The 56885-nt window shown below is 69.6% G+C and carries 51 protein-coding genes and 2 pseudogenes (1 of these 53 running past the window's edge); 26 read left to right on the plus strand and 27 right to left on the minus strand.

Annotated elements, in window-relative coordinates; translation table 11 throughout:
• Positions 1–145: 145 nt before the first annotated feature.
• The gene (locus KZJ41_RS24670) at positions 146–1615 is read right to left on the minus strand and encodes a PAS domain S-box protein (protein ID WP_006931801.1); all 1470 of its coding nucleotides are present in this window, start codon (positions 1613–1615) and stop codon (positions 146–148) included.
• Positions 1616–1769: 154 nt separating this feature from the next.
• Between KZJ41_RS24670 and KZJ41_RS24675 the strand changes: the two genes are divergently transcribed.
• The 7 genes from KZJ41_RS24675 (at position 1770) to KZJ41_RS24705 (ending at position 7495) form a co-directional block, all read left to right on the plus strand.
• A complete protein-coding gene (locus KZJ41_RS24675; protein ID WP_050035955.1) occupies positions 1770–2954 on the plus strand; it encodes an acyl-CoA dehydrogenase family protein in 1185 nt (394 codons plus the stop codon).
• Between the two features lie 53 nt (positions 2955–3007).
• Positions 3008–3370: a hypothetical protein gene (locus KZJ41_RS24680; protein WP_006931798.1), complete on the plus strand. Its 363-nt coding sequence runs from the start codon at positions 3008–3010 to the stop codon at positions 3368–3370.
• Positions 3371–3373: 3 nt separating this feature from the next.
• Positions 3374–3874 (plus strand): nuclear transport factor 2 family protein, encoded by a 501-nt coding sequence (locus KZJ41_RS24685; RefSeq protein WP_102799350.1) that lies wholly within the window; start codon positions 3374–3376, stop codon positions 3872–3874.
• 48 nt (positions 3875–3922) lie between these two features.
• On the plus strand, positions 3923–5203 hold the full coding sequence (locus KZJ41_RS24690; RefSeq protein ID WP_006931795.1) for a Rieske 2Fe-2S domain-containing protein: 1281 nt from the start codon (positions 3923–3925) through the stop codon (positions 5201–5203).
• Positions 5196–5699 carry an aromatic-ring-hydroxylating dioxygenase subunit beta gene (locus tag KZJ41_RS24695; protein ID WP_029546282.1) on the plus strand — a complete coding sequence of 168 codons (504 nt, stop codon included), beginning with the start codon at positions 5196–5198 and terminating at the stop codon, positions 5697–5699. Before KZJ41_RS24690 ends, KZJ41_RS24695 begins: the two co-directional genes overlap by 8 nt.
• A 9-nt stretch (positions 5700–5708) precedes the next feature.
• Positions 5709–6473, plus strand: coding sequence for an SDR family NAD(P)-dependent oxidoreductase (locus tag KZJ41_RS24700; protein WP_102799349.1), 765 nt, complete (start codon positions 5709–5711; stop codon positions 6471–6473).
• A 71-nt stretch (positions 6474–6544) separates the two neighbouring features.
• Positions 6545–7495, plus strand: coding sequence for a PDR/VanB family oxidoreductase (locus KZJ41_RS24705; RefSeq protein WP_006931788.1), 951 nt, complete (start codon positions 6545–6547; stop codon positions 7493–7495).
• 7 nt (positions 7496–7502) lie between these two features.
• Here KZJ41_RS24705 and KZJ41_RS24710 read toward each other — a convergent pair whose 3' ends face one another.
• The 3 genes from KZJ41_RS24710 to KZJ41_RS24720 form a co-directional block, all read right to left on the minus strand.
• Positions 7503–8153, minus strand: a complete 651-nt coding sequence (locus tag KZJ41_RS24710) for a response regulator transcription factor (RefSeq protein WP_006931786.1) — start codon at positions 8151–8153, stop codon at positions 7503–7505.
• A gap of 86 nt (positions 8154–8239) precedes the next feature.
• On the minus strand, positions 8240–8536 hold the full coding sequence (locus KZJ41_RS24715; RefSeq protein WP_006931784.1) for a hypothetical protein: 297 nt from the start codon (positions 8534–8536) through the stop codon (positions 8240–8242).
• An 80-nt stretch (positions 8537–8616) separates the two neighbouring features.
• Complete coding sequence (locus tag KZJ41_RS24720) at positions 8617–9915, minus strand: amidase (RefSeq protein ID WP_102799347.1); 1299 nt, start codon at positions 9913–9915, stop codon at positions 8617–8619.
• 165 nt (positions 9916–10080) lie between these two features.
• Between KZJ41_RS24720 and KZJ41_RS24725 the strand changes: the two genes are divergently transcribed.
• From KZJ41_RS24725 to KZJ41_RS24750, 6 genes are all read left to right on the plus strand, one after another.
• Positions 10081–11523: an MFS transporter gene (locus KZJ41_RS24725; protein ID WP_102799346.1), complete on the plus strand. Its 1443-nt coding sequence runs from the start codon at positions 10081–10083 to the stop codon at positions 11521–11523.
• Positions 11524–11583: 60 nt separating this feature from the next.
• Entirely contained in the window at positions 11584–12771 is a 1188-nt protein-coding gene (locus KZJ41_RS24730; RefSeq protein ID WP_043802798.1) for a flavin reductase family protein, read from the plus strand.
• 507 nt (positions 12772–13278) lie between these two features.
• Positions 13279–14505 (plus strand): glycosyltransferase, encoded by a 1227-nt coding sequence (locus KZJ41_RS24735; RefSeq protein WP_102799345.1) that lies wholly within the window; start codon positions 13279–13281, stop codon positions 14503–14505.
• Positions 14506–14687: 182 nt separating this feature from the next.
• Positions 14688–15161 (plus strand): STAS domain-containing protein, encoded by a 474-nt coding sequence (locus KZJ41_RS24740; RefSeq protein WP_006931741.1) that lies wholly within the window; start codon positions 14688–14690, stop codon positions 15159–15161.
• A 236-nt stretch (positions 15162–15397) separates the two neighbouring features.
• The gene (locus KZJ41_RS24745; protein WP_029546298.1) at positions 15398–16885 is read left to right on the plus strand and encodes an NAD(P)/FAD-dependent oxidoreductase; all 1488 of its coding nucleotides are present in this window, start codon (positions 15398–15400) and stop codon (positions 16883–16885) included.
• 235 nt (positions 16886–17120) lie between these two features.
• Positions 17121–18569, plus strand: a complete 1449-nt coding sequence (locus KZJ41_RS24750; RefSeq protein ID WP_251549778.1) for a serine/threonine-protein kinase — start codon at positions 17121–17123, stop codon at positions 18567–18569.
• A 90-nt stretch (positions 18570–18659) separates the two neighbouring features.
• On the opposite strand, the gene KZJ41_RS24755 is transcribed toward KZJ41_RS24750, so the two are convergent.
• From KZJ41_RS24755 to KZJ41_RS24805, 11 genes are all read right to left on the minus strand, one after another.
• Entirely contained in the window at positions 18660–19742 is a 1083-nt protein-coding gene (locus KZJ41_RS24755; protein WP_102799343.1) for an ABC transporter ATP-binding protein, read from the minus strand.
• A gap of 8 nt (positions 19743–19750) precedes the next feature.
• Positions 19751–21067, minus strand: a complete 1317-nt coding sequence (locus KZJ41_RS24760) for an ABC transporter substrate-binding protein (RefSeq protein WP_029546316.1) — start codon at positions 21065–21067, stop codon at positions 19751–19753.
• A gap of 20 nt (positions 21068–21087) precedes the next feature.
• Entirely contained in the window at positions 21088–21975 is an 888-nt protein-coding gene (locus tag KZJ41_RS24765; RefSeq protein WP_072636348.1) for a carbohydrate ABC transporter permease, read from the minus strand.
• Positions 21972–23021: a carbohydrate ABC transporter permease gene (locus KZJ41_RS24770; RefSeq protein WP_102799342.1), complete on the minus strand. Its 1050-nt coding sequence runs from the start codon at positions 23019–23021 to the stop codon at positions 21972–21974. Before KZJ41_RS24770 ends, KZJ41_RS24765 begins: the two co-directional genes overlap by 4 nt.
• A 113-nt stretch (positions 23022–23134) precedes the next feature.
• Complete coding sequence (locus tag KZJ41_RS24775) at positions 23135–24055, minus strand: Ig-like domain-containing protein (protein ID WP_029546319.1); 921 nt, start codon at positions 24053–24055, stop codon at positions 23135–23137.
• Positions 24056–24199: 144 nt separating this feature from the next.
• Positions 24200–25879: an FAD-dependent oxidoreductase gene (locus KZJ41_RS24780; protein WP_102799341.1), complete on the minus strand. Its 1680-nt coding sequence runs from the start codon at positions 25877–25879 to the stop codon at positions 24200–24202.
• A 129-nt stretch (positions 25880–26008) separates the two neighbouring features.
• Positions 26009–26224, minus strand: coding sequence for a dodecin (locus KZJ41_RS24785; RefSeq protein WP_006931721.1), 216 nt, complete (start codon positions 26222–26224; stop codon positions 26009–26011).
• A gap of 69 nt (positions 26225–26293) precedes the next feature.
• On the minus strand, positions 26294–27502 hold the full coding sequence (locus KZJ41_RS24790) for a serine hydrolase (RefSeq protein ID WP_043802930.1): 1209 nt from the start codon (positions 27500–27502) through the stop codon (positions 26294–26296).
• Between the two features lie 82 nt (positions 27503–27584).
• Positions 27585–28112: a DUF6764 family protein gene (locus tag KZJ41_RS24795; RefSeq protein ID WP_050035963.1), complete on the minus strand. Its 528-nt coding sequence runs from the start codon at positions 28110–28112 to the stop codon at positions 27585–27587.
• Positions 28113–28242: 130 nt separating this feature from the next.
• Positions 28243–29295 carry a DNA polymerase domain-containing protein gene (locus tag KZJ41_RS24800; protein WP_006931712.1) on the minus strand — a complete coding sequence of 351 codons (1053 nt, stop codon included), beginning with the start codon at positions 29293–29295 and terminating at the stop codon, positions 28243–28245.
• A gap of 6 nt (positions 29296–29301) precedes the next feature.
• Positions 29302–30369 (minus strand): ATP-dependent DNA ligase, encoded by a 1068-nt coding sequence (locus KZJ41_RS24805; RefSeq protein ID WP_006931710.1) that lies wholly within the window; start codon positions 30367–30369, stop codon positions 29302–29304.
• A gap of 101 nt (positions 30370–30470) precedes the next feature.
• Here KZJ41_RS24805 and KZJ41_RS24810 point away from each other — a divergent pair, with 101 nt between their 5' ends.
• Positions 30471–31079 carry a hypothetical protein gene (locus KZJ41_RS24810; protein WP_006931708.1) on the plus strand — a complete coding sequence of 203 codons (609 nt, stop codon included), beginning with the start codon at positions 30471–30473 and terminating at the stop codon, positions 31077–31079.
• Positions 31080–31101: 22 nt separating this feature from the next.
• Here KZJ41_RS24810 and corA read toward each other — a convergent pair whose 3' ends face one another.
• Positions 31102–32256: a magnesium/cobalt transporter CorA gene (gene corA / locus KZJ41_RS24815; protein WP_161997121.1), complete on the minus strand. Its 1155-nt coding sequence runs from the start codon at positions 32254–32256 to the stop codon at positions 31102–31104.
• Positions 32257–32598: 342 nt separating this feature from the next.
• Here corA and KZJ41_RS24820 point away from each other — a divergent pair, with 342 nt between their 5' ends.
• Positions 32599–33279 carry a 3'-5' exonuclease gene (locus KZJ41_RS24820; protein WP_006931704.1) on the plus strand — a complete coding sequence of 227 codons (681 nt, stop codon included), beginning with the start codon at positions 32599–32601 and terminating at the stop codon, positions 33277–33279.
• A 36-nt stretch (positions 33280–33315) separates the two neighbouring features.
• Here KZJ41_RS24820 and KZJ41_RS24825 read toward each other — a convergent pair whose 3' ends face one another.
• Positions 33316–34455, minus strand: coding sequence for a serine hydrolase domain-containing protein (locus tag KZJ41_RS24825; RefSeq protein ID WP_006931701.1), 1140 nt, complete (start codon positions 34453–34455; stop codon positions 33316–33318).
• Between the two features lie 312 nt (positions 34456–34767).
• Between KZJ41_RS24825 and KZJ41_RS24830 the strand changes: the two are divergent.
• Positions 34768–35291, plus strand: a pseudogene (locus tag KZJ41_RS24830) (dipeptidase); the annotation flags it as partial.
• Positions 35292–35329: 38 nt separating this feature from the next.
• On the opposite strand, the gene KZJ41_RS24835 reads toward KZJ41_RS24830, so the two are convergent.
• Positions 35330–36751: an RtcB family protein gene (locus KZJ41_RS24835; protein WP_072636380.1), complete on the minus strand. Its 1422-nt coding sequence runs from the start codon at positions 36749–36751 to the stop codon at positions 35330–35332.
• Positions 36752–36843: 92 nt separating this feature from the next.
• Here KZJ41_RS24835 and KZJ41_RS24840 point away from each other — a divergent pair, with 92 nt between their 5' ends.
• Positions 36844–37260, plus strand: a complete 417-nt coding sequence (locus tag KZJ41_RS24840; RefSeq protein WP_251549780.1) for an archease — start codon at positions 36844–36846, stop codon at positions 37258–37260.
• A 570-nt stretch (positions 37261–37830) separates the two neighbouring features.
• Here the strand turns inward: KZJ41_RS24840 and KZJ41_RS24845 are convergent.
• A pseudogene (locus KZJ41_RS24845) lies at positions 37831–38393 on the minus strand (M23 family metallopeptidase); the annotation flags it as partial.
• A gap of 167 nt (positions 38394–38560) precedes the next feature.
• Here KZJ41_RS24845 and KZJ41_RS24850 point away from each other — a divergent pair.
• A complete protein-coding gene (locus KZJ41_RS24850; protein ID WP_235431121.1) occupies positions 38561–39433 on the plus strand; it encodes a F510_1955 family glycosylhydrolase in 873 nt (290 codons plus the stop codon).
• A 104-nt stretch (positions 39434–39537) separates the two neighbouring features.
• Here KZJ41_RS24850 and KZJ41_RS24855 read toward each other — a convergent pair whose 3' ends face one another.
• Entirely contained in the window at positions 39538–40251 is a 714-nt protein-coding gene (locus KZJ41_RS24855) for a DUF305 domain-containing protein (RefSeq protein ID WP_029546334.1), read from the minus strand.
• 557 nt (positions 40252–40808) lie between these two features.
• On the opposite strand from KZJ41_RS24855, the gene KZJ41_RS24860 reads away from it, so the two are divergent.
• On the plus strand, positions 40809–41075 hold the full coding sequence (locus KZJ41_RS24860; protein WP_006945984.1) for an SHOCT domain-containing protein: 267 nt from the start codon (positions 40809–40811) through the stop codon (positions 41073–41075).
• A 262-nt stretch (positions 41076–41337) separates the two neighbouring features.
• Here the strand turns inward: KZJ41_RS24860 and KZJ41_RS24865 are convergent, their stop codons facing one another.
• From KZJ41_RS24865 to KZJ41_RS24880, 4 genes are all read right to left on the minus strand, one after another.
• Entirely contained in the window at positions 41338–43728 is a 2391-nt protein-coding gene (locus KZJ41_RS24865) for a cation-translocating P-type ATPase (RefSeq protein WP_251549782.1), read from the minus strand.
• A 404-nt stretch (positions 43729–44132) separates the two neighbouring features.
• Entirely contained in the window at positions 44133–44588 is a 456-nt protein-coding gene (locus KZJ41_RS24870; RefSeq protein ID WP_102800606.1) for a hypothetical protein, read from the minus strand.
• 17 nt (positions 44589–44605) lie between these two features.
• Complete coding sequence (locus KZJ41_RS24875; protein ID WP_180987099.1) at positions 44606–46144, minus strand: multicopper oxidase family protein; 1539 nt, start codon at positions 46142–46144, stop codon at positions 44606–44608.
• 48 nt (positions 46145–46192) lie between these two features.
• Positions 46193–46429: an SHOCT domain-containing protein gene (locus KZJ41_RS24880; RefSeq protein ID WP_037201187.1), complete on the minus strand. Its 237-nt coding sequence runs from the start codon at positions 46427–46429 to the stop codon at positions 46193–46195.
• 130 nt (positions 46430–46559) lie between these two features.
• On the opposite strand from KZJ41_RS24880, the gene KZJ41_RS24885 reads away from it, so the two are divergent.
• Genes KZJ41_RS24885 through KZJ41_RS24895 form a run of 3 tightly spaced genes read left to right on the plus strand, consistent with a single transcriptional unit; the run spans position 46560 to position 48873 of the window.
• A complete protein-coding gene (locus tag KZJ41_RS24885; RefSeq protein WP_373566451.1) occupies positions 46560–47336 on the plus strand; it encodes a response regulator in 777 nt (258 codons plus the stop codon).
• A complete protein-coding gene (locus KZJ41_RS24890; protein ID WP_006942829.1) occupies positions 47333–48547 on the plus strand; it encodes a cell wall metabolism sensor histidine kinase WalK in 1215 nt (404 codons plus the stop codon). Before KZJ41_RS24885 ends, KZJ41_RS24890 begins: the two co-directional genes overlap by 4 nt.
• Positions 48544–48873, plus strand: coding sequence for a cupin domain-containing protein (locus KZJ41_RS24895; RefSeq protein ID WP_029546350.1), 330 nt, complete (start codon positions 48544–48546; stop codon positions 48871–48873). The genes KZJ41_RS24890 and KZJ41_RS24895 overlap by 4 nt, the downstream gene beginning before the upstream one ends.
• A 12-nt stretch (positions 48874–48885) precedes the next feature.
• On the opposite strand, the gene KZJ41_RS24900 is transcribed toward KZJ41_RS24895, so the two are convergent.
• The 3 genes from KZJ41_RS24900 to KZJ41_RS24910 all read right to left on the minus strand — a co-directional run bounded on the left by KZJ41_RS24900 (position 48886) and on the right by KZJ41_RS24910 (position 52175).
• Entirely contained in the window at positions 48886–50430 is a 1545-nt protein-coding gene (locus KZJ41_RS24900) for an ABC transporter permease (protein ID WP_251549784.1), read from the minus strand.
• On the minus strand, positions 50427–51110 hold the full coding sequence (locus KZJ41_RS24905; protein WP_238406621.1) for an ATP-binding cassette domain-containing protein: 684 nt from the start codon (positions 51108–51110) through the stop codon (positions 50427–50429). Before KZJ41_RS24905 ends, KZJ41_RS24900 begins: the two co-directional genes overlap by 4 nt.
• 228 nt (positions 51111–51338) lie before the next feature.
• Positions 51339–52175, minus strand: a complete 837-nt coding sequence (locus KZJ41_RS24910) for a LuxR C-terminal-related transcriptional regulator (RefSeq protein ID WP_037202046.1) — start codon at positions 52173–52175, stop codon at positions 51339–51341.
• 254 nt (positions 52176–52429) lie between these two features.
• On the opposite strand from KZJ41_RS24910, the gene KZJ41_RS24915 reads away from it, so the two are divergent.
• The 4 genes from KZJ41_RS24915 to KZJ41_RS24930 all read left to right on the plus strand — a co-directional run.
• Positions 52430–54061: an acyl--CoA ligase family protein gene (locus tag KZJ41_RS24915; protein ID WP_065922031.1), complete on the plus strand. Its 1632-nt coding sequence runs from the start codon at positions 52430–52432 to the stop codon at positions 54059–54061.
• Between the two features lie 72 nt (positions 54062–54133).
• Entirely contained in the window at positions 54134–54874 is a 741-nt protein-coding gene (locus KZJ41_RS24920; RefSeq protein WP_006930316.1) for a TetR family transcriptional regulator, read from the plus strand.
• A 160-nt stretch (positions 54875–55034) separates the two neighbouring features.
• A complete protein-coding gene (locus KZJ41_RS24925; protein WP_006930317.1) occupies positions 55035–56192 on the plus strand; it encodes an acyl-CoA dehydrogenase in 1158 nt (385 codons plus the stop codon).
• Between the two features lie 60 nt (positions 56193–56252).
• Positions 56253–56885, plus strand: partial view of a 3-hydroxybutyryl-CoA dehydrogenase gene (locus tag KZJ41_RS24930; protein ID WP_102800588.1) — the 5' portion only. The gene runs 216 nt beyond the window's last position; only the first 633 of its 849 coding nucleotides appear in the window; it begins with the start codon at positions 56253–56255; its stop codon lies beyond the right edge, outside the window.

Raw genomic sequence — 56885 nt, forward strand, 5'->3', positions numbered from 1 at the left:
CGACGGGCAGACCGAGGGTAGTCCAGCCGCGCAGCCCGCCGCGGAGGTGTCGTTGCACAAACCCGTGAACGCCTACGTCTCCGGCCCGTCCTGCGGAGCGTGCACACATCCGCATCACCCGAGGCTGCCACCCAGGTGGGCGCAGTTACTCGGAGATGGGCAGGCACATCCGGACCTCGGTACCGTGCGGGTGGTTGGGCAGGTACCGGATGCTGCCCCCGTGTCGCTCGACGATGTGCTCCGAGATGATCAGGCCGATCCCGGAACTGTCCTGCTTGGCCGAGAAGGCCCCGGAGGCCAGACGGTTTCCCGAGGCACCGTCCATCCCTCGTCCCTGGTCGAGAACGGAGACGCAGGCCCACTCACCCCGCCGGGCCGTCCGGACGGTCAGCTCCTTGACGGAAGTCGAGGGCAACACGATCTCGTCGATCGCGTTGAAGCAGAGGTTGATGACCACCTGCCCGATCAGCACGCTCTCTCCTTCCACCGGCAACGGGGAACGGGACCTGTCGATCGATATGTGCACGCCCCGCTCGGCTGCCCGCAGACGAACGAAGTACAGGCTCTCCTCGACCGTCTCGTTGAGGTCTATGGCAGCCTTGGTGCTCTCGATCCGCCGCACGTAGCGCTTCACGGAGGACACGATTTCCGCCGCCCGGCCGAGCTGCTTCTCCATCCTGTCCAACCCGTAGCTCAGCGCCTCGGGGTCGAGGGATCGGTCGGAGATGCGCGCCTTGAGGCCGCTCAGATAGTTCGTCGAGGCGGCGAGGGGCTGCCCGAGTTCGTGAGCGAGGATCATGGCCATGTCACCCATCGCGTTGTACCGGCTGAGGTACTGGAGGTTGGCCTCCTGATACGCATGCCGGCGTTCCCACTCCACACGATCCGTCACGTCACGGATCGTCAGCACCCGGGACGTCATTCCGTCGTGCACCACGGCCTCGAGAAAGCCGGCCAGCCAGGTGGTGCTGCCGTCGCTCTTCTCGATCTCCTGCATGATGCCCACCGGCCCGGCCGCCGCGTCCAATTTGGCGACGACGGGCTCGGCGGTCAGGCGAGGCTCACACCGGCCCAGATCCTCCAGGTACACACCGGACAGTTCGTCCGGCGTTCTGCCGAAGAGCTGGGCCGCGAGCGGCGAGATGTCCTCGATGCAGTTCATCTCGTCGAGCACCACGATGCCCGCCGACGTGTGCGTCATGATGCGCTGTAGGGACTGCGACACCCAGCTGAGCTCCTCCTGGAGCTCCACCTCTTCGGCGATGTTGCGGAACTCGACCATCACGACCTGCCCGTCCTGGAAGGTCAGGAGCGAGGCGACCGCATCTGCCAGGAAGTCCTGACCGTCCTTGGTCCGGTACTTCCACTGTCTGCGGCTCGAGCCGTGTACGACCGCGTCCTGCAACCACGCCACCCCGACCGAGCGCCGGTACTGACGCTCCTGGCTGCTCATGTGGTGGGCCTTCAACGGTCGCAGTTCGTCGAGGGTGAAACCGAACATCCGGCACGCGGCGGGGTTGGCCCAGAGGATGTTCTTGGACGCGGCCTCGTGGATGAGGATCCCTGTTTCCGTCTTCTCCACCATCTCCTGGAAGTCGCGGCCTGTCGGGAACATCGATCCTCACCTCCGGGTGCCGTGACGGTTCATTGTCGACCCACGAGCGGCGGATCGACCATAGGGGAATGCTTTATGACCGGCGGAGGAAATCCCGATACCGCCTCGTCCGAACCTTTCCTAGCGTTTTCCTCAGCGCGACACGACGAGGTGGATGGAGACGACGATGGCGATCCGGAGCACGATGAAACCAGTGCAGGCGGCAGCGGTGGGCCCTGCCCGGGAGAAGGCCTTCGAGGACGCCCTCGCCGTGCTGCTGGACCGGCGCGACGAGTTCAACCGGCAACGATTCGTGCCGAAGGACTTCATCGCGCTCTTGAAGCAGGCCGGACTCTACCGCGCGTCGACCCCGGCACGGTTCGGCGGAGAACCGATGGCCCCCTCCTCCTTCATGAGGCAGGTCGAGCGGATTTCCGCGGTGGATCCGGCCACCGGGTGGGTGGCAAGCTTCGGATCCTCGCTCGTGTACTTCGCGGCCCTGCCGGTCGAAACCCAGGAGAAGATCTACTCCGACGGCCCGGACGTCGCCTATGCCGGCGGGTTGTTCCCCATGCAGAAGGCCGAGAAGGTGGACGGCGGCTACCTGTGCAGCGGGCTCTGGCAGTTCGCCAGCGGATGCCTGGGCGCCGACATCCTCGGCATCGGTCTCGCCGGAGGCCCGGAAACGAACGGCAAGCCACTGACCGCCCTCGTGGACCCTGCCGACGTGGAGATCGTGGAGAACTGGGATGTCGCCGGAATGAAGGCGACGGGGTCACACGCAGTGAAGGCCGACAGGCTCTTCGTCCCCGAGGAGATGACGTTCGTCCGCGGTGGCGCTCCCCTGATCGACGAGCCGCTCACGCGGTATCCGTCGCTCGCCTACGCCGCCCAGGTGCTGGCGGTGGTGACTCTCGGCGCCGCCCGCGGCGCGCTGGACTACGTCCACGAGGTCGGAGCGGTCCGATCCAGCATCACCGGCGGTGACAGCAAGGGAAACCGGCCCGCGTACAAGACCGGGCTGGCCCGCGCCGAGGCCGATCTCCGCTCCGCTCGGGCCTTCTTCTACGAGATCACCGACGAGGTGTGGGACCTGGCGGTCCGCGGCGACGAGATCACCGACGAGTACACGGCCCTGCTCCGTCTGGGAGCAACCCAGGCCGCCCACGTCGGCCGCAACGTCGTGCTCGCCGCGTTCGACCTGGCCGGCACCGGGGCGATCTACGAGAGCCACCCGCTGCAGCGCTACCTTCGGGACGCTCTCGTCCCGGCTCAGCACGCCATGCTCCAGACCAACACCTTCGAGGCGGCCGGAGCCGTTCTCCTCGGCCTGGAACCCGGGATCCCCAGTTTCCCCTGACCGGGGCGGGATCTTCGAGACCAGCGCCTGCCTTCCCAGCGAAAGGACGCCCCATGACCGCCGAACCGTTGCGCACCCTGTTCTGCATCGGCAACAACCAGAACTTCTTCGACCTGCCGAAGGCGGAGATCGGCCCGGTGTGGGTCGGCATCTCCACCATGCTCTCGAATCTCGCGAACATGGACGGCATCCATGTCATCGGCACGTTCGACGACGACGCCCACATGGTGGGCCCGTCCGACGGCTGGCCCTGGACCTGCTACGTCCTGGCCGACGTGAAGGACCAGGAAACCGTGCGGGCCGCGTGCAACCTGTTGCGGACGACGATGATCGGCGAGTACGCCCTCTGGAAGTACTTCAAGATCGAGGCCCGCATGGGCCGAGAGCTGACGATCCGCGCCGACGTCGGGGTCTGATCCGTGACCGACACGGAGCACCGCCTCGAGGTGGTCGAGGCGAAGGAGGCCGTCCGCGACTGTCTCGCCCGCTATCTGGACCTGTGTGACGTGCCCGGCCCGCTGCAGAGCCCGGATCAGCTCGGCGTCCTGTTCACCGACGACGCGACCTGGGAAGGACTGGGTCCGGAGTACGCCGGCAAATTCGGAATCGCCCGGGGCCGAGACGAAATCGTGGCCCTCGTGTCCCGGTACCTGCCGCCGGCCGACCACTTCCTCCGCAACGTGCATCTCCTCGGGAGCGAGCAGATCCGTCTCGACGGCAACCGTGCGAGCGGGCAGTGGATCATGCAGCAACTGTCGCTCTATGCGACGGGAACGGCCGAGATTCTCTGCGCCCGGCTCATGATCGACTTCGACCTGGGCCGAACCGGGGGACGTACGGCGGCTCACATGAGCCGGTTCTGCACCCGCCGGATGTTCGCCGCGCCGCTGCCCGCCGAGGCGATGTTCCAACGGATCTGATGCATCCCGGTGATGCCCGCCCTTGCACTTCACGAACGAAGGAATCACATGACGACGACAGAAGAACCCACCGCACGCACCTACGCGGACCTCGTCGCGAACGACCGGGTCGCGGGCCGGCTGTACACCGATCCGGACATCTTCCAGGAGGAGATGAAGAAGATCTTCTACAAGACCTGGGTGTGGGTGGCACACGAGAGCGAGATCCCGGAGGCGGGTTCGTTCAAGACCACCCAGGTCGGAGACCAGCCGGTCATCGTGACCCGGGATCGCAAGGGCAACTTCAACACCCTGCTGAACCGGTGCCGGCATCGGGGGGCGACGGTGTGCGACCAGCGCAGCGGCAAGGCCAACGGCTTCACGTGCCCGTACCACAACTGGTCCTACGCACTCGACGGACGTCTTCGCGGCATCCCCTACCCGGACGGTTACGAGGGCGTCGTGGACAAGAAGGACTTCCCGCTCCAGACGCTGCGCACCGAGAGCTACCTGGGGATGATCTGGGCAACCTTCGACCAGGACGCCGAGCCGCTCGAGGACTTCCTCGGCGACGCCAAGATCTGGATGGAACGCTTCTTCAAGCAGAGCAACGGATTTCCGACCAAGGTGCTCGGCGTTCACAAGTTCCGGTTCAAGGGGAACTGGAAGATCCAGCTCGAGAACACCACGGACGGGTACCACTTCCCGATGGTGCACAAGTCGTGGATGGCCTCGGTCGACGCCGAGACGGCGGACATGATGTCGTTCATGGACGACCCCGCGGCCGAGACCCACGCCCTCGGCAACGGGCACAGCGTCGCGATCATGGCCGCGGCCCACGCGGATCTCGATGTGGACGACGGAACGGAGGAGATCCAGCCCCGCTTCCAGCATCTGGTCGACGAACTCGCCGCCGCGGGAGAAAGCCCCGAACGGATCCGTCGCTATATGCGTTCCATGCACGGTTGCGGGTTCAACCTCAACACCTTCCCGAACGTCGCGATGTCGTCGTCGTTCTTCCGGGTCCTGATCCCTCTCTCCGTCGACGAGACCGAGATCTGGCACATGGCCCTCGGCATGGACGGCGGGCCCGAGAGCGTCAACCGCGAGCGACTGAGGATCCACGAGCACTTCCAGGGGCCGTTCGGTTTCGGTAGCCCCGACGACGCCGAGGGTTGGATCCGGGTGCAGATCGGGGCCGGCGGCAATCCGAACATGCCGATCCTCGTCAACCGCGGCGAGGGACGCGAGTACACGACCGAAGAAGGTTGGCCCACCTCTCATGTCACCGACGAGACGGGGATGCGGGAAGCCTACGCGATGTGGAAGAAGATGATGAGCAATGACTGAGGTCGTACCGATGCCGACCCTGACGGACTCCCGTACCCTCCGGGCCATCGAACTCGTCTGGAAGGAAGCTCAGGTCCTCGATGCCAAGGACTATCGAGCCTGGGAGCAGATGTACACGGACGACGCACATTACGTGATTCCCATCGATCCGGACACCGACGACTTCGCCGCGGGCCTGAACATGGTCTACGACGACAAGCGCATGCGGCACCTGCGCGTCGAGCGGATGATGCAGGGCTACTCGCCCTCCGCGGTGGCCGCGGCCCGGACCGTGCGGATCGTCTCGCGGTTCACCGTGGAGGAAATCACCGACACCTCGGTCACTCTCCGATCGGCCCAGATCCTCAATGCGTTCAAGCGCAACGAATTCACGACGCTCGGCGCCGAGCTGACCCACCGGATCGTTCTCGGAGCGGACGGGGACAGAATCTCACTCAAGGTCGTGCGGCTCATCGACAGCGAGGACGCGGTCAGCGCCTCGGGTTACCTGCTGTAGGAGGCCGATGTGATCTCTCAGTCCACCGGCACCGGGCCGGGTATCGCCGTTGTCACCGGCGCGGCCGGAGGTATGGGTGCCGCCATTGCCCGGAAACTCCACGCCGACGGTAGAAGGGTTCTGCTCGCCGACATCGACACGGCCGGTGTCGAAGCCCTCGCGGCGGAGTTGTCCCCCGACGGATCGACCGCACGCGGTCTCGAGCTCGACGTCAGTCGCAAGGTCGGATTCGAGGAGGCCCTGGCGACATCCCGGCAGATCTGGGGCATCCCCACGATCGTCGTCAACAATGCTGCCGTCACGCAGGCAGCGGATCTGATGAACCTGGCGGAGGCGGACTTCACGAGTGTGCTCACGACGAACGTGAACAGCATCTTCTTCGGTTGCCAGGTGTTCGGCGCGGCCATGGCCGACCAGGGCTTCGGACGGATCGTCAACATGGCCTCACTTGCCGGCCAGAACGGAGGGACGGCAACCGGTGGCCACTACGCGGCCTCCAAGGGAGCGATCCTGACCACCACCAAGGTCTTCGCGCGCGAGCTGGCCGGCCGGGGAGTGACCGTGAACGCGATCTCTCCCGGGCCGCACGACCTCCCGGTCGTGCGGGCCACGGTGCCCCCGGACAGGCTCGCGGGCATCGTCGCCGGGATTCCGGTGGGCCGCTTGGGAAGTCCGTCGTTCGTGGCGGACATGGTCGGGCTGCTCACCTCGGACGACGCCTACTTCGTCACAGGTGCCTGCTGGGACGTCAACGGCGGGCTGTACCTCCGCTGAGCGGAGTCCTCCCGTCCGGGAGGGCCCCGGTCGGCGTTTTCCGTCCGGAGAAATTCACGAGGAGAACGGACATGGCACTCATCGACGTCACCGTCGCCGAGATCATTCAGGAATCACCCACCGTCAGATCGTTCAGGCTGGCGAAGACCGACGGGTCGCCACTGGGTACGTATCTGCCGGGCGCGCACATCGATGTCGTCGGACCCACGTCGATCACCCGCCAGTACTCGCTGTTCAGCACGCCCGATGCGCAGGATTCGTTCGCCTTCGCGGTGAAGCGCGAGGAGAACTCCCGCGGCGGCTCGGCCGCCCTCCACGAAGTGGGGGTGGGCGACGTTCTCCGGATCAGCTCCCCGCGGAACCTGCTGAGCATCGCGACGGACGCCACGCACCACGTCCTGGTCGCCGCCGGCATCGGCATCACCCCGATGCTGAGCCTGGCGCGCTACATGGACGTCCACGGCATCAGCTTCGAACTGCACTACTTCGCGCGCAGCGAGAAGGAAGCCGCCTTCCTTCCGCTGCTGCGTGACCGCTGCCCGGAGAAGCTCCGTGCCCATCTGGGGGTGGCCCGGGAGGACCAGGACGAGATCCTCGGAACCACCTTTGCGGGAATGGATCCCGGCGCCCACGTCTACACGTGCGGACCCGACGGGTTCATGACCAAGGTCGTTGCGCTCGCCGGCCGGCACGTCCCGGCCGGGTCGATCCACCTCGAGAACTTCCACGCGGCGGAACAGCCGGACGCCTCCGAGAACTCCGCGTTCGAGGTGGAACTGGAGGGGGAGACCTATCAGGTCCCGGCCGACCGGAGCATCGTCGAGGTGCTTCAGGAGAACGGCTGCGACGTGGACACGTCCTGCCAGGAGGGCATCTGCGGTACCTGCATCATGCAGGTGCTGGCAGGGACTCCGATCCACCGGGACAACGTTCTCACGCAGTCCGAGAAGGAATCCGGCGAGATCATGGCAGTCTGCGTGTCCCGGGCAGCGGGCGAGCGCCTGGTGCTGGACTACTACTGATCCTCGACTACTGATCCTCGACCGGCACGTCCACCCCGTACCGAAGGACGTCCCGCACGAGGGTGCTGATGCTGTCGGCGTCCGTCTTGCTCTTGATGCGAGCACGATGGACGTCGACGGTCTTCACGCTCATGCCGAGTTTCCGGGCGATGTTCTGGCTGGGTAGGCCTTCGACCACCAGGGCCAGGATCTGACGCTCGCGCGGCGTGAGGGACGAGACCTTGTTCCGGACCGATTCCCGCACGACATGGTCGGTAAAGCGGAGCCGGGCCTTCTCCACCCCGGCCTGCACGGCGTCCAGCAGCCGTTGCGGATCGTAGGGCTTCTCGAGGAAGTCCAGCGCCCCCGCCTTCAGGGTGGAGACGGACATCCGGATGTCGCCGTGGGCGGAGACGAAGATGATCGCCACGTGCGGCGCGAACTCGTTGAGCTTCTCCTGCAACCGTGTCCCACTCATGCGGGGCATGCGCACGTCGAGGACGATGCAGGCCGGCCGGCTCCCGTCGTAGGCGTTCAGGAACTGCTCACCGCTGTGGCAGATCACCGGTCTGATCCCGATGCTCTCCAGCAACCAGTCGACGGATTCGCACAGTTCGAGATCGTCGTCGACCACGTACACCGTCGTCTCGGCTCGGAGGTCGTCCGCACTCTCCGCCATGGCTCTTCACCTCCGGATTCGGGGGCCAGGGCGTATCCCTGGCTCCCGACATTGTCCCCGTCCGCCCCGCGGTGGGAACCACCTGCTCAGGCGACGTCCGCCGCGGCGTCGTCCCAGCCGGCATCGGCGGTCCAGTAGTTCATTCCCGCCGCGCTCACCTGGTGCCGCCAGGCGGTGGTCCGCCGCAGGAGTGGTTCTTCCCTGCGGACCGACTCGTCGGCCGCCTCGGGGCCGTCGGCCTCCACCGTCCAGTGGACCCAGTTGACCTCACGGCCGTACTCGTCGTGGACGAACAGATCGACGTGGTGCCAGCCGCGGTCGAACGTGTCCTCGTAGCAGGTGAGGAACATCCGGTGGTGGTTGGTGGGGCGGGGTTCGAGCATGGCTGATCCTTTCACCGAGCCGAGCGAGTATTGTCACCGAGCCGAGCGAGTAATGTCACCGAGCCGAGCGAGCGGGCGGCTCAGACGGCAATCACGGGCAGTTCACGTAGGAGGGCCTCGAGCTTCTCGCCCACGTCGAGCAACCGGTCCTCGTGCCCCGGCAGCCCGACGATCTGCAGGCCCAGCGGCAGTCCCGCGGGGGTACGGGCACCCGGCACGACCACGACCGGTAGACCGAGCAGCTGCCACGGCCGGCTGAGGATCGGCGACCCGGTCGCGGACAGGCCGAGCGGGGCCGGACCCAGCGCTGCAGGGCCGACGATGATCGGAGCGGAGTCCAGAATCTCGTCCAGCAGTTCACGAGAGCGGTCCCGACGGGTCAGGGCCGCGGAATACTCGGCCCCGGGGGTTCTGCGACCGTTCTCCAGGAGGTCTCGGATCGGCGCGCTCAGTGCCTGCGCGTGTTCGTCGAACTCGTGTGCCCGTGCCCGGGCGGCTTCGTACGACATGACGGTGACGTGGTCCTCGGCCAAGGTCTGAACATGATCGTCCCAGTCGAGCGGTTCGGCCTTCACTCCGATCTCTTCCAGCAGGGCGGGCACATGTTCCAGCAACGCCGCCATGGGCGGCTCCAGGGGGTGGAGAGCACCGGCGTTCCAGACCAGGCCCCGAGCAACCGGCTCCGGAGCCCGGGCATCGGAGCGCTCGCGACCGGTGAATGCGTTGTGCACGAAGCGAAGATCGGCCACGGACCGGGTGAGCAGGCCCAGCGAGTCCAGTGACTCGCTCAGACCGGTGATGCCGGACATGTCCGTGGTGCCGTGGGCGAGGACCATGCCGGCGGCTCCGCAGTACGAGGCCGGCCGGGTCAGCGAACCCGCCGTCTGGGTGCCGAGCGCGAGGGGCACGGTCCCCGCCGCGACGGCCGCAGCCGATCCACTGGAGGACCCGCCGGGGGTGTGATCGAGGGCGTGGGGATTGCGGGTGGGGCCGGGGGTGAAGTAGCCGAACTCGGTCGTCACGGTCTTGCCCTGGACGATCGCACCGAGGGAACGCAGACGAGTCACGCAGGCAGCATCGGTGCCGACGGCATCCGGGGAGGTGACTGCGGAGCCGGCACGCGTGGGCATCCCGGCTACGTCGATGAGGTCCTTGACTCCGGCGGACACACCGGCCAGAGGCGCAGAGCCGGGGTCCCGGTCGACGGCACGAGCCTCTGCCGCAATCGTCGACGACAGGCACACCCAGGCGTCGAGTTCCGGTTCGCGCAGCTCGATCGCTCGTCTGACCTGCGTGGCGAGGTCCTCGGCCGGCACCGACCCGGTCCGGACGACCCCGACCTGCTCCCGCAGAGACAGCTCCGACGCGCGCGTGCTCATACTCCTCCTCCGGTCTCGACTCCTCCATTCTGGGCGAACAAGCCGAGGGCCGACAGTAAAGGTTTCCCTCCTACCGCAGTAAGGACGCATGGAAATAGCTTCTGAACCACTGTCGACCCGCTGGCGGATTCCGCATCCGCAGCTCGCTAGGAAAGGTGGCTGCTCATGGCTTCGACCGTGGCGCCCGAAGTCTCTGTCTCCCCGGAACCCGGGGAGAAGAGGATCGACTTCCACAGGATGAACCGCAAGGCGTGGATAATCACGGCTCTGCTCGTCCTCTTCCAGATCGTGGCCTTCGCCGACAAGGCCGTACTCGGCCTGGTGGCCTCGAAGGCCATGCCCGATCTCGGAATCTCCGCCGTACAGTTCGGTTTCATCGGCAGCGCGTTCTTCTTCCTCTACGCGGTGGTCTCCGTGGTCACGGGTTTCCTCGCCGCCAGGTTCTCGGTCAAGTGGATCATCCTCACCATGGGCGTCGTCTGGGCGGTCATGCAGTTCCCGATGCTCCTCGGTGGCGGTGCCGCGGTGCTGCTGGTGACCCGCATCGTCCTGGGCGGCGCGGAAGGTCCCGCCACGGCGATGTCCCTCACCGCGGCCCATTCGTGGTTCGAACCGCGCCGTCGCGCCCTGCCGTCCAACCTGGTGGCCGCCGGCTCGACGCTGGGCCCGGTCATCGCCGCGCCTGCCCTCGCCTGGGTCATCGTCGCCTGGGGATGGCGCTGGGCCTTCGGCGTCCTCGGCATCGTCGGGCTCGTGTGGGTCGTCGCCTGGCTCCTGATCGCCGGTGACGGACCGTTTGCCGGGCACGGCAAGCAGAACCCCGCCGCCGCCCGCACCGCCGCCCGCACCGCCGATCGGAAGCCGGCCGATGCCGCCGACGAGGTGGCCACGAACGATGTGGACGAACAGAAGCCTGTCGTCGTATGGCGTGCCCTGCTCAGCATGACCTTCCTCGCCGCGGTGATCGGCGGCGCCTCGAACTTCTGGGTCCAGGGGTTCGTCACGACATGGTTGCCCCAGTACCTCGGCACCGTCGTCGGCCTGTCGCTTCCTCAGGTCGGCACCGTCACCACCTTTCCCTGGATCCTCGGAGCCGCCGTGTTGCTGCTGCTCGGTTTCCTCGGCCACCGGTTGATGAAGCGCGGCCACAACGCGCATCGCGCGATCGCTGTCCCGTTCGGCATCGCGGCTCTGGTGGCCGGAGTCTGCTTCATCCTGGTCCAGGCGACCTCCGGTGTGCTGGCCGTCGCCCTCCTGTGCCTCGCCGCGGGCTGCAGCCTCGCGTACCCGATGACCGCCTCTGCGATCGCCTATGCCGTCGGCGCCAAGCAGCGACCGATTCTCATGGCCACGCTCGGCGGCGTGGCGTCGATCGGTGCCATCGTCTCCCCCACGCTCGTGGGCTGGCTGATGGCCCGCGCCGGTTACGTCTCTCCCGCTGCAGGAAGCGAACTGACCACCGAAATGGCGACGAACATGGCGATCGGTGTGCACCAGGCATTCACCATCACCGGCATCATCCTTCTCGTCGGCGGTCTCCTCTGCATCCTCTTCCTGCGGCCCGAGAGCCTCGGCCGGAAACTGCAGTCCAAGTACGTCAAGCACTGAACCCGGCATCTCGATGCATGCCGGCACCATCCCACCGTCCCCGAGATCAGGAGGACCTCCATGACAGGTTTCGCGACCCCGGTCGACCAGGGGCTCTTCCGGGAAGTGATGGGGCACTACCCGACCGGTGTGGCTGTCGTGACCGGCCGCGCGGACGACGGGGAACTGCTCGCCCTGGTGGTCGGAACCTTCGGTTCGGTGTCTCTCGATCCGCCCCTCGTCTCCTTCATGCCGATGAAGACGTCGAGGACATTCGCCAAGATGCGGGAGTGTACTTCGCTGTGCGTCAACATCGTCGGCGGCGAGCAGGAGGAACTGGTCGCCACCGTCGCACGACGCTGGGAGAACAAGTTCGACGGGATCGACTGGTTCCCGTCCCCGTCGGGGGACCCCGTACTGGCGGAATCGGTGGCGTGGATCGACACCCGCATCACCGACACGGTGGAGGCGGGCGACCATTGGATCGTCCTGTGCGCTGTGGCGGACATGGCCGTCACCAACCCGGTGGCCCCGCTGATCTTCTTTCAGGGCGGTTACGGAAGTTTCGTCGGCACGTCGCTGATGGCCCGGATGGAGCACCGGATTCTGTCGGCGATTCAGGATGCGGACTGCGCGCGGCCGGCCGTGAGGGACCTCGCGAACGAAATAGGTTGCGAAGTCACGCTCTACACGGCCGTCGGCCATGACGAGATGGCGACCGTTCTCTCCGCGTCGGCTCCCGGAATCGACCCGGAGAACGGACTGGCGCAGCGAGTTCCGATCGTGCCACCCATCGGCGATTCACTCGTCTTCGATCTGCCTCCCGAGGATCAGGAGCGGTGGATCGCCAAGGCTCGCGGCGTCGAGGAGTCCGGCAGACAGCTCTACCGGGACCGTCTCGACTTCGTCCGCGAACACGGGTTCCTGCTGTCGTTCCTGCCCCGGGAGGGCGGTGCCGCATACGAGGAGATGCGCGCCGCCACCCGCCGGTACGAGAGCGGAAGGCTGACACCGGCACAGGAACGGAGCATCCGGGAATGCGTCGTAAGGTCGACGGTCGACTACCGGTTGCACGACCTCGACGGTGCGGAAACGTACGACCTCGGTTCGGTCGTACTACCGGTTCGCGACCGAAAAGGTGACTACACGCTCACGCTGCGATTGGCGCAACTTCCTCGCCGGGTGTCCGGGACGCGGGTACGAGAGTGGATCGCTCGGGCCAAGGCGGTCGTCGGCGTCCTCGAGAGCGGTACCGACTTCGACCGGTAACCCGTTCCCGCGGAACGCGGTACACCGCGACATCCGGTGCCATGAGGGGTACCGGTCGGTCTTCGCCAGCTTGCATGTCGACCGGGTCGGTCACGGCTCGCCGGGCCGTGGGACGTGCGCCTGCCCCGTGCGTGTGTTCCACGGCTCCCGGATCCTGGCTGTGCGCGTCAGGCCGAGGGCGCTACCCGCACAGCCGCCGATCAAACTCGAGACGCTCCCCCGGCAGTGCGACGATCCCGTCCGCCGGATCGAGGCACGCGTGCGTCCGAGACGATTCCGCCTCCTCGGTTTTACCCGCCGCAGAATCGGTAACCCTGTGCCCATGGCGCACCCACCGAACGTGCTTCCGTGGCAGATCCACGGCTCGTGGACGCCCTCACACGTTCAGGGGTCCCAGGACCCGTTGCCGTCCCTCCTCGACGGCGGGCCGTGGGCGCGGGGCCGCTGCGGGCGGTACGCGCTGATCGACGAGGTGACGAGCGCGGCAACCCGCAGGAGGGAAGGGCCATGAAGATTGCGATGGTGTCCGAGCACGCACGCCTCCTGGCGGCCCCGGGCGACGCAGACTCCGGCGGCCGGGACGTGCACGTCGCCGAACTGTCGGCGGCGCTGGTACGGGCGGGACACGACGTCACCGTCTACACCCGTCGCGACGACCCCGATCTTCCCGAACGAGCCCGGACCGAGGAGGGGTACGAGGTGGTCCACGTCCCCGCCGGGCCACCCACCCGCCTGCCGGCGGACGAGCTCCTCCCGCGGATGGGCGAGTTCGGCACCTTCCTCGAACGCGCATGGACGAAGGACCGGCCCGACGTCGCCCACGCCCACTTCTGGATGTCGGGCATCGCGACCCAGCTCGCCGCCCGCAACGCCCGGGTGCCCACGGTGCAGACCTTCCACACCCTGGGCGTGGTCGAGCGCCGGCACCAGGGCAGTGCAGACTCCGGCTCGTCGAGCCGGATCCGCGTCGAGCGGCTCCTGGCCCTGGGCGCGAGCCGGGTGGCCGCCACCTGCTCGGACGAGGTGTTCGAGCTCGCCACGCTGGGTCTGCCCCGCACCCGCACGTCCGTCGTGCCCTGCGGCGTGAACCTCGAGCTCTTCACGCCCACCGGCCCCGAGCATCGAGCGCGCGGGGCCGGGCACCGAATCGTCACCGTGGGCCCGCTCGTGCCGCGCATGGGCTTCGACGTCGCGATCCGGTCCCTGGCCCTGCTCCCCGACACGGAACTGGTGATCGCCGGCGGACCGGTGGACGGCGACCTCGCCGACGATGCCGAGGCCGCCCGCCTGCGCGCCGTCGCCGAACAGCACGACGTGCGGGACCGGGTGCGGATGACCGGGCCCGTGCCCCGGGAGGACATGCCCGCGCTGCTGCGGTCGGCGGACGTCGTGGTGTGCACTCCCTGGTACGAACCGCTCGGCATCGTGCCGCTGGAGGCGATGGCCTGCGGGCGGCCCGTCGTCGCGACCGCCGTCGGCAGCCTGCTCGACACAGTCGTCGACGGGGTGACGGGCACGCTGGTGCCCCCGCACGCATCCGAGGCCGTCGCTGCGGCCCTGCACGGCCTGCTCACCGACGACGTCCAGCGCACCGCCTTCGGTCTCGCCGGCCACGACCGGGCGAGCACCCGCTACTCGTGGGACCGGTCCGCCGCCGACGCCGTGCGCACCTATGAGCGGTGCGTGCCGGAACCGCGGCAGGCGGTGCGGTCCACGCGCTCCGGAGCGCGCTGAAGGGACTCCCGGGATCTTCACGGAAATTTCACAGATTCGGCCGCCGGGCACAGGGCCGAGACGTTACTGTTGCGAACAAGGTTGAGAAGCAGCCGGTTCTCGTCTCGTGGAGGCGATTGCTGCGCTCCCCTGTCCCCCGACCGGGCGCTGCTCCAGCAGTCGGAATCATCTGAGGAACAGCCATGGTCTATCTGCGCTCCATCCTGGACGCACCGCACCGGTATTCGTCGTCGCTGCTCGACACCGCGCTGTTCGACGACTTCTCCGGCGACGGGACCCGGGTCTGCATCGACGTCGACGAACCGCCGGGCGGTCCCGTCGTGGTGCAGGTGTCAGGGAGCGTCGACGAGGGCGCCGCGCCGGTGCTGCACTCGTTCCTGCGCGAGGCCGTCGTGCGGGGTCGAGGCGTGGTACTGGACCTGTTGCAGGTCACCGCCGTCGAGTGCGACACCGCGGCACTGCTCGAGCGGGCCGAGTCGCTGCTCCGCGAGCGGGGCGCGAACATCACCGTCGCCGGCGGTGCGGCGGTGCGGCGCGCGGTACGGGACGCGGGATTCGAGGACCGGATCGCGTGCTTCGACACCTTCGGTCCGGCATTCGAGGCGGCACACCGCGGGTGCGACCTCCGGACCGCGGCACGGCGGGTGCAGCCGTGACCGCCAATGTCGTCCTGCTGCTGTTCGTGCTGGCAGCAGGCATCGGTGGCACCGCAGCGTTGCAGGGGGCGCTGCGGCGCCGCCGCTGACTTCACACCTTCCGGACGGCCGTGTGCGGTGCGTCGTGCGCGGGCGTGTGCTGTCCGCGCCGAGGCCGTTGGCCGATCGCCCGCCCGTTGATAGTGTTCTGCGTCACCTACCTCGGTCGCCGAGACCTCGGGGAACGGAGAAGCGCGATGCACGACGAGCACGTCGACGTCCTGATCGTCGGCGCCGGACTCTCCGGGATCGGCGCGGCCTGCCATCTGCAGGACGAATGCCCGGACAAGAGCTACACCGTCCTCGAGGCGCGCGACGCCATCGGAGGCACCTGGGACCTGTTCCGCTACCCGGGCATCCGCTCCGACTCCGACATGTTCACCCTGGGGTACTCGTTCCAGCCCTGGACCGAACCAGAAACCTTCGCCGACGGCCCGTCCATCCGCGACTACGTCCGTCGCACCGCGCGGACCCGCGGCATCGACGAGAAGGTCCGGTTCCACCATCGTGTGGTCCGCGCCGAGTGGTCCACGCCCGAGGCCCGCTGGACCGTGACGGCCGAGCGCACCGACACCGGCGAGCGCATTCGTCTCACGTGCGGCTTCCTGTTCGTCAACTCGGGCTACTACCGCTACGACGAGGGATTCACCCCCGAACTGCCCGGCGTCGAACGGTTCACCGGCACGCTCGTGCATCCGCAGCACTGGCCCGAGGACCTGGACTGCACCGGCAAGCGCGTTGTCGTCATCGGCAGCGGCGCCACCGCGGTGACCCTCGTCCCGGCGCTCGCGGAGTCGGCCGCACACGTGACGATGCTGCAGCGCTCCCCGAGCTACGTCATGTCACGGCCTTCGATCGACCCCGTCGCCGGTGCGCTGCTCGGCCGGGTGCCGTCGAAGATCGCCTATCCGATCGTCCGCTGGGCCAACGTGCTGGGCAGCATGGCCTTCTTCCAGTTGAGCCGGCGCCGGCCGGCTCTGGTCAAGAGGCTGCTGCGCAAGGGCGTGCTGAGCCACCTGCCCGCGGACTACGAGGTGGATGTCCATTTCCGGCCGCGGTACGACCCGTGGGACCAGCGGGTGTGTTTCGTTCCCGACGGCGACCTGTTCAAAGCCCTGCGCGAGGGCCGGGCGACGGTCGTGACCGACACGATCGGCACGTTCACGGAGAACGGAATCCGGCTCGCCTCGGGTCAGGAACTCGAGGCCGACGTGGTCGTCACCGCGACGGGGCTGAACCTGCTCCTGCTCGGCGGGATGGCCGTACGCGTCGACGGTCGCGACGTGGAGATGGGAAAGACGCTGGCGTACAAGGGGATGATGCTCTCCGGTGTCCCCAACCTGGCGTTCACCGTGGGATACACCAACGCGTCCTGGACATTGAAGGCCGACCTCGTCGCCGGATACGTGTGCCGCCTGCTGCGGCATATGGACGCGCGCGGGTACGCCTACTGCACCCCGACCGCTCCCGCCTCCACGACGGCCGCGTCACCGCTGGTCGATCTGGCGTCCGGGTACGTACTGCGCAGCATCGATTCGCTCCCCAAGCAGGGCCCCGCGGCTCCGTGGCGACTGTTCCAGAACTACGTCCGTGACCTGGTGATGATGCGCCGCGGCGGGCTCGAGGACGGCGCCATGCGCTTCTCCCGGGCAGCGGTCCCGACAGCGAAGCAGCCGGCCGCCTGAGGTCCCCGTACGGAATCTCCGAGCATCCCGGGGCCCGCTTCCGCGGATGCGCGTATCCGCGAGGAATCTCGCTGCCCGCCCGATCGAAAGTAGCAGCGTAGGTGGGCGGTTCCCAGCCGAGCGCGACACCATCCGGATCCGCCGCATAGACTGCCGGTGGAGGAGGCGGTCGACCCTCCCCTCCCCGGCGCACAGTTCCGCAACCGCGGCAATTTCCAGGGGCGGAGAGTGACATATGCAAGTTGGTGCCCTGTTCGGCAGGTATCGCCTGGACCGTCCACTGTCGGTGGATGCGACCGGCGAGGTGTGGGCCGCGTTCGACACGATCACGCATCGGCACGTCGCCGTGCGGGCGCTGCCGCCGGAGGCGACCGAGGACGACGACTACCGCGCTCGTTTCGAACGGGAAGCCGAGATCGCAGCGCGCATCCGGAACCCGCATGTGGTCCCGATCCACGACTTCGGGCAGATCGGCAGCCGACTCTTCCTCGCAACGACGATCGTCCAGGGCACGAGCCTGCAGGCGATGCTCCGGGCCACCGGCGCAATGGAGGTGCCGCGCGCGGTCGACGTCGTCGAGCAGCTGGCGTCGGCCCTCGAGGCCGTGCACGCGGCCGGACTGGTCGAGCAGGAGGTGACGTCGGCGAACGTCCTCGTGCAGGACGACGGGCTGATCTGCCTCACCGATGTGGGGTTCCCCCCGCATCCCGGCGCGGCGTCGGGCGTCTACGGCCTGACCACCGTGCTGTACGAATGCCTCACCGGCCGACTCTTCCAGTCGTCGAGCGGACCGACGTTGCCACCGCAATCGTCGTCGGTGCTCTCGACCCTGCCCGCCGGTATGGTCGACGTGATCGCCCGCGGAACGGCAGCCGAACCCGCGCGGCGTTACGGATCGGTGGGCGAGCTGGCCGCTGCCGCGCGCACCGCGGCAACATCGCAGCGACCCGCCCACAGGGCCTCGACCGCGATCGTTCCGGTCGACTGGAGCCGGCGCATCCTGGTCGCAGGCCTCGCGCTGGCGGCGATCATCGCCGTTTTCGTCGTCGGCAGCATGGCACTCGGCGCGATATCGCCCTCGTCCGAGGGCGCCGACCCCGCTCCGCTCCCGATCGCGGCGCGGCCGGCCGCGCCGACACCGTCGCCACCGACCACCCCGACAGGTGCGGACGAGGTGCCGTCGGAACCAGCGACACCTCGGACGGAAGCTCCGGCCGCCGAGGCTCCTCCGCTTCGGGATGCGGCCCCACCGGCACCCACACCCCGATCCGCACCGCAATCGCCACCTGCACCGGCACCGCCACCTGCACCGGCACCGCCACCGCCGGCGCCCGCGCCCGCGCCGCAGGTACTGCCCTGCTACCCCGGCTACGAGCACACCCCGCCACCGGACGGACCCTGTCTTCCGGCCGGCTCACCCCCCGCACCAGCCCCGGCACCGCCGGCGCCCGCGCCACAGGTACTGCCCTGCTACCCCGGCTACGAGCACACCCCGCTACCGGACGGACCCTGCCTTCCGGCCGGCTCACCCCCCGCACCAGCCCCGGCACCGCCGGCACCCGCGCCCGCGCCGGCGCCCGCGCCGGAGATACTGCCCTGCTACCCCGGCTACGAGCACACCCCGCCACCGGACGGGCCGTGCTGGGCCCCCGCGAGCCTGCGGGGCCCGACCGGCGACGGGTGATCCCGGTGAACCGTCCGCTCGCCGTCGGGCCGAATGTCACACGCATTCAGTTCAATCGAATGCATGTGACATTCGGCCGCCGAGGCGGGGTCAGAGGCGGGCGCCCGTCGTCGTCGAGAAGAAGTAGACCTCGCCCGCCTGCGGGAGCAGGTGCACCCGCTCGCCCGGACCGATCGGGACGCGTCGATCCACCCGCACCACGACCTTGCCCGACGCGCTCGACCAGTCGGCCGGCTCGGCGGCCGTCGCGTGGACGAACGATTCCGCGCCGAGCTGCTCGACGAGGTCCACCGTCAACGACAGGGTTCCGGAACGCCACGCCCCGACGGGGGTCCACGCCTCGGGCCGCACCCCGACGACGATCCGCTCGGCATCGACGTCGGCCGGCACGGCGACCCGCAGACTGCCGAGCACGGCCGCGCCGTCGCGGACGGGCGCGTCGAGCAGGTTCATGCCGGGCGACCCGATGAATCCGGCGACGAAGGTGTTGACCGGGTTGTCGTACAGGTCGCGGGGCGCGGCGACCTGCTGCAGGCGGCCGCCGTCGAGGACGGCCACCCGATCCCCCATGGTCATCGCCTCCACCTGATCGTGGGTGACGTACACGGTCGTGGTGCCCAGCCGACGTTGCAGTCCCGCGATCTGCGAGCGTGTGCTGACCCGCAACTTCGCGTCGAGGTTGCTCAGCGGTTCGTCCATGCAGAACACCGCGGGCCGTCGCACGATGGCCCGGCCCATCGCCACGCGCTGCCGCTGCCCGCCCGAGAGCTTGCCCGGTTTGCGGTCGAGCAGCGGCTCGAGCTCGAGCATCCGCGCGGCTTCGAGCACCCGCGCCGACCGTTCCGCCTTGCCGACGCCGGCGTTGCGCAACGCGAAACCCATGTTCTCCGCCACCGTCATGTTCGGATACAGCGCGTAGTTCTGGAACACCATCGCCACGTCGCGTGCCTTGGGCGGCAACCCCGTCACGTCGGCTCCGCCGATGTCGATGCGGCCGTCGTCGACTGCCTCGAGCCCGGCGAGCATCCGCAGGCTCGTGGATTTCCCGCAGCCCGACGGACCGACCAGGACCAGGAACTCCCCGTCCGCGACGTCGAGGTCGAGCCGGTCCACCGACGGCCGTTCGACGCCCGGGTAGCGGTGGGTGACGGTCCGGAAACCTATGCTTGCCAAGGCTGTTCCTACAGGTTCGGGGTGATCTGGCGATCGATGATCTGCTGCAGCTGACGGGTGACGTCGCCGAACGCCGTCGTCACGTCGGCGCCCTGGAGGGCGATCTGCTCGAGGCCGGTGCCGATGATCTGGTCGCCGCCGGGTACGAAGACGCGCGCGTAGTCCTGCGAGCGGGTGCGCGCGAGTTGGTCGACGGCGGTACGAGAGTTGGGGTTCTGCTCGAGGAACGCCTTCATGTCGGGGTTCTCGGTGGCGGACTTGCGCACCGGCATGTAGCCGATCCGCTGCGAAAAGTAGGCGGTGTTCTCCCCGTTGGTGACGAAGTCGATGAACTTCAGCGCGTTGCGCTTTCGCTCGTCGGAGATGTTCGCGGGGATCGCCAGTCCGGCGCCGCCGGTGGGGCATCCCGGAGTGCCGTCGGGGGCCGGCAGGAACGCGGTGCCGAAGTCGAACGCGGCGTTCTTCGTGATGCCGGACAGGTCGCCGGTGGAGGCGATCGTGGACGCGATGATCCCGGCGGAGAAGTCGTTGGCGATGTCCGTGGAGACACCCGCGTACTTCCCGGTGTGGATCATGTCCTTCAGGAACTGTCCCGCGGCGATCGTCTCCGCGTCGCCGAAGCGCAGCCGCCAGCCGTCGGAGTAGGCACCGCCGAACGTCCAGATCGGTCCTTCGAAGGTCCAACCCAGGTAGTCCTTGGCGTTGCCCCAGCCGTGCGCCAGCTTGCCTGACCCGACGGCGCGTTGCAGTTCGGGCCCCCACTCGGAGAACTCCTGCCAGGTGGCGGGCCCGCGGTCGGGCAGTCCCGCCTGCCGCCAGACGTCGCGGTTGTAGTAGAACAGCGGGGTCGAGCGGGCGTAGGGCAGCGCGAAGTGGCGGCCCTCGAAGAGGTAGTCGGCCAGCAGGGAATCGACGTAGTCGCCGGTATCCACGCCGACCTCGGTGAACAGGTCGTCGAGCGGCGTGATCGCGCCGGCGAGCGCGTAGTTGAACCACCACACGTCCGACAGGACCACAACGTCGGGCAGATCGCCCCCGGACAGGGCTGCGTTGAACTTCTGTGACACCTCTTCGTAGTTCTTGCCGCCGTCGACGAGGTCGACGGTCAGGTCCGGGTACTTCGCCTGGAACCGGGCGATGAGTTCCTTCTCCACGTCCTGGGACTTGCCCGGGTGGTTGGACCAGAACTTGATCGTGTTCGCGTCGGAGGCGGACCCCGAGGTGCCCGCCGACCCGGACGAGCCGGTGCCGGCGCACGCGGCCAGCGCTGCGCTCGCCGCGACCACCCCGGTCAGTCCCAGAAATCCACGCCTGTCGATGTTCACGAAGTTGCTCCTGGAAGAGTTCAGCCCTTGACCGCACCGGAGGTGAGGCCCTTGATCATGTGTCGTTGCAGCGCAAGGAAGACCACGAGGATCGGCAGCATGGCCAGCACCGTGCCGGCCATCACCGGACCCCAGTTGGTGACGCCGTCGTTGTTCTGCAACTGGGTCAGTCCGATCGGCAGCGGGGCCACCGACGCGTCGTCGGCCATGAGGAACGGCCACAGGTATTCGTTCCACTCGTTGACCACGGTGATGAGCGCGAACGCGACCAGGGTCGGGCCGGACACGGGCAGCACGACCCGCCACAGCAGACGGACGTGTCCGGCGCCGTCCATCCGTGCCGCCTCGATGATCTCGGCGGGGATGGACAGGAAGTGGTTGCGCAGCAGGAACGTTCCGAACGCGACGCCCGCGAGCGGCACGATGATCCCCTGGAAGGTGTTGCGCCATCCCCATTCCGCCACCAGCGCGTAGTTGGAGATGACCGTGATCTGGTTCGGCACCATCAGGGCGGCGACGATGCCGACGAACACGAGATTCTTGCCGGGGAACCGCAGGAACACCAGACCGTAGGCGCTCAGGATGCCGAGGACGAACTTCACGCTCGACAGCACCGTGGTGATGATCAGCGAGTTCCGCAGGAACGTGCCGAACGGCACCGAGGTGACGGCCTCCGTGTAGTTCTGGGGATGGAACATGCTGGGCCACCAGGTGACCGGCAGCGTGTAGATGTCGGGCCGCTGCTTGAACGACGTCACCACGATCCAGTACAGCGGCAGCGCCACGACGAGCAGTGCGACGACCATCGCGGCGTAGGCGAGCACACGGATCGCGCGCTCCCGACGCCGGTACGGCTCTGCCGCCGTCGGCTCCGCACGTACGATCCGACGGTCCAGAAGCGCCGTCATCCCACGATCTCCTTCCGCGCCACCGGCCGGATGTCACATTCCGTCGATGGGACCGAACGCGTGTCACATTCGGCCCCGCGCCCGCGACGGCGACGGCGAAGGCGGGGGCCGCGGACGGGGCGGGGCCGGTCGTCGCGGTCCATGAGACGCACCTGGTACACCGTGACCGCCAGCAGTACGAGGAACATGACGGTCGCGACGGTGGCGCCGTAGCCGGCCCGGAAGTTGCGGAAGGACTCGTTGTAGACCTGGTAGACCATCGTGGTGGTTCCGGTGCCGAGCGGTCCGCCCCGGGTCATCACGTTGATGATGTCGAAGACCTGGAACGAGTTGAGCAGCACGGTGATCGACAGGAAGTAGGTGGTGGGTCGCAGCTGCGGCAGGAGTACGCGCCGGAAGGCGGTCCACGACGAGGCGCCGTCGATCGCGGCGGCCTCGGAGAGTTCGGGGCGCAGGCCCTGCAGGGCGGCGAGATAGATGACGAAGGTGTAGCCGAGGTTCTTCCACAGGTAGGTGAGGGTGACCATCACCAGCGCCCAGGCCGGATCCTGGTAGAAGTCCGGGGCGCCGATCCCGACCCTGTCCAGCAGGTCCTGGACGAGGCCGAAGTTCGGGTCGAACACGAACTGGAACGCCACGCCCACCGCGGCGCCGGAGATGACGAACGGCGCGAAGAGTGCGGAGCGAACGAGGTTGCGGCCCAGGAGTTTACGGTCCAGCAACAGCGCCAGCGCCAGACCGAGCAGCATGGATCCCGCGACGGTGGCGACGGTGAACACGACGGTGTTGCCGACGATCTGCCAGGTGTCGGCGCGGCCGAACCACTCGCGGTAGTTGCCGAATCCGACGAACGTGGCGGTGGGGCTCGAGATGTTCCACTCGAAGAACGAGAGGCGGATGTTGTCGACGAGCGGCCGGTACGTGAACAGGATCAGCAGCGCGAGATTCGGTCCGATCAGCGCGGCGAACAGCGCGTAGTCGCCCCATGGGCGTCGCGACAGCCCCCGATCGGGTTGGGGCAATACTCTTTCCGGACTCGAGCGCACTGCGGCAGTGTGCCTGCCGCGGGCGAACCGGAGGTTACGCCGGTCTGGCGCCGGCGAGTACTCTCGCCACCCGGAAGGTCACCAGGTGCTCGCCGGCGTCGACCGTTGTCCGGCTAGAGGTTCCAGTCGCCGAGGCCGTCCCAGCCGTTGAGGGTGCCGCCACCGGTGTTCTGCACGATCACCGGGTCGCCCTTCTGGGCGTTCTCGAAGAACCAGCGACCGTCCTCGGTGCTCACGTTCAGGCACCCGTGGCTGACGTTGGTGTTGCCCTGCGCCCACTCGGACCACGGCGCCGCGTGCACGAAGATGCCGCTGTTGGAGATGCGGGTCGCGTACTCGACGTAGGTGCGGTATCCCTCGGGCGAGTCGACCGGAACGCCGTACGTGGACGAGTCCATGTACATGTCGCGGAACTTCTCGCCGACGATGTAGGTGCCGTTGGGCGTCTCGTAGCCGGGCTTGCCGAACGACGTCGGCATGGTCTTGACGACCTCGCCGTTGCGGGTGACGGTGATGGTCTTGGTGTTGTCGTCCGCGACGGTGATCAGCGCGTCGCCGACGGTGTACGACGACTGCGTGCCCCCGGCGTTCACGGTGACCTGGGTGTGGGCCGGCCAGAACTCGAACGGCCGCCACCGCACCTGCCGGTCCGAGGCCCAGTAGAAGTGCCCGGACACCGGCGGGTTCGACGTGACGGTGATGGCGCGCTCGGCGGCCGCGCGATCGGTGACGTTCTCGTCGAAGCGGATGATGATCGGTTGGGCCACGCCGACCGTCTCACCGTTCGACGGGTTGATCGACGGGGCCGAGAACGGCGGCGGCGTGGGTGCGACGGAGTTCGAGCCGCCCGGAAGCCTCTCGACGAGTTCCTGCACGCTCGGCAGTTCGGGCCCGCCCGGCCACAGGGGTACCGCGGCGGCGGGTCCCGTCATGGTGAGCATGGCGGCGCCGGCCCCCACCAGCGCGGTGGCGACACGGCCGGACCAGCGACCGGCGCGGCCGCGACTGCTCGGCCGACCCTTCTTCTCGAACATTCGACAACCCATCGTTCGTTCGTGCCGTCGCACCCACGTCCGCCCCGACAGCGACGACTTGGCGACCCCATTAGACACAGCTCCCCGCAGGCGGGCAATTCGACCATGCCCGCCCGGACGGCCCCTCGCGGGCTCGCGCCCAGGTCAGGACTCGATTCGAGAGGCGGCAAGGAGATCGGCGACATCGACGAACTTCACGCGAGAGCGACCCGCGGCGCCGCCCCGGGCGCGTTCCTGCTTGTCGATCTGCTGCCAGCCCCGGTAGTCGACGTACTCCGGCCGGCGCTCGGAGACCAGCGCCGCGAGCTTCTCCCGGTCGGCGACGGGTGCGACGAGCCGGCCGGCCACGAAATCCTGGACCAGGTGCTCGACGGTCTGGGCGGAGCACTGCTTGTTGGTGCCGATGACGCCGGTGGGTCCGCGCTTGATCCAGCCGGCGGTGTACACGCCGGGCAGCGGCTCGTTCGTCTCCGGGTCCACGACCCGGCCCTCCTCGTTGGGGAGGATGCCGCGCTGGTCGTCGAACGGCAGGTCGGCGACGGGGGCGCCACGGTAGCCGACAGAACGCAGGACCAGGCCGGTGGCCAGGGTCTCGGTCTGCCCGGTGCGGTGCGCCTCGAGCCGGCCGTTCGCCTCGACCAGTTCGGTGCGTTCGAGGGTGATCGATTCGACCCGGCCGTCACCGCTCAGCTCGACGGGGGCGGCGAGGAAGCGCAGCACGATCCGCTTGTTGCCCTCGGTGGGGCGCCGCTGGGCGAAGCCCTGGACCTGTTCGACCTTCAGCACGATCCGCGGTTCGGCGGTGGGGTCGTCGACGAGGGCGCGGCCGGCCGGGTCGAGTTCGGCCTCGGCCGGGTCGACGACGATGTCGACGCCCGCGAGCTGACCGAGGGCCAGCAGTTCCGGGTTGGTGTAGGCGGCCTGGGCGGGTCCGCGGCGTCCCACGACGACGACCTCGCGGATGTTCGACTCGCGCAGGGCGGCGACGGCGTGGTCGGCCATGTCGGTCTTCGCCAGCTCGTCCGGGTCCATGACCAGCGCCCGCGCCACGTCGAGGGCGACGTTGCCGTTGCCGACGATCACCGCGCGTTCGCCGGACAGGTCGAAGGTGCGGTCGGCGTAGTCGGGGTGTCCGTTGTACCAGGCGACGAACTCGGTGGCCGCGTGCGAACCGGGCAGGTCCTCGCCGGGCACGTCCAGGCGCCGGTCCCCGGCGGCGCCGACGGCGTAGAGCACGGCATGGTGGTGCGCGAGCAGTTCCTCGTGGCTGATGTGGGTGCCCACCTCGACGTTGAACCAGCACTGGCTCTTCTTGTGGCCGAGGGCACTACGGAACAGCTCACCGACGGCCTTGGTGCTCTGATGGTCCGGGGCGACACCTGCGCGGACGAGGCCGTACGGGGTGGGCAGGCGGTCGAAGATGTCGACCTCGACACGGGCCCGGCCGGTCAGCTCCAGCGCGGCGTAGCAGGCCGCCGGTCCCGAGCCGACGATCGCCACCCGCAGGGTGCCGAGCTCGGCGGGAATCTTGGTGCGGTCGCGTTCCTCGGGCCAGTCCGGTCCGATCGGGTATCGCCGGTAGTAGTCCTCGGCGATCTTCAGATAGGGCTCGTGCGCGGCGGGCAGCTCGTTGTCGGCGTAGATCGCGTCCACCGGGCATTCGTCCACGCACGCGCCGCAGTCGATGCAGGTGTCCGGGTCGATGTAGAGCATCTCGGTGGTGGCGAACGGCGCCTCGTCGGGCGTGGGATGGATGCAGTTGACGGGGCAGACCTCGACGCACGAGGCATCGTTGCAACACGCCTGGGTGATCACGTAAACCACGGTGGATACCTGCCTGAAGTGCCGGGGGTTCGACGACCCACTCAGACTATAACGTGTTCCAATTCCGGTCGAGATCCGGTTCGCCGCCCCTGCTCTCCCGGCGTGTCCCCCGCCACCGGACCGGACGCGTCAGCCGTCGGTCGGCTCGATGCGGAAGCCGATCTTCACGGTCACCTGGATGTGCGCGACGGCCCCGTCGTCGATGTGGCCCCTGACGTTCATCACCTCGAACCACTCGAGGTGGCGCGTGGTCTCCGCCGCACGCGCGACGGCCTGCTTGATCGCGTCGTCGACGCTGTCCGTCGACGAACCCACCACCTCGATCACCCGGTACACGTGGCTCACAGTGTCGCTCCCTCCGTATCGAACTGCTTCGAACAATCAATCGTGGGGGTAGGCGCCGCGGCACCTTCCTCAGGCGCGGCGGGCCAGGTCGCGCGCCAGCGCGCCGAGCCGCGCGAGGCGCAGATCGCCCAGCGCGATCGGACCGCTGCCCAGCCGGTTCGTCGTGAACGCAAGCGACAGTCCGGTGTCGAGGTCGGCGAAGGCGCCGGAACCGCCGACCCCGTAGTGGCCGAGCGCCCCGCGCGGCCGCTCCCGGCTGACGAACACCGGCTGGTGGTAGCCGAGCCGCCACGCCATCGGGACCCCGAGCACGTAGTCGCGGCCGCGCACCTGGACCTCGCTCATGGCCTCGATGGTTTCCGGGTGCAGGAACTGCACGCCGTCGATCGTGCCGCCCGCGGCGATCGCCCCGTACATCCGCGCCAGGGCGCGCGCCGAGAACACCCCGTTCCAGCCGGGCATCACCGCGTCGTGCACCGCGGGATCGCGCACCAGCTCGTCGAACTCCTCCGGCATCGCGGCCTCCGCGAGGCCCCGGGTGAGGCTCACCCGGGACAGCACCGAGGCGGTCATCCCCCAGTGCAGGCCGGCGGGATTGATCCGCGGGAACAGCTTGGCGATGCGGTGCCGCTGCTCCTCCGGCACCCGGAACCAGAATTCGGGGGTACCCAGGGGTTCGGCGATCTCCTGCCGGACGACGTCGACGAACGGCGACCCGGTCACGCGCTGCACGATCTCCGCGACGAGCCAGCCGTACGTGACGGCGTGGTATCCCGGGCCTTCCAGCCGGCGCGGGTCGGGTGGGGCTGCGGCCAGCGCACGCACCGTGGCGTCGTAGTCGACGATGCCCATCCGGCCGGGCCGCAGGTTGCGCACCCGGTGCAGTCCGGCCCGGTGGGTGAGCACGTCCGCGACGGTGACGTCCTCCTTGCCGGCCGCCGCGAACTCCGGCCAGTACCGCGCGACGGGGGCGAAGTAGTCGATCAGGCCGCGGTCGGCGAGCCGGTGCACCACGGTGGACGCCACGCCCTTGCCGGTGGAGAAGGACAGCGACACCGTGTCGCGGTTCCACCGCCGGTCGCGGGTGGCCCAGCCCGCCCAGATGTCGAGCACCTTCTCGCCGTCCAGGTAGGCCGCGAGGGCCCCGCCCCCGTGCCGGGGCAGCCGGTACAGGTCGAAGAAGCGATCCGCGAGCGGCAGGAATCGCCGGTCGACGTGCATCTCGGTCGGCGGCGGTTCCTGTACCGCCGCCGCGCCCCGCACCGGTCGGGCTGTCATCCGTGGTACCTCCCAGTCGACATCGTGCCGCCAGGTTACGTCGCAGCGTCCGGTCCCGAACGGGTTTTCCGCAGGCTCCCGGTCAGGGCGTGACGTACCGGAACGTCCCCAGCACGACGCACCCACGGCCGGTGGTGAGGTTGACGGCGGTCGCGGCGGACCCCTCGCACAGCACCGGGTCGCGCAGGTCGCCGATGAAGGCCTGGGACTGCGGGCCGGCCACGACGACCGCGGTCGCGGGCTCCTCGACGATGCCCAGGGCCAGCGCGTCCTCACCGAAACCGAGCGTGGCGAGAGAACCGCCGCGGGCCTCGCCCGCCCCGGCACCCCCCGAGAGCCCGGCCGCGAGCACCCGCGCCCCGGTGCGCGCGTCGGCGAAGCCGACTCCGCCGTCGCCGTGGGCCCACGCGCCGCTCGGTGCGTCCGCGACCGCGCCGCACGCGGTCCGCCCGTCGAGCTGGGTGACCGAGGCCGCCGAACCCGGGGGCGCCGCACACGTCACCGCCTGCGCGGACGGCGCCGCGACGAGTGCGGCCCCGACGGCCGCCGCCACCACGGCCCCACCACCGAGAACCCGAACCGACTTCCGCGCATCCGCTACCACCGACACGGTGACTGCCTCCTCCGGCCTCGTCCCCCGCAAACCGAATCCCCCAGGGGGAGTCTACGGAGACGCGCACCGGTTCACCGGGTCGGCGGGCATCGATGCGGTCACGAGAGGTCACCGCCCCGGTGAATCCCTAGCCGGGCCGCTTGCGGTCGGTGTCGCGGGACGGCTGCACCCGCTTCGGCTCGCCCGGCATCTTCGGATGGGTCGGCGGGTAGGGCAGGTCGCCGAGGCCCGCGGCGGCGTCCCGCTCGGCCATCTCGAGCAGCACGTCGAGCGCCTGCGCGGTCTCGTCCATCGCGGCCATCGGATCGCCGCGGCGCTCGAGCAGGCCCGGCACGGTCGCGATCGTGAGATCGTCCGGGTCGGCGTCGACGAGTTCGTCCCACGTCAGGGGTGTCGACACCGTCGCGATCGGGGTGCGCCGCACCGAATATGCCGACGCGATCGTCTTGTCCCGGGCGTTCTGGTTGAAGTCGAGGAAGATGCGCTGCCCGCGCTCCTCCTTCCACCACGCGGTGGTGGCCCGGCCGCCGCTGCGGCGTTCCACCTCCCGCATCAGGGCGATCCCGGCGCGGCGCACGCCGACGAAGTCCCACTCCGGGACGATGCGGACGTACACGTGCAGGCCGCGGCCGCCCGACGTCTTCGGGAAACCGACCAGACCCAGCTCGTCGAGCAGCGGTCGCAGCACCTCGAGCGCGACCGCGCGGGCGTCGTCGAACGCGGTCCCCGGCTGCGGGTCGAGATCGATGCGCAACTCGTCCGGGCGGTCGACGTCCCCGCAGCGCACCGCCCACGGGTGGAACGTCACGGTGCCCAGGTTCGCCGCCCACACGACGTCCGCCGCGCTGCGCACCCGCAGCACGTCGGCAGTGCGGCCGGACGGAAACGTCACCTCGCACGTCGCGACGTGGTCGGGCCGGCGGGCAGGCACCCGCTTCTGGTAGATCTCCTCGCCCTCGATCCCGTCGGGGAACCGCTGCAGATGTGTCGGCCGCTCCCGCAGCGCCTGCAGCAGCGGCGCCGAGCCGGCCGTCGCGACGGTCCGGTAGTACTCGACGAGGCGGCGCTTGGTGCCGGCCTCTCCGAGCCGGGGGAAGTACACCTTGTCGGGGTTGGACAGGCGGACGGGCACGCCGCCGACGTCCAGTTCCACGGCGGGAGAACGCTTCGCATCGGGCACCGGAGGTCACACTCCTGTCCGGTCGAGGACGTCGCCGAGGTCGTACCGCACCGGCACGTCCAACTGCTCGAAGGTGCAGCTGCGCGGCTCGCGGTCCGGTCGCCACCGCAGGAACCGCGCCGCGTGCCGGAACCGCAGGCCGGTCTCGGCGTTGCCCTCCATCTGGTCGTAGGCCACCTCCAGGACCCGCTCCGGCCGCAGCGGTATCCATCGGCGGTCCACCGCCGTCCGCCACCGGCTCGGCTCCCCCTCGGCGACGACGTCGGCGCCGACCCGCAGCGGTGCGAGTTCGGCGAGCAGCTCCTTGCGCTGTTCGACGGTGAACGCCGACGCACCGCCCACCATCACCGGTTCGTCGCCGCCGTCGTACAGGCCCAGCAGCAGGGACCCGACCCCGTCGATGCTCTTGTGCGGCCGGTAGCCGATGAGCACGCAGTCGGCGGTGCGGGCGTGCTTGACCTTGAGCATCTCCCGCTTGTCCGGCACATAGGGCCCGTCGAGACGCTTGGCGACGACCCCGTCGAGACCGGCACCCTCGAACTCGGCGAACCACCGGCCGGCGGTGTCCGCGTCGCGGGTGGCGGCCGTGACGTGGCAGCTGGGGCCGCCGCCGACCACCGCCCGCAGCCGCTCCCTGCGCCGCGCGAACGGCGCCTCCATCAGGTTCTCGTCACCGATCGCGAGCAGATCGAAGCCGACGAACTGCGCGGGGGTCTGCTCGGCGAGCAACGCGATGCGGCTCGCCGCCGGGTGGATTCGCTCGGACAGCGCCTGCCAGTCGAGCCGGATCCGGCCGTCGCGCGGGCGCGGCACCACGATCTCCCCGTCGACGACGCACCGGGCGGGCAACTCGGCCCGCACCGCCGCCGCCAGTTCCGGGAAGTACCGCACGAGGTCCTTGCCGCCGCGCGAGGCGAACACCACCTCGTCGCCGTCGCGGAACACGACGGCGCGGAAGCCGTCCCATTTCGGCTCGTACGACCACTCGGGGTCGCCGTCGGCGGGCTGAGCCGGGACCTCGGACACGGCCTTGGCGAGCATCGGTGCGATCGGCGGAGCGACGGGCAGCTGCACCGGCCCATGGTCGCACCCCGAGCCGACTCGTGCCCGCCGGATTTGCGAGAAATCACCCTACGTTTCCCGCCCGAGGCGGACATTCCGTACGCTCTCCCCCCATGAACTTCATTCGACGGGTGAGCGGCACCGCCGTCGCGCTGGCCGCGGCGGCTCTGGTACTCGGCGCGTGCGGATCGGACGTCGAGCCCCGGGCGGTGCCCGAGTCCGGGTCCGAGACCACGTCGGCGAGTGCATCGGATACCCGGACCACCACCGGCCGTCCGACCACTACCACGGCACCGACGTCCCCCGGCTCCTCCGGCCTGGACATCGACGTCGAGATCGGCGACTGCGTGCGCCTCGGCGGCACCGTCGACGACGCGACCATCGAGAACGCGACCTGCGGCAGCATGGACTCGAACTACAAGGTGATCGACATCGTCGACTCCAGCGAGCAGTGTGTCTCGGACGCCGACCAGACCTACTACGAGTCCTCCGCCGGTGTCGAGGTGGGCGCCCTGTGCCTCGACGTCGACTGGGTGGTGGACAGCTGCATGGACATCTCCGGTGAGGACCCGCAACGCGTCGACTGCGCCGCGCCCGGCCCCGAGACGGAGAAGGTCACCGAGATCCTGCAGAACACCGACAACGTGAACGACTGCTCCGTCTCCGAAGGCGGATTCGTCTACAGCGAGCGTCGTTTCGTGGTCTGCACCGACACACTCTGAGGTCGCCGTCCGCCGCGGCCGGCTACAACCAGCCGCGGCGGCGGAAGATCGCGTAGAGCCCCGCGCACGTCATGACCATCATCAGTAGGGCCATGGGATATCCTGCGGCCCAATGCAATTCCGGCATGGTGTCGAAATTCATCCCGTAGACCGTGCCGATCAGCGTGGGCGCGAACAGAATCGCCGCCCACGCCGAGATCCGCTTGATCTCCTCGTTCTGCTCGATGCTCGCCCGGCTGAGATTGCGCATCTCCTCGTTCTGCATCTGCGAGACCAGCGTCGCGTTGACCGTGAGGATGTTGCCGAGCAGCTGACGGAAGCTGTCGACCTGCTCGACGACCGTCGTGGCGTGGTCGGTGACGTCCCGCAGGTAGCGCTGCAGTTCGTCGTCGGTGCGGTACTTGGCGAATCCCGACGACAGACCGGACAGCACGGTGAGCAGCGGCTTGGCCGCCCGCTGGAACTCGATGACCTCGCGGGACAGTTCGTAGATGCGGCGCGAGACCCGCGGATCGCCGCTGAACACCTCGGTCTCGATCTCGTCGATGTCGTTCTGCAGGCCCGCGACGACCGGCGCGTACCCGTCGACGACGGCGTCGAGGATCGCGTAGAGCACCGCCTCGGGGCCGAGCCGCAGCAGATCCGGCTCGCTCTCCATCCGGTCCCGCACCGCCGACAGGTCGGGCGATTCGCTGTGCCGGACGGTCAGCACGAACGTCGGGCCGACGAAGACGTGCACCTCACCGAAGTCGACCCGCTCGGATTCGTCGACGTAGCGGGCGGCCCGCAGCACGACGAACAGCGTGTCGCCGTACCGCTCGAGCTTCGGGCGCTGATGCGCGACGATGGCATCCTCGACCGCGAGTTCGTGCAGCCCGAATTGCTCTGCGGCGGCGTTGAGTTGAGCGTCGGTGGGCCGGTACATCCCGATCCACGCCATCGAGCCGGGCTCGGGCAGGCAGTCGAGGGCCTGCGAGAGCGTCGCCGGCGACGCGACGCGGCGGCCGTCACGGTAGACCGCGCTGTCGACGATGCTGCTCTCCGCCCCCGCGGCGTCACGGCCGGGACTCGACGCGACGGCGGGGTGCAGGGACGCACCGAACCCGGCGGACGGGTCGGCGGTCGCCGCCGCGGAGCGACGCGGCAGCAGGGCACGGACGGAACGGTTCGGCAGCATGTCGGCACGGCCTTTCGGGGGGCACGGGGGACGACGGCGAGGGCATTCGCCGTGGGACGTACACGCGACGGCAACCGTCGCGCACCGAAAGGACGCGTACGGGCTGCCGTCAGCCGGTACTCGGAGGTCGACTGCGCATCGCGAGTCCCACCTCCTCCACATCACCCGGAACCGCTCCGGGGGCCTGACGAAACACCAGCAGCGTACGCCTTCGTGCCGCACGGAGCCATTTCGGCCGGTCCGGCGCACGACGTCGCGCCGCCCGGCGGACGGTGTCGGTGGCTGCGGCCACAATCGCCGTGACCGCCCTCACCGCCCGCACGACCGACGACAGGACCCCCGATGACGCACTGGCCCGATCGACCGATCTGCGCGTTCGACCTCGAGACCACCGACCGCGATCCGCGGATCGCGCGCATCGTGACCGCGTCCGTCGTCGTCCTCGACGGTGACACCGTCGCGTCGCGGACGTGGCTGCTCGATCCGGGCATCGAGATCCCGGAGGAGACGTCGGCGATCCACGGCGTGACCACGGAGCGGGCGCGCGCCGAGGGCCTCGAGTACACGGCCGGCTACGCCCAGATCCGCGAGGCACTGTGCGAGGCCTGGGTCCGCGATCACATCGTCGTGGCGTTCAACGCCAGTTACGACCTGACGGTCATCGACGCCGAGGGCCGCCGGCTGGGCCTGCCGGGACTCGCCACGGGCCTGGTGTTCGACCCGTACGTCGTCGACCGCGAGATGGACCGCGGCCGCGAGGGCGGCCGCACCCTGCAGGCGGTCTGCGCTGCGTACGGCGTCACGCTGACCGCCGCCCATCAGGCCGAGGCGGACGCACTCGCGGCCGGGCAACTGGCGCGGGCGCTGTGCACCCGCTTCCCGCAGCTCGCCGACCTGGACATCATGACGGACCAGGCGGCCTGGCACGCGGAGCGGCAACGCAATTTCGCCGAGTACCTCTCGGGCCTCGGCCGCGACGCGTCGGACGTGGACCCGCAATGGCCCATCCGCGGTATCGCCTGAGAGAAGTTGCCGGACGGTGGGTTCCGACGTCCGGCCTCACGGCACGGCGGCGAACGCTGCGGAGACGTACTCCGCCGAGCGATCGGAGCCGAGCAGGCCGGGTCCCATCTTGTTCATCACGTACGCGACGGTCATCCTGCGCTCGGTGTCGACGATGATCTGGGATCCACCCCAGCCGCCCCAGAAACAGATCCGCCCCTGCGGGACGAACGGAACCGATTCCGTTGTGGGAAGCCCGAATCCGACTCCGAAGCGGACGGGAACGCCGAGCACGAGATCGACACCGTAGGACTGCTCGTCGAATATCGCGTCGATGGTGTCGGCCGAGAGCAGGCGGACGTCGCCGACCCGTCCCCCGCACGCGATCACCGACTGGATCCTCGCCAGGGCACGAGCATTGGAATGTCCGTTGGCCGCGCCGATCTCGGCTTCGCGCCAGCCGTCGCTCCAGGACGCCGCAGCGTCGGCGGGCGGACCGGTGAAGGTCTTCACCATCACGCTCGCGGGATCGAGGGTCGCGAGGTCGATCGGCAGCGGGGGCGGGGGGATGACCTCGGACACGCGCGAGTAGTCCGAGCGGGCCACGCCGAGGCGGAAGTCGGCGTCGAGGGGACGCGCGATCTCCTCCTCGATGAAGCCGGTCAGCGTCCGGCCGTCGACGCGGTGGACCACCTCGCCGATCAGATGCCCGTAGTTGAGCGCGTGGTAGCCGGAGGCAGTGCCGGGCTCCCACCACGGCGCCTGCGCCGCCAGCAGTTCCGTGGCTTTGGCGGTGTCGGCGAGGTCGTCCATCGTGAACGGCTGGTCCCAGCCGGACACGCCGGAGGTGTGGGACAGCAGGTGCCGGACCAGGATCCCGTCCTTGCCGTTGGCGGCGAAGTCGGACCAGTACCGCGCCACCGGTGCGTCGAGGTCGAGTTGCCCCCGGTCGACGAGCATCAGGGCAGCCAGGGCGGTGACCGTCTTGCTGCACGACCAGACGTTGGTGATGGTGTCCCGCTCCCACGGCCGCGTTCCGCCGGCGTCCATGGAGCCGCCCCAGATGTCGACGACGGGTTCACCGTCGAGGGTCACGGCGATCGACGCGCCGACGTCCTCCCCCGAATCGAGATTCCGTTCGAGGGCCTCTCGCAGCGCGGAGAACCGAGGGTCACAGACGCCGTGGATGTCGGACATGGAGTACTCCTGGAGTGAGAACGGCAGCCAAAGTTGATTTCGAGTTCAACTTGGACGAGTATGAGCACGGTCCGTTGTGATGTCAATCACTACGTCGGTGCGAGCAGGATCGTTACCCGCGAAAACGCATGGCGCCCCCGGCGCCCCGTCGGGCACGGTGACCCGGTGCCGACCCACTCCGCCAGCGTCCCGCGGCCCCGCTTCCTGTGGAAGCAGCACTGCTGTCTGCCGCTGACCACCACCGCCCGCACGGCGGACCTGTTGCGCTACGACACCGGCGCCGGCGCCTTCACGTCCCTCAACGTCGGCGATCTGGTGGCCGAGATGAACGCGGTCGGGATGGTGGTCGACGGCTCGCACTGCAGCCGCCGGACGGGGCTCGACCTGTGTGAGGTCTCGGCGTCGCCGGTGATCTACTCGCACTCGTGCATGCGGTCGATGTGGGAGCACGAACGCAACATCACCGACGAGCAGGCCCTCGCCTGTGCCGAAACCGGCGGCGTCGTCGGCATCGCCGGCGGGGGCAACTTTCTCGGCGAGAACGAGGCCACTCTCGAGGCTATGGTCCGCCCCATCGACCATGCAGTCGAGCTGCTCGGCCCGGAGCATGTCGGCATCGGGTCCGATTTCTCCTTCGACCATCTCGACGCACAGGCGGAGTTCGCGTCGCACCCGGACCTGTTCCGGAGGCCTACACCCGGTACGGCGGCATCGACTGGGTGCCGCCTGAGCACACTCGCACCCTCGGCACCGAACTGCAGCGGCGCGGCTATCCGGAGGAGGCGATCACCATGATCCTGGGCGGGAACTTCCGCCGGGTCGCCGAACAGGTATGGACATGGCCGAGACGTGGACTGCGGACGATGTCGCCCGCTCACCCCTTGACGACGCCGAGCGGCACGAGCCGGGCGATCCGGCGGGCCAGGCCCGCACGTTCGCTCACCTCCGCAACCGCGTCGATGTCCTTGTACGCCTCCGGCTTCTCCTCGGCGAGTCCCCGCCACGAGCTTCCCCGAACGAGCACCCCGTGCGTCTCGAGTGCGTCGCGCACCGCCCGGCCGTCGGTGTGCCGGGCAGCACGGTGCCGGCTCTGCACCCGACCGGCCCCGTGCGCGGTGGAGTAGAACGCCGGGTTCCCGGCGACACCGGCCAGCACGTACGACGCGGTGCCCATCGTGCCGGGGATGAGCACGGGCTGCCCTGCATCGGTGAGGTCGGCGGGCACGTCGGGGTGGTCCGGCGGCAGGGACCGCGTCGCGCCCTTGCGGTGCACGCACAGCGCGCGGACCCGGCCGCCGACCTCGTGCCGCTCGATCTTCGCCAGGTTGTGCGAGATGTCGTAGAGGAGGTCGAGGGTCGTGCCGGCCGTTTCCTCGAAGACCCGGCGGGCCGCCTCGGTGAGCAACTGCCGGTTGGCCCGGCCGTAGTTGGCCGCCGCCACCATGGCCCCGAGATAGGCCTCCCCCTCCGGCGACCGGACCGGAACGCACGCCAGCTGCCGGTCGGGGACGTGAATCCCGTAGCGGCCCATTGCCTTACCCATCTCACGTACATGGTCGGTGCAAATCTGGTGGCCCAGGCCGCGGGATCCGCAGTGGATCATCACGCACACCGTGCCCACGTCGAGCCCCATCAGCCGCGCGGTGTCCGGATCGAAGACCCGCTCGACGGCCTGGACCTCGAGGAAGTGGTTTCCCGACCCGAGGCTGCCGAGCTGACCGAGGCCCCGCTCGACGGCACGGTCGCTCACCGCGTCCGGGTCGGCGCCGTCCAACACGCCACGGTCCTCACACCGCTCGAGGTCGCGGGCGACCCCGTGCCCCTGCTCCACCGCGAAGCGGGCGCCGCCCGCGAGCACCTGCCGCAGCACGGTACGGTCCGGGAGTTCCCACACGCCCCGGGTCTCCATGCCGCGCGGTACGACGCGACCGAGCCGGTCCATCAACACACCCAGGCGCGACGCGAGGGCGGACCGGTCCGCGTCGCGTGCGATCAGGAGCCGCACGCCGCACGAGATGTCGAAGCCCACGCCGCCGGGGGAGACGACGCCGCCGTCGTCGATGTCCGTCGCCGCGACCCCGCCGATGGGAAAGCCGTAACCCCAGTGCACGTCCGGCATGGCGAACGACGCGGTGACGATGCCGGGCAGCGTCGCGACGTTGGCGACCTGGGTGAGCGCCTCGTCCCCCTCCGCGACGGGGAGCAGGGACCGGGTGGCGAAGACGATCCCGGGTACGCGCATCGCGCCGGCCCGATCGATCCGGAACCGGTACGGGGTCTCCTCGACGATCCTCATCACTGTCCGATCCGGGGGCGGGAACGCGACGTCGGCGGCCTCGTTCCACCATAGGATCTGCAGTGCCTGCTGCACAGGCCCGGGAGCGAATCATGAACGGAAGCGGGTACCGGTCGGTGCCGCACACGGCGGATCTGCGCATCGAGGCGTGGGCACCGACCCGTGACGAGTGCATCGCGCAGGCGGTGCGCGGCGCCGTCGCGAGCTTCGCCGACATCTCGTCCGCGGGACCCGGCCGGGTCCGCAAGCGCCCGTTGACGGCCGACGGCGACGAGGACCTGCTCGTCGCGGTGCTCGACGAGGTGATCTATCTGCTCGACACGGCCGGGGAGATCCCGATCGACGTGGTCGTCGAATCCGGCGGCGGCACAGCGGAGGCGCGGTTCTCGATGGTCGACGCCGCCGCGGTGCCCCAGATCGGTGCGGTCCCGAAGGCGGTGTCGCTCCACGAGCTGCGCCTCGACCGAGGACCGGAAGGGTGGTCGTGCTCGGTGACGCTGGACGTGTGAACCGGCGACGAGCGCCGCAGTACCGGTCGCGGCACGCCGATCGCAGGCGACCGTGTGGGCGCCCTCGCCGTTGTGACTTTCCGCTGTAGATGGCCGGGATTGCCTGCTGGGCCGGTGCCCGTTGCCGGGGCCGAGACCCGGGTGGTCGGCGAGCTCCGGCGAGCGGCTGCGCTACATCGGCATGTTCATCATGGGCATCCCGCCCATCTGGTGGAGCCACATCATCAGCTGGTGCAGCAGGGTGTGCGCCTGGTCCATCATGCCCATCATGTTCACGGCCGTGACCTTTCTGGAGCCGAGTAACCCTCGGGGGCGGGATCGTCCCACTATGACGCTCTGTTGTTCCCCGATGTGCCACCTCGCGTGCGAGATCCGTCTTCTTCAACAGATCTTCACGAGATCTCGACTTTCGGTGTCCGGACACGGCAGGAGTGGGCCGCAGCACCCCCGCACTTCGGAACCTGCCGGCGCGCATGGCGTAGCACCGGTTCATTCGAGCTGTCGTGCGCCGCCTGGGGTGGGTGCGCTGCGGGCTGTGCCAGTGGAGCGGTGCGGTTGCCCGCTCGGAGGTCAGTCCGCAGCGATGATGGGGGTGCCGCGGTCGGCCAGCCACTGCGCCGGGTCGGTCTTGGCGCCGGAGCGGTCTTCGACCTCGAAGTGCAAGTGGGGTCCGGTGGAGTTGCCGCGATCTCCGACGGTGGCGATCTTCTGCCCGGCTTCGACTCGTTGCCCGGCCGTCACCAGGTTGGTGTTGTTGTGGCCGTAGGTGGTCACCGTGCCGTCGTCGTGCCGGATGCGTACCCACAGCCCGTAGCCCTGTGCCGGTCCGGCGCTGATGACCTCCCCGTCGGCGACGGCGACGATCGGTGCGCCCATGGTATCGGCGATGTCGATGCCTCCGTGTCCCCGCCCGTCCCGAAGGTGGAGGTGATCACCCCGGCGGTCGGGGCGACGGACCGCCCGGTCCCGCCCCAGTGCCCGCCGTCGGCCGGGCGCGGCAGGGTGGGGCTTGCGGGTGCGGCGCCGGGGTCTTCCCCTCCGGTGGCGCTCTTGTTGCCGGGGGCCGTATCGGGTGTGCCCCTAGCAGGCGCGTCGTCGCCGCCGGGCGGCGCCCCAGGCTCCGGTGCCGGGGGTTGCCCGAATCTCGCGTGCTCTCGACCGCTACCGTCCCCCCTACACTGAGGGCACTCGGTCTGTCGAGTGTGAGAGGAGCGGAGATGCGGAACCTGTCGCCGCTGACGATCGTGCTGACCGAGCAGGAGCGCCTGCGGGTGCGCGAACAGCTCCGGCAGCGAGCTGCATGAATCGCGACCAGTTCTCCATGGACCTCAAGGCGCGTGCGCGCACCTGGACGAGCCTGCCGGGCGCGGTGTCGGCGTTGGCCGCAGCTGCCCTGCTCGTGGCCGGGTGCTCGTCCCCCGACGCCCCTCGCGCGGCGACCGTACCCTCCGGCGCCGCCACCGCACCGCGCGTTGCGTTGTCCCCGGCGCTCGATCACGTGCACGGGCTGAGCGTCGATTCCGCCGGCACGATCCTGGCCGGCACTCACAGCGGACTGGTCGCGGTCGCGCCGTCCGGCGCCACCACCGAGGTCGGCACCTCCGACGACGATCTGATGGGGCTGGCCGGGGTGTCCGGCAGCGACGTGCTGGTCGCCTCGGGCCATCCGGGTCCGTCGAACCCCGGCCCCAACCCGCTGGGTTTGCGCCGCAGCGACGACGGCGGGCGCACCTGGACCGACCGGTCCCTGCTCGGAGAGGTGGATTTCCACGCCCTGGCCACGGACGGCACCGTGGTGGTCGGTTTCGACGGCACCCGCGGCATCCGGGTGTCCACCGACGCCGGCGCCACCTGGAGCGCCGGTGCCACCGTGGCGGCCGCGGCCCTGGCCCTGACCCCGGACGCGGTGTGGGCGATCACGCCGGCCGGGCTCGAGCGCAGCACCGACCTGGCACGCACCTTCACCCCGGTCGAGGACGCACCCGCCCTCGTGCTGCTGGCCGGCACCGGCGACGGGCTGTGGGGCATCGATGCCGACGGCTACGCCTGGCGCAGCCGGGACGGCGCCGCCTGGGAGCAGCGGGCCTTCGTCGGGCAGGTGGAGGCGCTGACCGCCACCGGGTTCGACACCGCCTACGCCGCCACGGCCGAGGTCTTGTACACACTGAACTGACGCGGTCGGACCGGGCGGTGCTCCCCGCTGACCGGTGGGGCCCGGCACGTCCGCGTGCCGGGCCCCACCGTGTCGACCGCGCGATCGCGGCGGCTTTCTCGCGGTCACAACGAGGACAAAATGTTCTCCATCGTGGTGATCTCCTGCTGCTGCGTCTCGGCGATGGTGCGCGCCATGGCCACCGCATCGGAATTCTGCCCGGAGTCGACCTCGGTCTGCGCCATCGCGATCGCGCCGCGGTGATGTTCGATCATCTGGGTCAGGAACAGGCGGGACGCGTCGACACCCTGTGCGTCGCGCAGGGCGGTCATGTCCTCGGCCGACATCATCCCGCTCATGCCGCCACCCATCTGTCCGCCGCCGGGCATCGTGGTGGACTGCATCGGCATGTCGTGTCCGGGCATCTCCATCCCGGGGGACGACATGGGCATGTTCGGAGTGGCCATCGGCATGCTGGTCGTGCCCATGGGCATGGTGGGCTGCCCCCAGTCGGTGAGCCAGCTCTGCAGCTGCTCGATCTCCGGGCCCTGGGCGGCCTTGATCTGCTGGGCCAGTTCGGTGACCCGCGGGTCGATGCCCTCCTTGGCCAGGATGACGTCGCTCATCTCGATGGCCTGGCTGTGGTGCGGGATCATCTGCTGGGCGAAGGTCACATCCGCCTGGTTGTGGTCGGCGGCCGTCTCGGCGGAGGCGCTGGTGGTCGCCGTCGCCGACGGGCTCGCCTGCGAGGCCTGATCGTTGCCCGAGTCGCTGCAGGCGGCCAGGGTGAGCGCCGCAGCGACCGCCACTGCGCCGGTGGCCAGAGACTTCTTCCTCACAAGAACATTCCTTTCCGTCGTGTACACGCACCGGGCCGACACCACGGTCGCGATAGCGAAGGCATCCCCCACAGCGGCTGCGGCAAACCCGGCCCGCCTCACCCCTCGGCGGGGGACGCGGACCACTGCGGGTGTGATACGCCCTCTGCGGTGCGGCCGACCGGCCGGCCGCACCTCGTCCGGATCCGAGCCTGGCAGCCGCACCCGGCGACAACTCGGACCTTTCGGTGAAGATTTCCTGAAGAACCACCGCGCCGAGCCCGGAGCCGGGGTCACACGGCGCTCCGTGCCCGGACCGTGGACGCTGCGGCCCCTTCCCGCCCCGGCCCCTCCGGCAATCGGCGACCGACCCGGACGCCTGGGCGACCATCGCCGCTGTTCTTGAGCAGATCTTCACGGAAACGACGGCGAAGAGCTCATCGAGGCCGGGCACCGTGGACAGCGAACACACCGGGACCGCGCACCGCTGCCCCACGCGGGGTGCCGGTGCTGCGGCCGACCGGGTCGGACAGCCGGTGTCCGGTAGCGCCGACCGAGGGCGAGGAAGGGTGGTTTCGATGATGTTCTGGTACGGCAACGGCATGAACGGTTGGGGTTATGTGCTCATGACCGTCGGGATGGTGGCGTTCTGGGCGTTGGTGATCGTCGGCATCGTGATGCTGGTGCGCGCCGCGACTCCCCGGTCGACACCACCGCCGGCGCCCTATGCCCCGACGCCGGAAGAGATTGTGGCCATGCGCTTCGCCCGCGGCGAGATCGACGAGGACGAGTACCGGCGCCGTCTCGACGCCCTGCACACCCATCGGCCCGGCCCGGGGGCGTGAAGACCGCAGTCAGGTCGAATCGCCCTGCCCACCTCAGGTGCGCCGGGTTCAGGAGCGGCGGTGTCAGCGGCGGTAGTGGCGACCGTCGGAGTCGTCGGTGACCAGGCGGTACAGCACGTAGACCGAGAACCAGACGATCAGCACGGACACCAGCACGAGCGCGATCTCGTACACGAGGACCACACCACCGATCCTACGGCCGCGCCGGCCACCCGATCCCACCCTGGCGTCGACCCCTGGATGCGCCGACACCGCGGTGAGGTCAGCGGTGCGGGCTGGTAGGGATCGGCTCCGGTGCCGGGCGCGGCGCCGGCTGCTCCTGCGGTGGGGACGGCAACCGCAGCCGCTTGAGCATCAGCGCATTGACCGCGACGATCAGGCTCGAGCCGGACATCGACAACGCCGCGATCTCCGGGCGCAGCACCAGCCCGAAGGCGGGCTCGAACACGCCGGCGGCGATCGGCAGCGCGATGACGTTGTAACCGACCGCCCAGCCGAGATTCTGCCGCATCTTGCGCAAGGTGCCCCGGCCGATGCGCAGCGCAATCGGCACATCCAGCGGGTCCGAGCGCATCAGCACCAGATCGGCGGTTTCGATCGCGACGTCGGTGCCGGCACCGATGGCGATCCCCAGATCCGCCTGCGCGAGGGCGGGTGCGTCGTTGACGCCGTCGCCGACCATGGCGACCTTCTTCCCGGCTCTTTGCAGTTCGGCGATCTTGTCGGCCTTGTCGCCGGGCAGCACCTCGGCGATGACGGTGTCGATGCCCAGTTGTCCGGCGATGCGGCGGGCTGTGGCCACGTTGTCGCCGGAGAGCATGACCACCTCGATGCCGAGTTCGTGCAGCGACGCCACCGCCTCGGCCGAGGTCTCCCGGGCGGCGTCGGCCAGGGCAATCGCCCCGACGCCGCGGCCGTCGACAGCGACGAGGACCGCGGTGCGGCCGGTCGAAGCCAGCTCGTCGCGCCGGTCCATCAACGCGCCGAAGTCGACATTCTCGGCGACCATGAGTTTGCGGTTGCCGACGGCGACCCGCCGGCCCGCCACCTCGGCGACCGCACCGTGTCCGGGCACGTTGCGGAAGTTCTCCAACGACACCGCGGGAAGGCCGCGGGCGGCGGCATAGCGCACGATCGCACCGGCGAGAGGATGCTCGGATTCGCGTTCGACCGCCGTCACCAGAGTCAGCAGCTCGTCCTCGGTGAGACCGTCGACGACGACGTCGGTGACCTCCGGCTCGCCCTTGGTCAAGGTGCCGGTCTTGTCCATCACCACGGTGTCGATGCGGGCCGAGGTCTCGAGGGCGGTGGCGTTCTTGAACAGCACGCCGCGCTGGGCGCCGAGACCGGTGCCGACCATGATCGCGGTCGGGGTGGCCAACCCGAGCGCGTCGGGGCAGGTGATCACCACGACGGTGATGGCAAACAGCAGCGCCCGCTGCACATCCCCTTCGACCGCCCACCACACCACGAACGTGCCCAGCCCCCCGATCAGGGCGACGAGCACCAGCCAGAATGCGGCGCGATCGGCCAGGCGCTGGCCGGGTGCCTTGGAATTCTGGGCCTCCTGCACCAGCGCGACGATCTGCGCGAGCGCGGTGTCGGAGCCGACCTTGGTCGCCCGTACCCGCAGGGTGCCGGTGGTGTTGATCGACGCACCGATCACCTCGGACCCTTCGGCCTTGGTCACCGGCAGGGATTCCCCGGTGACCATGGATTCGTCGACCTCGGAACTGCCGGTCTCGACGGTGCCGTCGACCGGGATCTTCGCCCCCGGTCGGATCAGGAGGAGGTCCCCGACCACGACCTCGGCGGTGGGGATCTCCACCGGCTGCCCGTCGCGCAGTACCACCGCCATCGGCGGGGCGAGTTCGAGCAGGGTCCGGATGGCATCGTTGGCGCCGCCGCGGGCGCGCATCTCGAACCAGTGCCCGAGCAGCACGAAGCTCGCCAGCACGGAGGCGGCCTCGTAGAACACCTCGCCGCCGCCCGTCAGTGTCACGCCCACGCTGTAGAGCCAGCCGGTGCCGATCGCGACGGCGACGAGCACCATCATGTCCAGGGTCCGCGCCTTCAAGGCCCGGTAGGCACCGTCGAAGAAGATCCACGACGAGTAGAAGATCACCGGCAGGCTCAGCAACAGGGTGAACACGTCGTCGCGCAGGCCGAACGGCGCCGGGACGGTGAACCCGAACATCTCGCGACCCATCGGCGACCACAACATGATCGGGATCGACAGCACCAACGCCACCAGGAACCGATTGCGCATGTCGCGGACCATGGCGTCCATCGACATCCCGGCGTGACCGCCGTGACCCATCAGCTCCTGCGCGGTGTGCCCGCCGGGCATCTCGTGCGCCGCCGGCTGCGGGGGATGTGCGGGTGTGCCCGGGCCCGGAGCCGGTTCGCTCATCGGGTCGCACACGTGCTCGGGCACCGAGCGGCCGGCGCAGTGATAGCCGCAGTCCCGCACCCATTTCGACAGCTCCGCCACCGACGTGCGGTCCGGATCGTAGGTGACGGTGGCGGTCTGGTTCACCGCGTTGGCCTCCACCGCGGTCACGCCCGGTCGGCGCAGCAGGGTCGATTCGATGGCCGGCGTCGACGTCGCCCAGTGCAGGCCGCCTACTTCGAGAACGGTGGTTCGGTTCATTCGATCCGGTCCCTCCCTCTGATAGCGGGGACGCATTACTCGCCCCCGTACGCAGTGCGGTTCCGCCGAACCGCAGTACCGGTAGCCGACACCGGTGAACGGTCATCGCTGATCGAGTCCGAGTCTGCCCCGCCCCGCCCCGGCATCTTCTGGTGGTTGGATGAAGATCCGTTGAAGAAGTCCGGGTCTCGGTCAGGGTCCGTGCTCGTCGGTACCAGTGCCCCGGCGATGATCAGCCATCTCGCCTCCTCGGATTCCGGATGTGCGGGTCGGTGGGTACCGGAGCCGTGCGCCGATGACTCTTCCCGCCGCGGTGGGGGTTTCGGCTGGTGGTTCGGTGAAGATCTGTTGAAGACTCTGCATCCCCCGAAACGGGTACCGCCGGGCCCTGCGGTGACAGTCCCTCAGCCGCTGTGGTGTTCGCCGTGGTCGGCCGGGACGGTGGTGGTCGGCACCGAGCTCGGTCCCGGCGCCGGCGCAGGGTTCGGGGCCGAGGGGCCGGTCAGAGCCGGTCCGAGCACGAACGCCGAGAGCGAGAACATCGCCGCGAACACCACCAGGGCGATCGCCGGGGCCTTCCAGGTGTGGAACCGCCGGAACAGCCGGCGCAGCAGCGGAATCGAGAACACCACCCCGAGGGCGAAGAACAACAGGTTGCCCCCGGCGCCGGTGACCAGCGCGGCCCCGGCGATCAGGCCGACGTGGTGCAGCACGTGCGGCGCCAGCCCCATCACCGTGCCGAGGGCCGCGGACACGGCGTTCCAGGTCGCGGCCGGCGGGCCCTTGCGGGCCGGCACGGCCACCGGTGGGGTGCTCATGGCTTCGGCGGTGGCGGGGTGCTCGCCGGGAGGAGTCGTCATACGCAGGCTCCGTCTTCTCAGGCGCGGTAGGACAGGGTCGTCATCATTCCGGCTTCCTGGTGGTAGGCGTTGTGGCAGTGCAGGGCCCACTGGCCCGGGTTGTCGGCGTCGAACTCGATTTCCACAGTCTGCATCGGACGCACCGTCACGGTGTCCTTGCGGGCTCCGCCGTCGACCAGGGCGAAGGTGTGTCCGTGCACGTGCATCGGGTGGAACATGGCCGACATGTTCCGTAACCGCATCCGTACCCGTTGTCCCTGGGCGACGGTCAGCGGCGCGGTGTCGGGGAAGGTAGCGCCGTTGAGCATCCACCGGTACGGGGCCATCGTGCCGCCCATGTCGACGCTCAGGTAGTTGTCGTGGGATCGTCGGTGCAGCCGCACCTGCTCGGCCGGGGACAGGGCGGTGCCGAGCAGCACCCGCCGATCCAGCTCGCCGGGCCGGGTATCGGTGGTGGCCGTCCCGGCGGCGGTGCGCACGACGGCCACCGCGTGGCCGGGTTTGCCTTCGGCGGCGGCGTAGAGCGGGAACACCCCGTCGGCGAGGGTGACCAGCACATCGAACCGTTCGCCCATACCGATCAGCACCGCGTCGGTGTTCCGGGGGGACACGGGGAAACCGTCACTGTGGGTGACCGTCATCGCATGTCCACCGAGCCCGACGCGGAAGGCGGTGTCCGAGGCGGCATTGACCAGCCGGATCCGCACCCGCTGCCCCGGGGCGGCGGTCAGGGTCACCGGGTCGACGGGGGTGCGGCCGTTGAGCAGGTAGTACGGGTAGTTCACGTCGCCGGCACCGCCGAGCAGGTCCGAGCGCATGCTCTCTGCACCCATCATCGAGCCCATGCCGCCCATCGCGCCGTGGTCCATCATCGAGCCCATCCCACCCGCGCGGGGGGCGGGCCGGCCGGGGGCCGGCATGCCGAGTTCGCGGGCGACATCGTCGGGGGTGCGGCCGGTGCCGTCGACCCAGTCGTCGAGCACGACGACCCATTCGTCGTCGTAGCCGCCGGGTTCGGCCGGGTCGTCGATCACCACCACCCCGTACAGGCCGCGGTCGAGCTGCAGCCCGGTATGCGAGTGGTAGAAGTAGGTGCCCGGATGCGGGGGCGTGAATTCGTAGGTGAACGACTCCCCGGCGACGATGGGCTCCTGCGTGAGCCCCGGTACCCCGTCCATGTCGTTGCTCATCGCGATGCCGTGGAAGTGGATGCTGGTGTCGGCCTCGAGTCGGTTGTCGACCCGCACCTGCAGCAGATCCCCGGCCCGGGCCCGCAGCAGCGGACCGGGCAGCGTGTCACCGTAGCCCCAGGTCGAGACAACCGTACCGCCGAGGTCGACCTGCACAGGCCGCGCCGTCACCTGCGCGGCGACCACCGCCTGCCCGGTGGTACGGCGTTGGGCCTCGAGCCGGCGCACCGCCTCGGCGCCCGGCCCGACCGGATTTCCCGCTACACCGGGGCGGGCGCAGCCGACCGGCCCACCGAGGGCCATCGCCCCGGCGGCCGCGGACGCACCGAGCAGAAACATACGGCGGGACATCTGCACCACACACATCTCCTGGAAACGTTGGGACGACAACGGACGACACGAGGTCGGCGCCGCTCACCGATAGGGACGCAGCGCCCGCCGCCGGGCTTGGTACTCGTCGGCGTCGATCTCGCCCCGTGCGAAACGGTCGTCGAGGACGCGCAGCGGATCGGCCGGCGGTGGCGGGGTGCCGGTGCGGTGACCGGTGCGGAACAGCGCGGCGATGCCGAAGGCCACCAACGCCCAGAAACCGATCATCGTCAGCGCCATCACCATCCAGCCGGCCCAGCCCACTGCGCCCGATCCCCACATCACGGCCGCTCCTTTCCTCGAAAGGCCCGGATCCGAGTCTGGGCCCGTTACCCGACGCCGCGGGTTGGCGTTCGATGAAGGTTCGCTGAAGAACGTCGCCACCGGCCCGCCGCGGCGGTCACGATGGGACATGGCCTCCGGTTCCGATCAGCTCGTCCCCGCCTCTGCCTCGAGCGCAGCGGTCCCCCCGAGCGGCCTGCGGGCGCTGGTGGTCGAAGACGAAGTGGCGCTGGCCCGGGTGGTGGGCACCTACCTCGAACGCGCCGGCTGCGAGGTCACGCTCGTGCACGACGGGCTCGACGCCGTCGAGCGCGCCCGGCAGGTCGATCCGGATGTCGTGGTGCTCGATCTGGGGTTGCCGCACCTGGACGGGATCGAGGTGTGCCGGCAGCTGCGCACGTTCTCCGACGCCTACGTCGTCATGCTCACCGCCCGCGCCGACGAGATCGACACCCTGGTCGGCCTGTCGGTCGGCGCCGACGACTACATGACCAAACCCTTCAGTCCGCGTGAACTCATCGCCCGCATCCAGGCCATGTTGCGGCGCCCCCGACCCTCGACCGGGGACGGCCGCACCCCCGCGCAGTCCGGCACCGATACCGGCCGCCGTACGTTCGGGTCGTTGACCCTCGATGCGGCCGGCCGCGAGGTGTGGGTCGACGGTACCCCGATCGCCTTGACCCGCACCGAATTCGACCTCCTCGCCGCGCTGTCCGCACACCCCAACATGGTGTTCACCCGGGCGCAGCTCATCACCGCGGTGTGGGGCCCGAGCTGGGTCGGCGACGAACACCTGGTCGACGTGCACATCGGGCACCTGCGCCGCAAACTCGGCGACGACGCCACCCGCGGGGTGTTCGTGCGCACCGTGCGCGGGGTCGGATACCGCATGGGAGCCGGGCAGTGACCACACCACCCCCACCGGCGGCAGCAGGGCGGAGGCCCGGGCGCCGCAGTGTCGGATTCGGCAGCCGGCTACTGGCCGCGCAGGCGATCGTCGTCGTCGGCGGCGCGATCAGCGCCTGGCTGGTGGCCGCCGCCGTCGCCCCAGGACTGTTCCACAACCACCTCGAGCAGGCAGGTATCGAGCACGTCTCGACCGAGGCGGCGCATGTGGAGGAGGCGTTCACTTCGGCGATGATCATCTCGCTGGCCATCGCGCTGGTGGTCTCGGCGCTGATGGCGCTGGCGGTGAGCTGGTACTTCACCCGCAGGGTGCAGCGCTCGGTCACCGGCGTGGCCGCCTCGGCCACCGAGATCGCCGGCGGCCACTACGGCGTGCGTCTGCCCGGACCCGGTCTCGGGCACGAATTCGACCAGCTCGCCGAGACGTTCAACCAGCTCGCCGATCGGCTGGACTCGGTCGAAACCACCCGGCGGCGCATGCTCTCGGATCTCGCGCACGAGATGCGCACCCCGCTGGCCACTCTCGATGCCCACCTCGAGGCCCTCGAAGACGGCATCCGGGTTCCCGACGCCGAGACCCTCGCGGTCCTGCGGTCGAGCACCGCCCGGCTCGGGCGGCTCGCCGAGGACATGGGCGCGGTCTCGCGCGCCGAAGAGGGCCGGCTGTCCGTCACGCCCGTGCCCACCGACACCCGCACCCTCGTCGACGCCGCGGTCCGCGTCGCCGCCGACCGCTACGCCGCCAAGGGCGTCGCCCTGGTCGAAGACGTCGAGCACCCCGCCGCGGTCACGGTCGACCCGGACCGGATCGGGCAGGTGCTGGGCAATCTGCTCGACAACGCCCTGCGGCACACCCCCGCCGGGGGCACGGTCACCGTCGCCACCACCGCCGTCGACGGAGAAGCCGGGATCACCGTCACCGACACCGGCGACGGCATCGCCGCCGAGCACCTGAGTCATCTGTTCGACCGGTTCTACCGTGCCGACCCCGCCCGCCGACGGCAAGAAGGCGGCAGCGGCATCGGATTGACCATCGCCCGCGCCCTGGTCGAAGCCCACGGCGGTACGCTGACCGCCTCCAGCGGCGGAGCCGGAACCGGCGCCCGATTCACCGTGCACCTGCCCACCGCCGCAGGCGCCCGCAGCAGCGCGCGCACCACCCCTCCGCGGGGTGCCGTGCACGCCGGCACCGGTCCCCGGGAGCGGCGATGAAGAAGCTTGCGCTCGATGCGCTCGCCCGGCACCTGGCCGCGCATGCCGCCGCCGCGCCCAGCGGCCGCAGCGCCGAGACCGTCTACGGCGGGCACGAACACGTGCTGCGGCAGACTCTCGTGGCGTTGCAGGCCGGACAGTCCATGGCCGAGCACGTCAGTCCCGGTGAGGCCACGGTGTACATCCTGCGCGGGCGCATCCGTGTCGTCGCCGACCGGACGAGCTGGGACGGACGCAGCGGGGACCTGATCGCCTTACCCCGCACCCGGCACCGGATCGACGCCGTCGCCGACACGGTCGCGCTGCTCACCGTCGCCAAGTACTGACCTCCGGGTGGTTCAGAGCCCGGCGCCGGGCCGCGGCGGGCTCGCCGGGGCCCGGTGGAACAACCAGGCCGCCACCGCAGTGAGCCCGACCAGCCACCCCAGCGCAGCCAGCAACGGCCCGGCGGCGTCGAAACTGTCGGTCAGCCCGCCGTCGAGGATCATCCGGGTCGCGCCGTAGCCGGGGAGCGTCTGCGCCCACTGCGACGGCTGCGGCCGCAGCATCGGGCTCTGCCCGATTCCCAGATCCACGAACGGCACCAAGAACGCGATGAATACCCCGCCCACCCGCCCGAACAACGGTCCCAGACACACCCCCACCAGCCCGTAGGTCAACGCCAGCAGCAGGTTCCCGGCCGCGTACAGGCCCCACTGACGCGCATCGAACACCGTGGCGGTGACCAGCAACGACGAGGCGGTCACCACCACCGCCGCCACCGCGATCACCGTCAACCGGACCGCCAGCAGCACCCCGGCACCGAAGCCGGCCAGCGACAGTCGCCGATCACCGCTGCGCGCATCGAGTACCACGAACAACCCGGCCAGCGCCGACAGCGACGCAATGGCGATCGGAGTCATGGTCCCGGCATGCACGTCCGGCAGCCAGAACACCTCCGTCACCGTTCGTCCGTCCTCGACCAGGGAGAACATCCCGAACTCGGGGACGGTCATCGCCTTCGACAACGCGATGAACACGATCGGCACCACCACCAGCAGCACCCACAGCACCGGGTTGCGGCGCCAGTCCCGCAACCCCATGTCCAGCCCCACCGCGAACCGATCCGCCCGCCCGGCCCGGCCGCTGAGCCCACCGCTGCGGCGCACCCCGCCGACCGTGGTGGTGACCACCACCGCCCCGACGAGGAGAGCCCCGGCCATCCACACCAGTGCCCATCCCAGGTCCCCGACCTTTCCGCCGTGGCGGGAGGGCACATCCACCATCCACAGCGTCACGAAATGGGTGGGAAACCCGCGGGTGGCCACCCGCTCCGCCGAACCGATCGCCGGCCCGAAGAACACGTCGACGATCCAGACGAACAGGATCAGCACGGTGCCGTTGACCGGATTGGGCACCAGTGCGCCGACCACCGCCCCGATCGCCAGGTAGATCATCGCGAACATCACCGTGCCCACCGTCACCCGCACCGGAGCATCGATGCCGACCCGCACCGCCAGCGCCAGCAACGCCACCGCCGAGACCAGCACCGCCAACACCAGGCCGGTGCCGAGCCGGGCCAGCACCAGCCGCCCTGTCGCCAGGCCCGCCGACACCAGCCGCCGGTCCGCCGCCCGGGCGGCATTGATCTGGAAGTACATCGCGATCCCGGCCAGGAAACCCGCCGCCCACCCGGCCGTCGCCGTTTCCACCGCCGGTCCGCCCGCGCCACCGAGCAGCCTGGCCGCATCGGCCATCGCTCCAGCCGCGACGATCACGAACACCACAGGCACAATCACCAGCACCAGCAGGTTCACCGGGTTGCGGACATAGTCGGCCAGGAACCGGCCGATCAGCGCCCGGACGTCGCCGACCGCCGACCGCACGGTGGGGGCGAGGCTCATCGCGGCACCGTCCGGCCCTCCCGCAGATCGACGATGCGATCGAACCGCTGCTCGTCCGCCACGAAATGACTGATGATCAACACCGAGCGGCCCGCCTGCCGACGCTGCGCCACGATCTCCCAGAACCGCAGATAGGTATCCCAGTCGAACCCGGCATACGGCTCGTCCAGCAGCAACACCTCCGGATCGGCCAGCAGCGCCAGCCCCAGGTTCAATTTCGCCAGCGTCCCGCCCGACAACCGGTCGGCACGGGTGCCGGCGTAGCGGTCGAACCCCAACGTGGCGTACAGGTGGCCGCGCGAGCGGTGCGCAACTTCCGGGCTCATCCGGTACGCCCGACCGAACAACTCGAAGTGCTCGTCGCACGTGAGCCGTTCGTAGACCACCGGCTGTTGCGGGCAGTAGCCCAGCCGCCGCGGACGGCGCACACAGCCGGCATCGGCCCGCAGGTCCCCGACGAGAATCTTCATCAGCGTCGACTTGCCCGAGCCGTTCTCCCCCGCCAGCCCGACAACCTCCCCGGGGCGCAGCACCAGGTCCGCCCCGCGCAACACCGGGGTGCGGTGCCGTCGCGGCCACCAGCCGCGACCGAAGCTCTTCTCGATCCCATCAGCCGCCAGCAACGACGACTGCGCCGAATCGGCCGTGGACTCCGGGGAACCGGACTCGGATGCAGCCATCTCTCACCTCGGACACTCGAAGGCGTGCACGCGCCACCGGCGCCTTCTTCCACCGCGGTTGTGGCGGGCGCACTCACCGTAGGTGCCCACCGCTGTAGCCCAGCACGAGATCCGGTGAAGATCTGCTGAAGAACCCATCCGATGTCGGCGCTGCCCACCGCTACCGGCTGGCGCCGAGCCGGGAATCCGCCCCGGTCCGCTCCGGAGGTGGGCTGCGACAAAGCCCTGCTAGGGCAACAGGCCCTGCCGACGGGCCTCGACGACCGCCTCGTGCCGGCTGCCGACCTCGAGCTTGCCCATCAGATTGCGCATGTAGCTCTTGACGGTCTCCACGCTCAGCGACAGCCGCTCGGCGATCTCGGCGTTGCGGCACCCGAGCGCCACGTACGCCAGCACATCCCGTTCCCGCGCCGAGAGCCGCACCGTCGGTGTGGCCGCCCCGCCGGTCAGCGTCCGCAGCTTCTCCTCGACCTCCCGCAGGCGCGCTTCGATCCCCGGGTCGGACGTCTGTGCCGCGATCTCCCGCAGGGCCAGGTAGCTCTCGGTGATGCCCTCCGACACCGACGCGGACACGGCGGACGGGGCGGCGGCGCGGGCGTTGTCGATGAGGGCGACCCGCCGGTCCACCTCGTCCCGGATCTCGATCTCGCGGGCGAGCCTGCGGGCCGACCGCATCACCTGCTCGACGACCACGTCGCCGATCGGCAGGCTGGTCCGCAGGCCGCCGTACAGGGCGGCGCGGGTGCGGCGGCGCACCACCACCGGAACGGCGAGCAGCGACTCGATGCCCTCCCCCGCGACCTCCCGGTCGTACTCGTGGGAGATCTGGGGGGAGTTGAAGTAGTCCGACACCGCACCGGGCCGTTGCTCGGCGACCACCTTGCCGCCGAGTCCGCACTCGGAGCTGATCACCAGGTCGCGGAGGATGCCGCTGCGGGTGCCGACGAAACCGGACAGCAGCATGTCCCCCCCGTGCACGGTGCCACCGAACAGCACGGGCATCCCGGTCGAGATCTGCAGCTGCCGCAGCTCGGCGCGCAGGGCGTCCTCGTCGCTCGGCCGCAGGTGCGCGTGCGGGCCCTGGCGCGTCGCCGCAACATTCGGCGTCCCGACCCGTGTCGATGCCGGGTTCGTCGACGCCGTGCTCGTCGACGCTGGGTTCGTCGACACAGACCTCACCGGAACCACCTCCGAGACCGCGAATACCCACTTCGGAGGGTAGCGGGGAATCTGTCGTGACTCATAACCTCCACCCGTTCCGGTGTTGCAGCGATCACAATGGCGTACACCGACCGAGTGCCGAAGTCCCGGAGGTATCCGTGCCCACCCCCACGTCCGTCCCCACCGCCCGAACGGCGAACCACACCCCGCTCAGCCCCCTGCGGTTCCTCGAGCGTTCGTCGTCCGTGTTCCCCGACCGCACCGCGATCGTCCACGGCGACCGCCGCTACACGTACGCGCAGTTCGCCGACGAGGCGCAGCGCCTGGCCCGCGTCCTGCGCAGCCGGATCCAGCCGGGTGACCGGGTGGCCTTCCTGGCGCCGAACGTGCCGGAACTGCTCATCGCGCACTTCGCGGTGCCGCTCGCCGGAGGCGTGCTGATCGCGCTGAACTCCCGGCTCGCCGGGCCCGAACTCGAGTACATCCTCGGGCACGCCGAGGCGTCGCTGCTGTTCGTCGACTCGGAGTTCGTGGGGTCGGTCGCCGGTGTCACGGCCGGCGTGCCGTCGCTGACGGCGGTCGTGGAGGTGCCGGATTCGACGGTCCCGTACCCCGACGTGCCGGCCGGGATCGTCACCACCCGGTACGACGAGTTCCTCGCCGCCGCCGACGACCTCGACGACACCCCGCTGCACTGGGGCGTCGACGACGAGGAGCAGGTCATCACCCTGAACTACACGTCGGGCACCACCGGCAAGCCGAAGGGCGTGATGTACACGCACCGCGGCGCCTACCTCAATTCCTTCGGCGAGACGTTCCACAACGGGTTCGACGGGAAGACGCAGTACCTGTGGACCCTGCCGATGTTCCACTGCAACGGCTGGTGCACGCCGTGGGCCGTGACGGCGGCCGCCGGCACGCACATCTGCCTGCGGGCCGTGCGGGCGGACGCGATCTGGGACGCCATCGACAACCTGGGCGTGACCAACCTCTGCGGCGCCCCCGCGGTGTGCTCGACCATCGCCGAGGCCCCGCAGGCCCACCGGCTGGACCGGCCGCTGCGGATCACCACGGCGGGCGCGCCCCCGTCGCCGACGGTGATCGCGCAGCTCGAGGCGATCGGCGTGACCGTCGTGCACGTGTACGGCCTCACCGAGGTCTACGGGCCGTACACGATCTGCGAATACCAGGACTCGTGGGACGACAAGCCCGCCGAGGAACGCGCGGCGCTCCTGTCGCGGCAGGGCGTGGGCATGCTGCAGGCGGAGAACGCACGGGTCGTCGACGCGAACATGAACGACGTGCCCGCGGACGGGCAGACGATGGGCGAGATCGTGCTGCGCGGCAACAACGTCATGGCGGGGTACTTCAAGGATCCGGAGGCCACGGCGGAGGCGTTCAAGGGCGGCTGGTTCCACACCGGCGACCTGGGCGTGATGTACCCGGACGGATACATCCAGCTCAAGGACCGCGCCAAGGACATCATCATCTCCGGCGGCGAGAACATCTCCACCGTGGAGGTCGAGCAGGCCATCGTCAGCCACCCGGCCGTGCTGGACGTCGCGGTGGTGGGCGTGCCCGACGAGAAGTGGGGCGAGCGTCCCAAGGCGTTCGTGATCCTGAAGAAGGGCGAGACCGTGACGGCCGAGGAGCTGATCTCCTACACGCGCACGTTGCTCGCCGGGTACAAGGTGCCGCGGGAGATCGTGTTCCCGCTGGATCTGCCGCGGACGCCGACCGGCAAGATCCTCAAGTTCGAGCTGCGGGCCGCGCACTCGGCGCAGGCCTGACGCCGGCCGCGCCGCCGGGTCCGGCGGCGCGGCCGTTTCGACTTCGATACCGCGGATTGGATACTGAGAACCATGGCACTCGGTCCCGACTCCGCCCGCCGCATCGACGCGACCGGCCCCGATCCCGCCCAGTTCCGGGTGCACGTGGTGACGCAGGCGATCCGCCTGTTCTCCGAGTACGGCTACGAGTCGACCACCGTCGAGCAGATCGCGTCGGCCGCGGGAGTGTCGCGACGGACCTTCTTCCGGCAGTTCCGCTCGAAGGAGGACGTGATCTTCGCCGATCACGAATCGCTGCTCGAGCAGGTCGGACACTATCTGTCGGGGAACTTCGACGATCCGTGGGCGGCCGCCGCCGAGGCCGCCGAGCTGGTGTTCGGGCACTTCCGGGACAAGCGGGAGCTTGCGGTGTGGCGGTATCGCGTGGTGCAGCGGGTGCCTGCGCTGCGCGAGCGGGAGCTGGTCACGACGTACCGCTACGAGCGGCTGTTCACCGACTACCTGCGCTCGGCGGTGCCGTCGGAGTCGGGGGTGCGGATCGTCAGCTTCGCGGCCGCGATGACCGCGACGCACAACTTCCTGCTGCGCGCGATGATCCGCGGCGACGAGTCCGCGACGGCTGAGGAACTGCGCCGCGCGCTGCTCGAGGTGCGGCGCTCGTTCGGTGTCGCACCGGGGCAGAGCGCCGCGCCGGCCGTCGGTCCGGCGCGGGACGCCGAGCGCGCGATCACGGTGGTGACCTATCCCCCGGGCACGTCGCCCGCGGAGGTCGCCCGCCAGGTGCAGGCGCAGCTCGAGGCGGCGTCGGACTGACGTCAGGGGGAGGCCGACGATCCACCACCCCCATTGACGTGGCACTGAGTGCCGTGGTTCACTGGAACCGATTTCGTGACGTCGCGAGCCCTCCACTCAGTAGGATGGATGCGACACCCAAACAAGAACTGGCACTGCGTGCCGATAGGAGTCCGCCGTCATGGCCTTCAACCCGGAGTTCGGTCTGTTCAAGCTGGGCGAGGAGCACGATGAGCTCCGCGCCGCCATCCGCGCGCTGGCCGAAAAGGAGATCGCGCCCTACGCCAAGGACGTCGACGAGAACTCCCGCTTCCCGCAGGAGGCCCTCGACGCCCTCAACAAGTCCGGCCTGAACGCGATCCACGTCCCCACGGAGTACGGCGGCGACGGCGCCGACTCGGTCGCCACCTGCATCGTCATCGAGGAGGTCGCCCGCGTCTGCGGTTCGTCCTCGCTGATCCCGGCCGTGAACAAGCTCGGCACCATGGGCCTGATCCTGTCCGGCTCCGAGGAGCTCAAGCAGAAGGTCCTGCCCGACCTGGTCAAGGGCGACATGGCGTCCTACGCGCTGTCCGAGCGGGAGGCCGGCTCCGACGCCGCGGGCATGCGTACCCGCGCCAAGGCCGACGGCGACGACTGGATCCTCAACGGCTCCAAGTGCTGGATCACCAACGGCGGCAAGTCCAGCTGGTACACCGTCATGGCCGTCACCGACCCCGACAAGGGTGCCAACGGCATCTCCGCGTTCATGGTCCACAAGGACGACGAGGGCTTCGTCGTCGGCCCCAAGGAGAAGAAGCTCGGCATCAAGGGCTCCCCGACCGCCGAGCTGTACTTCGAGAACTGCCGCATCCCCGGCGACCGCATCATCGGCGAGCCCGGCACCGGCTTCAAGACCGCCCTCGCGACCCTCGACCACACCCGCCCCACCATCGGCGCGCAGGCGGTCGGCCTCGCGCAGGGTGCGCTCGACGCGGCGATCGCCTACACCAAGGACCGCAAGCAGTTCGGCAAGCCGATCTCCGACTTCCAGGGTGTGCAGTTCATGCTGGCCGACATGGCCATGAAGGTCGAGGCGGCACGCCTGATGGTGTACACCTCCGCGGCGCGCGCCGAGCGCGGGGAGCCGAACCTGGGCTTCATCTCCTCCGCCGCCAAGTGCTTCGCCTCCGACGTCGCGATGGAGGTCACCACGGACGCCGTGCAGCTGTTCGGCGGTGCCGGCTACACCACCGACTTCCCGGTCGAGCGGATGATGCGCGACGCCAAGATCACCCAGATCTACGAGGGCACCAACCAGATCCAGCGGGTCGTCATGTCCCGCGCGCTGCTCCGCTGACGCGGCGGCAGTAAGTTCACCCTGGTCCAACCTTCGTATCGAGGAGAATCTCCCGTGGCAGTGGAATTGATCGGTGTAGTCGGTGGCGGCACGATGGGGGCCGGCATCGCCGAGGTGTGCGCCAAGGCCGGCAGCGACGTGATCGTGCTCGAGACCAGCGAGGAGTTCGCCGACGCGGCCCGCAAGCGCGTCTCCGGCTCGATCGGCAAGGGCGTCGCCCGCGGCAAGATCACGCAGGAGGAGGCCGACGCCGCGATCGCGCGGGTTCGGGTCACCACCGATGTCGCCGATCTCGCCAACCGTGATCTCGTCATCGAGGCGGCACCCGAGATCGAGTCGCTCAAGGTCGACATCTTCACCAAGCTCGACGCGGTCGTGAAGCCCTCCGGCATCCTGGCGACCAACACGTCGTCGCTCCCGGTGATCAAGATGGCCCAGGCGACGTCGCGCCCGGGACAGGTGGTGGGTGTGCACTTCTTCAACCCGGTGCCGGTGATGCCGCTGGTGGAGATCATCTCGGCGCTGACCACCGAGGAGGAGACGGCGAACGCCGTCTTCGACTACGTCAAGAACACCCTCGGCAAGATGACGGTCCGCGCGGGCGACCGCGCCGGCTTCATCGTCAACGCGCTGCTGATCCCGTACCTGACGTCCGCCGTGCGGATGCTCGAGTCGGGCTACGCGACGAAGGAA

Origin of the sequence: Rhodococcus sp. 11-3, from assembly GCF_023704055.1 — a bacterium.
In the GTDB taxonomy this organism is placed as follows: Bacteria; Actinomycetota; Actinomycetes; order Mycobacteriales; family Mycobacteriaceae; genus Rhodococcus; species Rhodococcus aetherivorans.

What these genes read in the sequence shown, in the direction of transcription:
- corA (WP_161997121.1), bottom strand. Translation starts at nt 32,256, where the DNA reads ATGCTGCCGAACCGTTCCGTCCGTGCCCTGCTGCCGCGTCGCTCCGCG.
- KZJ41_RS24695 (WP_029546282.1), top strand. Translation starts at nt 5,196, where the DNA reads ATGACTGAGGTCGTACCGATGCCGACCCTGACGGACTCCCGTACCCTC.
- KZJ41_RS24765 (WP_072636348.1), bottom strand. Translation starts at nt 21,975, where the DNA reads ATGACGGCGCTTCTGGACCGTCGGATCGTACGTGCGGAGCCGACGGCG.
- KZJ41_RS24820 (WP_006931704.1), top strand. Translation starts at nt 32,599, where the DNA reads ATGACGCACTGGCCCGATCGACCGATCTGCGCGTTCGACCTCGAGACC.
- KZJ41_RS24715 (WP_006931784.1), bottom strand. Translation starts at nt 8,536, where the DNA reads ATGCTCGAACCCCGCCCCACCAACCACCACCGGATGTTCCTCACCTGC.
- KZJ41_RS24900 (WP_251549784.1), bottom strand. Translation starts at nt 50,430, where the DNA reads ATGAGCCTCGCCCCCACCGTGCGGTCGGCGGTCGGCGACGTCCGGGCG.
- KZJ41_RS24735 (WP_102799345.1), top strand. Translation starts at nt 13,279, where the DNA reads ATGAAGATTGCGATGGTGTCCGAGCACGCACGCCTCCTGGCGGCCCCG.
- KZJ41_RS24835 (WP_072636380.1), bottom strand. Translation starts at nt 36,751, where the DNA reads ATGAGGATCGTCGAGGAGACCCCGTACCGGTTCCGGATCGATCGGGCC.
- KZJ41_RS24720 (WP_102799347.1), bottom strand. Translation starts at nt 9,915, where the DNA reads ATGAGCACGCGCGCGTCGGAGCTGTCTCTGCGGGAGCAGGTCGGGGTC.
- KZJ41_RS24775 (WP_029546319.1), bottom strand. Translation starts at nt 24,055, where the DNA reads ATGTTCGAGAAGAAGGGTCGGCCGAGCAGTCGCGGCCGCGCCGGTCGC.
- KZJ41_RS24790 (WP_043802930.1), bottom strand. Translation starts at nt 27,502, where the DNA reads ATGACAGCCCGACCGGTGCGGGGCGCGGCGGCGGTACAGGAACCGCCG.
- KZJ41_RS24725 (WP_102799346.1), top strand. Translation starts at nt 10,081, where the DNA reads ATGGCTTCGACCGTGGCGCCCGAAGTCTCTGTCTCCCCGGAACCCGGG.
- KZJ41_RS24670 (WP_006931801.1), bottom strand. Translation starts at nt 1,615, where the DNA reads ATGTTCCCGACAGGCCGCGACTTCCAGGAGATGGTGGAGAAGACGGAA.
- KZJ41_RS24925 (WP_006930317.1), top strand. Translation starts at nt 55,035, where the DNA reads ATGGCCTTCAACCCGGAGTTCGGTCTGTTCAAGCTGGGCGAGGAGCAC.
- KZJ41_RS24825 (WP_006931701.1), bottom strand. Translation starts at nt 34,455, where the DNA reads ATGTCCGACATCCACGGCGTCTGTGACCCTCGGTTCTCCGCGCTGCGA.
- KZJ41_RS24875 (WP_180987099.1), bottom strand. Translation starts at nt 46,144, where the DNA reads ATGTGTGTGGTGCAGATGTCCCGCCGTATGTTTCTGCTCGGTGCGTCC.
- KZJ41_RS24810 (WP_006931708.1), top strand. Translation starts at nt 30,471, where the DNA reads ATGAACTTCATTCGACGGGTGAGCGGCACCGCCGTCGCGCTGGCCGCG.
- KZJ41_RS24850 (WP_235431121.1), top strand. Translation starts at nt 38,561, where the DNA reads ATGAATCGCGACCAGTTCTCCATGGACCTCAAGGCGCGTGCGCGCACC.
- KZJ41_RS24730 (WP_043802798.1), top strand. Translation starts at nt 11,584, where the DNA reads ATGACAGGTTTCGCGACCCCGGTCGACCAGGGGCTCTTCCGGGAAGTG.
- KZJ41_RS24870 (WP_102800606.1), bottom strand. Translation starts at nt 44,588, where the DNA reads ATGACGACTCCTCCCGGCGAGCACCCCGCCACCGCCGAAGCCATGAGC.
- KZJ41_RS24840 (WP_251549780.1), top strand. Translation starts at nt 36,844, where the DNA reads ATGAACGGAAGCGGGTACCGGTCGGTGCCGCACACGGCGGATCTGCGC.
- KZJ41_RS24680 (WP_006931798.1), top strand. Translation starts at nt 3,008, where the DNA reads ATGACCGCCGAACCGTTGCGCACCCTGTTCTGCATCGGCAACAACCAG.
- KZJ41_RS24880 (WP_037201187.1), bottom strand. Translation starts at nt 46,429, where the DNA reads ATGTGGGGATCGGGCGCAGTGGGCTGGGCCGGCTGGATGGTGATGGCG.
- KZJ41_RS24750 (WP_251549778.1), top strand. Translation starts at nt 17,121, where the DNA reads ATGCAAGTTGGTGCCCTGTTCGGCAGGTATCGCCTGGACCGTCCACTG.
- KZJ41_RS24705 (WP_006931788.1), top strand. Translation starts at nt 6,545, where the DNA reads ATGGCACTCATCGACGTCACCGTCGCCGAGATCATTCAGGAATCACCC.
- KZJ41_RS24675 (WP_050035955.1), top strand. Translation starts at nt 1,770, where the DNA reads ATGGAGACGACGATGGCGATCCGGAGCACGATGAAACCAGTGCAGGCG.
- KZJ41_RS24740 (WP_006931741.1), top strand. Translation starts at nt 14,688, where the DNA reads ATGGTCTATCTGCGCTCCATCCTGGACGCACCGCACCGGTATTCGTCG.
- KZJ41_RS24710 (WP_006931786.1), bottom strand. Translation starts at nt 8,153, where the DNA reads ATGGCGGAGAGTGCGGACGACCTCCGAGCCGAGACGACGGTGTACGTG.
- KZJ41_RS24895 (WP_029546350.1), top strand. Translation starts at nt 48,544, where the DNA reads ATGAAGAAGCTTGCGCTCGATGCGCTCGCCCGGCACCTGGCCGCGCAT.
- KZJ41_RS24920 (WP_006930316.1), top strand. Translation starts at nt 54,134, where the DNA reads ATGGCACTCGGTCCCGACTCCGCCCGCCGCATCGACGCGACCGGCCCC.
- KZJ41_RS24885 (WP_373566451.1), top strand. Translation starts at nt 46,560, where the DNA reads ATGGCCTCCGGTTCCGATCAGCTCGTCCCCGCCTCTGCCTCGAGCGCA.
- KZJ41_RS24905 (WP_238406621.1), bottom strand. Translation starts at nt 51,110, where the DNA reads ATGGCTGCATCCGAGTCCGGTTCCCCGGAGTCCACGGCCGATTCGGCG.
- KZJ41_RS24745 (WP_029546298.1), top strand. Translation starts at nt 15,398, where the DNA reads ATGCACGACGAGCACGTCGACGTCCTGATCGTCGGCGCCGGACTCTCC.
- KZJ41_RS24690 (WP_006931795.1), top strand. Translation starts at nt 3,923, where the DNA reads ATGACGACGACAGAAGAACCCACCGCACGCACCTACGCGGACCTCGTC.
- KZJ41_RS24865 (WP_251549782.1), bottom strand. Translation starts at nt 43,728, where the DNA reads ATGAACCGAACCACCGTTCTCGAAGTAGGCGGCCTGCACTGGGCGACG.
- KZJ41_RS24860 (WP_006945984.1), top strand. Translation starts at nt 40,809, where the DNA reads ATGATGTTCTGGTACGGCAACGGCATGAACGGTTGGGGTTATGTGCTC.